This is a genomic window from Halomonas sp. 11-S5 (assembly GCF_029889825.1).
GTDB lineage: Bacteria > Pseudomonadota > Gammaproteobacteria > Pseudomonadales > Halomonadaceae > Halomonas.
This window is the reverse complement of sequence record NZ_JARANW010000001.1, coordinates 1-57,671: the sequence shown is the minus strand read 5'-3', so window position 1 is coordinate 57,671 and position 57,671 is coordinate 1. Positions and strand designations below refer to the sequence as shown.

General features: G+C 62.7%; 50 protein-coding genes (1 of these 50 running past the window's edge). 10 read left to right on the top strand and 40 right to left on the bottom strand.

The window, feature by feature from the left end; all coding sequences use genetic code 11:
- The 3 genes in view from OP497_RS00250 to OP497_RS00240 are tightly spaced (at most 10 nt apart) and all read left to right on the top strand, a layout consistent with a single transcriptional unit that may run on beyond the window.
- Window positions 1-21 carry the 3' end of a nucleotidyltransferase domain-containing protein gene (locus OP497_RS00250; protein ID WP_280545730.1) on the top strand. Its footprint begins 270 nt before the window's first position, so 21 of the gene's 291 nt are visible here — the last part of the coding sequence; its start codon lies off the left edge, out of view; the stop codon is at window positions 19-21.
- Between the two features lie 10 nt (window positions 22-31).
- Window positions 32-376 carry a HepT-like ribonuclease domain-containing protein gene (locus tag OP497_RS00245; protein ID WP_280545729.1) on the top strand — a complete coding sequence of 115 codons (345 nt, stop codon included), beginning with the start codon at window positions 32-34 and terminating at the stop codon, window positions 374-376.
- Entirely contained in the window at window positions 377-1,303 is a 927-nt protein-coding gene (locus tag OP497_RS00240) for an alpha/beta hydrolase (protein ID WP_280545728.1), read from the top strand.
- 74 nt (window positions 1,304-1,377) lie between these two features.
- Here the strand turns inward: OP497_RS00240 and pyrC are convergent, their stop codons facing one another.
- Window positions 1,378-2,415 (bottom strand): dihydroorotase, encoded by a 1,038-nt coding sequence (gene pyrC / locus OP497_RS00235; RefSeq protein WP_280545727.1) that lies wholly within the window; start codon window positions 2,413-2,415, stop codon window positions 1,378-1,380.
- 142 nt (window positions 2,416-2,557) lie between these two features.
- Here pyrC and OP497_RS00230 point away from each other — a divergent pair, with 142 nt between their 5' ends.
- Together OP497_RS00230 and OP497_RS00225 are read left to right on the top strand one after the other, a co-directional pair.
- Window positions 2,558-3,451, top strand: coding sequence for a DMT family transporter (locus OP497_RS00230; RefSeq protein ID WP_280545726.1), 894 nt, complete (start codon window positions 2,558-2,560; stop codon window positions 3,449-3,451).
- A 62-nt stretch (window positions 3,452-3,513) separates the two neighbouring features.
- Window positions 3,514-3,939, top strand: a complete 426-nt coding sequence (locus OP497_RS00225; protein ID WP_280545725.1) for a hypothetical protein — start codon at window positions 3,514-3,516, stop codon at window positions 3,937-3,939.
- A gap of 232 nt (window positions 3,940-4,171) precedes the next feature.
- Here OP497_RS00225 and OP497_RS00220 read toward each other — a convergent pair whose 3' ends face one another.
- The 26 genes from OP497_RS00220 to OP497_RS00095 all read right to left on the bottom strand — a co-directional run bounded on the left by OP497_RS00220 (window position 4,172) and on the right by OP497_RS00095 (window position 38,010).
- Window positions 4,172-5,413, bottom strand: a complete 1,242-nt coding sequence (locus tag OP497_RS00220) for an FAD-binding oxidoreductase (protein ID WP_280545724.1) — start codon at window positions 5,411-5,413, stop codon at window positions 4,172-4,174.
- 81 nt (window positions 5,414-5,494) lie between these two features.
- Complete coding sequence (locus tag OP497_RS00215) at window positions 5,495-5,956, bottom strand: TerB family tellurite resistance protein (protein WP_280545723.1); 462 nt, start codon at window positions 5,954-5,956, stop codon at window positions 5,495-5,497.
- Between the two features lie 87 nt (window positions 5,957-6,043).
- Window positions 6,044-6,997 (bottom strand): ATP-grasp fold amidoligase family protein, encoded by a 954-nt coding sequence (locus OP497_RS00210; RefSeq protein ID WP_280545722.1) that lies wholly within the window; start codon window positions 6,995-6,997, stop codon window positions 6,044-6,046.
- Between the two features lie 28 nt (window positions 6,998-7,025).
- Window positions 7,026-8,063 carry a glycosyltransferase gene (locus OP497_RS00205; protein ID WP_280545721.1) on the bottom strand — a complete coding sequence of 346 codons (1,038 nt, stop codon included), beginning with the start codon at window positions 8,061-8,063 and terminating at the stop codon, window positions 7,026-7,028.
- A gap of 65 nt (window positions 8,064-8,128) precedes the next feature.
- A complete protein-coding gene (locus tag OP497_RS00200; protein ID WP_280545720.1) occupies window positions 8,129-8,959 on the bottom strand; it encodes a hypothetical protein in 831 nt (276 codons plus the stop codon).
- Window positions 8,956-10,755, bottom strand: a complete 1,800-nt coding sequence (locus OP497_RS00195) for a hypothetical protein (RefSeq protein WP_280545719.1) — start codon at window positions 10,753-10,755, stop codon at window positions 8,956-8,958. Before OP497_RS00195 ends, OP497_RS00200 begins: the two co-directional genes overlap by 4 nt.
- A 2-nt stretch (window positions 10,756-10,757) precedes the next feature.
- Window positions 10,758-11,984: a CDP-glycerol glycerophosphotransferase family protein gene (locus tag OP497_RS00190; protein ID WP_280545718.1), complete on the bottom strand. Its 1,227-nt coding sequence runs from the start codon at window positions 11,982-11,984 to the stop codon at window positions 10,758-10,760.
- On the bottom strand, window positions 11,971-12,432 hold the full coding sequence (locus OP497_RS00185; RefSeq protein WP_348533101.1) for an adenylyltransferase/cytidyltransferase family protein: 462 nt from the start codon (window positions 12,430-12,432) through the stop codon (window positions 11,971-11,973). The genes OP497_RS00190 and OP497_RS00185 overlap by 14 nt, the downstream gene beginning before the upstream one ends.
- A gap of 27 nt (window positions 12,433-12,459) precedes the next feature.
- A complete protein-coding gene (locus tag OP497_RS00180) occupies window positions 12,460-13,377 on the bottom strand; it encodes a glycosyltransferase family A protein (protein WP_280545717.1) in 918 nt (305 codons plus the stop codon).
- A 28-nt stretch (window positions 13,378-13,405) separates the two neighbouring features.
- Window positions 13,406-14,293, bottom strand: a complete 888-nt coding sequence (locus OP497_RS00175) for a hypothetical protein (RefSeq protein WP_280545716.1) — start codon at window positions 14,291-14,293, stop codon at window positions 13,406-13,408.
- Window positions 14,294-14,464: 171 nt separating this feature from the next.
- Complete coding sequence (locus tag OP497_RS00170; protein ID WP_280545715.1) at window positions 14,465-16,264, bottom strand: ABC transporter ATP-binding protein; 1,800 nt, start codon at window positions 16,262-16,264, stop codon at window positions 14,465-14,467.
- Window positions 16,265-16,324: 60 nt separating this feature from the next.
- Window positions 16,325-18,304, bottom strand: coding sequence for a nucleoside-diphosphate sugar epimerase/dehydratase (locus OP497_RS00165; protein ID WP_280545714.1), 1,980 nt, complete (start codon window positions 18,302-18,304; stop codon window positions 16,325-16,327).
- A 10-nt stretch (window positions 18,305-18,314) separates the two neighbouring features.
- Complete coding sequence (locus OP497_RS00160) at window positions 18,315-19,280, bottom strand: D-2-hydroxyacid dehydrogenase (protein ID WP_280545713.1); 966 nt, start codon at window positions 19,278-19,280, stop codon at window positions 18,315-18,317.
- A 2-nt stretch (window positions 19,281-19,282) separates the two neighbouring features.
- Window positions 19,283-20,143: an aldolase/citrate lyase family protein gene (locus OP497_RS00155; protein ID WP_280545712.1), complete on the bottom strand. Its 861-nt coding sequence runs from the start codon at window positions 20,141-20,143 to the stop codon at window positions 19,283-19,285.
- Window positions 20,140-20,793, bottom strand: a complete 654-nt coding sequence (locus tag OP497_RS00150; RefSeq protein WP_280545711.1) for a sugar transferase — start codon at window positions 20,791-20,793, stop codon at window positions 20,140-20,142. Before OP497_RS00150 ends, OP497_RS00155 begins: the two co-directional genes overlap by 4 nt.
- Window positions 20,790-21,890, bottom strand: coding sequence for a glycosyltransferase family 4 protein (locus OP497_RS00145; protein WP_280545710.1), 1,101 nt, complete (start codon window positions 21,888-21,890; stop codon window positions 20,790-20,792). Before OP497_RS00145 ends, OP497_RS00150 begins: the two co-directional genes overlap by 4 nt.
- 86 nt (window positions 21,891-21,976) lie before the next feature.
- Window positions 21,977-23,146 carry a hypothetical protein gene (locus tag OP497_RS00140; RefSeq protein WP_280545709.1) on the bottom strand — a complete coding sequence of 390 codons (1,170 nt, stop codon included), beginning with the start codon at window positions 23,144-23,146 and terminating at the stop codon, window positions 21,977-21,979.
- A gap of 15 nt (window positions 23,147-23,161) precedes the next feature.
- Window positions 23,162-25,417, bottom strand: a complete 2,256-nt coding sequence (locus OP497_RS00135) for a polysaccharide biosynthesis tyrosine autokinase (RefSeq protein WP_280545708.1) — start codon at window positions 25,415-25,417, stop codon at window positions 23,162-23,164.
- A 19-nt stretch (window positions 25,418-25,436) separates the two neighbouring features.
- Window positions 25,437-26,564 (bottom strand): polysaccharide export protein, encoded by a 1,128-nt coding sequence (locus OP497_RS00130; protein ID WP_280546021.1) that lies wholly within the window; start codon window positions 26,562-26,564, stop codon window positions 25,437-25,439.
- Between the two features lie 493 nt (window positions 26,565-27,057).
- Complete coding sequence (locus OP497_RS00125) at window positions 27,058-28,326, bottom strand: O-antigen ligase family protein (protein ID WP_280545707.1); 1,269 nt, start codon at window positions 28,324-28,326, stop codon at window positions 27,058-27,060.
- Window positions 28,327-28,356: 30 nt separating this feature from the next.
- Window positions 28,357-29,691, bottom strand: coding sequence for a UDP-glucose/GDP-mannose dehydrogenase family protein (locus tag OP497_RS00120; protein ID WP_280545706.1), 1,335 nt, complete (start codon window positions 29,689-29,691; stop codon window positions 28,357-28,359).
- Window positions 29,692-30,011: 320 nt separating this feature from the next.
- Window positions 30,012-31,019 carry an NAD-dependent epimerase gene (locus OP497_RS00115; RefSeq protein WP_280545705.1) on the bottom strand — a complete coding sequence of 336 codons (1,008 nt, stop codon included), beginning with the start codon at window positions 31,017-31,019 and terminating at the stop codon, window positions 30,012-30,014.
- A 332-nt stretch (window positions 31,020-31,351) separates the two neighbouring features.
- Window positions 31,352-32,494: a glycosyltransferase gene (locus OP497_RS00110; protein WP_280545704.1), complete on the bottom strand. Its 1,143-nt coding sequence runs from the start codon at window positions 32,492-32,494 to the stop codon at window positions 31,352-31,354.
- Window positions 32,494-33,951: an O-antigen ligase family protein gene (locus tag OP497_RS00105; RefSeq protein WP_280545703.1), complete on the bottom strand. Its 1,458-nt coding sequence runs from the start codon at window positions 33,949-33,951 to the stop codon at window positions 32,494-32,496. Before OP497_RS00105 ends, OP497_RS00110 begins: the two co-directional genes overlap by 1 nt.
- Window positions 33,952-33,990: 39 nt before the next feature.
- Window positions 33,991-35,955, bottom strand: coding sequence for a nucleoside-diphosphate sugar epimerase/dehydratase (locus OP497_RS00100; RefSeq protein ID WP_280545702.1), 1,965 nt, complete (start codon window positions 35,953-35,955; stop codon window positions 33,991-33,993).
- Between the two features lie 327 nt (window positions 35,956-36,282).
- A complete protein-coding gene (locus tag OP497_RS00095) occupies window positions 36,283-38,010 on the bottom strand; it encodes an SLC13 family permease (protein ID WP_280545701.1) in 1,728 nt (575 codons plus the stop codon).
- A 143-nt stretch (window positions 38,011-38,153) separates the two neighbouring features.
- Between OP497_RS00095 and OP497_RS00090 the strand changes: the two genes are divergently transcribed.
- The 5 genes from OP497_RS00090 to cysQ all read left to right on the top strand — a co-directional run bounded on the left by OP497_RS00090 (window position 38,154) and on the right by cysQ (window position 43,518).
- Window positions 38,154-38,939 carry a helix-turn-helix domain-containing protein gene (locus OP497_RS00090; RefSeq protein ID WP_280545700.1) on the top strand — a complete coding sequence of 262 codons (786 nt, stop codon included), beginning with the start codon at window positions 38,154-38,156 and terminating at the stop codon, window positions 38,937-38,939.
- Window positions 38,940-39,138: 199 nt separating this feature from the next.
- The gene (gene cysD / locus OP497_RS00085; RefSeq protein ID WP_280545699.1) at window positions 39,139-40,041 is read left to right on the top strand and encodes a sulfate adenylyltransferase subunit CysD; all 903 of its coding nucleotides are present in this window, start codon (window positions 39,139-39,141) and stop codon (window positions 40,039-40,041) included.
- A gap of 173 nt (window positions 40,042-40,214) precedes the next feature.
- The gene (locus OP497_RS00080) at window positions 40,215-40,559 is read left to right on the top strand and encodes a four helix bundle protein (RefSeq protein WP_280545698.1); all 345 of its coding nucleotides are present in this window, start codon (window positions 40,215-40,217) and stop codon (window positions 40,557-40,559) included.
- A 71-nt stretch (window positions 40,560-40,630) separates the two neighbouring features.
- Entirely contained in the window at window positions 40,631-42,535 is a 1,905-nt protein-coding gene (gene cysN, locus OP497_RS00075; RefSeq protein ID WP_280545697.1) for a sulfate adenylyltransferase subunit CysN, read from the top strand.
- Between the two features lie 200 nt (window positions 42,536-42,735).
- A complete protein-coding gene (cysQ, locus tag OP497_RS00070; protein ID WP_280545696.1) occupies window positions 42,736-43,518 on the top strand; it encodes a 3'(2'),5'-bisphosphate nucleotidase CysQ in 783 nt (260 codons plus the stop codon).
- 70 nt (window positions 43,519-43,588) lie between these two features.
- Here cysQ and OP497_RS00065 read toward each other — a convergent pair whose 3' ends face one another.
- The 13 genes from OP497_RS00065 to OP497_RS00005 all read right to left on the bottom strand — a co-directional run.
- Entirely contained in the window at window positions 43,589-45,571 is a 1,983-nt protein-coding gene (locus OP497_RS00065; RefSeq protein WP_280545695.1) for a nucleoside-diphosphate sugar epimerase/dehydratase, read from the bottom strand.
- Window positions 45,572-45,624: 53 nt separating this feature from the next.
- Window positions 45,625-46,787, bottom strand: a protein-coding gene (locus OP497_RS00060; RefSeq protein ID WP_280545694.1) for an IS3 family transposase whose coding sequence is annotated in 2 segments (ribosomal slippage) — window positions 45,625-46,529 and window positions 46,529-46,787 — 1,164 coding nt in all. Because the reading frame shifts where the segments join, the coding sequence is not laid out codon by codon here.
- Window positions 46,788-46,849: 62 nt separating this feature from the next.
- Window positions 46,850-48,202, bottom strand: coding sequence for an oligosaccharide flippase family protein (locus tag OP497_RS00055; RefSeq protein WP_280545693.1), 1,353 nt, complete (start codon window positions 48,200-48,202; stop codon window positions 46,850-46,852).
- Between the two features lie 5 nt (window positions 48,203-48,207).
- Entirely contained in the window at window positions 48,208-49,398 is a 1,191-nt protein-coding gene (locus OP497_RS00050; protein WP_280545692.1) for a DegT/DnrJ/EryC1/StrS aminotransferase family protein, read from the bottom strand.
- Window positions 49,398-50,033 (bottom strand): sugar transferase, encoded by a 636-nt coding sequence (locus OP497_RS00045; protein ID WP_280545691.1) that lies wholly within the window; start codon window positions 50,031-50,033, stop codon window positions 49,398-49,400. Before OP497_RS00045 ends, OP497_RS00050 begins: the two co-directional genes overlap by 1 nt.
- Window positions 50,014-50,532, bottom strand: a complete 519-nt coding sequence (locus OP497_RS00040) for a hypothetical protein (protein WP_280545690.1) — start codon at window positions 50,530-50,532, stop codon at window positions 50,014-50,016. The genes OP497_RS00045 and OP497_RS00040 overlap by 20 nt, the downstream gene beginning before the upstream one ends.
- Window positions 50,533-50,544: 12 nt before the next feature.
- The gene (locus tag OP497_RS00035) at window positions 50,545-50,832 is read right to left on the bottom strand and encodes a hypothetical protein (RefSeq protein WP_280545689.1); all 288 of its coding nucleotides are present in this window, start codon (window positions 50,830-50,832) and stop codon (window positions 50,545-50,547) included.
- 130 nt (window positions 50,833-50,962) lie between these two features.
- The gene (locus tag OP497_RS00030; protein WP_280545688.1) at window positions 50,963-51,823 is read right to left on the bottom strand and encodes a sulfotransferase; all 861 of its coding nucleotides are present in this window, start codon (window positions 51,821-51,823) and stop codon (window positions 50,963-50,965) included.
- Window positions 51,820-53,010, bottom strand: coding sequence for a glycosyltransferase family 4 protein (locus OP497_RS00025; RefSeq protein WP_280545687.1), 1,191 nt, complete (start codon window positions 53,008-53,010; stop codon window positions 51,820-51,822). The genes OP497_RS00030 and OP497_RS00025 overlap by 4 nt, the downstream gene beginning before the upstream one ends.
- Before the next feature lie 61 nt (window positions 53,011-53,071).
- The gene (gene wecB / locus OP497_RS00020) at window positions 53,072-54,220 is read right to left on the bottom strand and encodes a UDP-N-acetylglucosamine 2-epimerase (non-hydrolyzing) (protein WP_280545686.1); all 1,149 of its coding nucleotides are present in this window, start codon (window positions 54,218-54,220) and stop codon (window positions 53,072-53,074) included.
- 12 nt (window positions 54,221-54,232) lie between these two features.
- Window positions 54,233-55,357, bottom strand: a complete 1,125-nt coding sequence (locus OP497_RS00015; RefSeq protein ID WP_280545685.1) for an NAD-dependent epimerase/dehydratase family protein — start codon at window positions 55,355-55,357, stop codon at window positions 54,233-54,235.
- Between the two features lie 29 nt (window positions 55,358-55,386).
- Complete coding sequence (locus tag OP497_RS00010; RefSeq protein ID WP_280545684.1) at window positions 55,387-56,388, bottom strand: SDR family NAD(P)-dependent oxidoreductase; 1,002 nt, start codon at window positions 56,386-56,388, stop codon at window positions 55,387-55,389.
- A 15-nt stretch (window positions 56,389-56,403) separates the two neighbouring features.
- Window positions 56,404-57,671: glycosyltransferase (locus tag OP497_RS00005; RefSeq protein ID WP_280545683.1), on the bottom strand; the 1,268-nt coding region annotated here is incomplete at its 5' end.

Below are 57,671 nucleotides of genomic sequence, written 5' to 3'. Positions count from 1 at the left end.
GCGGAAGCCCGAGAGTTATGAGCAAGGAGTCATGAGCAAGGAGTGGCAGCTCTACGCCCAGCATATTCTTGACGTCATCGAGAAGATTGCACGCATCAGACAGCGTGGCGACATCACCGAAGATGACATCCTCTATGATGCTGCCCTGAGGAACCTCCAGACCCTGTCTGAGGCAACTCAGCGCCTACCCGACTCGAAGAAATCCCGCTATCCGGATATCCCCTGGCAGCAGATCAGTGGTTTCCGAAATATTCTGGTTCATGAATACCTTGGCCATATTGACCCCATCACCGTTACCCGCGTCATCGACCAGCATCTGGAACCACTGGGTCGAGCTGTCCGGGAGATGCTGGCCGGTGAAAATGGGTGCCGGTAGATGAATGACAACAACCTCGCGGCACAGGCTCACTGGTCGCGAAGACTGGTAATCGCCCTGCCCCTGCTGCTGACCGGCTGCGCCACTCATCTGGGCCCCAATGGTCCGGTCACGCCCTCGGACGAGGTGGCGCCGGCCCGCTACGCCGTCGAACGCCTGGCGCCACTCACCTATACACCACCCGACTGGCCCGAGGCGCTGGAGGCGCGCGTCCTGCTACCGGACACCCCCGACGACCGGCTGCGCCCGGCGGCCCTGCTGGTGCATGGCGGTGGCTGGCAGCGGCGCAGTCCCGACGACATGGACGAGATCGCCGAGAGGCTCGCCGAACGCGGCTACGTGACGGTCAATATCGCCTACCGCTTCGCCCCGACCTACCGCTTTCCCGCCCAGCTCCACGACCTGCAGCAGGCCATGGCCTGGATCCACGAGCGGGCCGAGGCGTGGCGCATCGACACCGGCCGCATCGTCGGCGTCGGCTACTCCAGCGGCGCCCACCTGGTCAGCCTGCTCGGGGTGGCCGGCAATGTCGGGGCCCTGAGCGAGCCTTACGGCGGCGATCACGCCCGGCTCGCGGGGGTGCTGGGCGGCGGCCTGCCGAGCGACCTCTTCAAGTTCGCTGACGGGCGGCTGGTGGTGGAGTTCATCGGCGGCACCCGGGCGGAGAAGCCCGAAGCCTACCGACTGGCCTCGCCGATCTACCACGTCGATGCCAACACGCCGCCCCACTTCCTCTTCCACGGCCGCTGGGACAGCCTGGTCCCGGTGGACCATGCCACCGACTTCCACGCCGCACTCCTCGCCCAGGGGGTGGAGAGCGAGCTCTACCTGCAACACTACCGTGGGCACTTCACCAGCTTCCTGACCCGCGACAGCGCCATCGAGGCCGGCATCGCCTTTCTCGACCGGCAACTACTCGACGATTAAGCCAGCGCCTGGAACGACAGCGGCCGCCCCTCGGGGCGACCGATTGCTACTGTCGCGCTCACTGGTGACTGGCATCAGTCTTTCAGCTTCCACCCCAGCGTCTCGCCGGCGGCCAGGGGCACGATGGTCTGACCCTCGGCATAGGGCAGCACCTCGGGCAGCTGCCAGTGCTCGCGCACCAGGGTGACGGTGTCGGCATTGCGCGCAATGCCGTAGAAGTCGGGGCCGAAATGGCTGGCGAACCCCTCCAGGCGCTCCAGGGCCCCGGCCTGCTCGAAGGCCGTGGCATAGAGCTCCAGGGCCGCCGGCGCGGTGTAGGCCCCCGCGCAGCCGCAGGCACTCTCCTTGTCGCCACGGGCATGGGGCGCGCTGTCGGTGCCCAGGAAGAACTTAGGGCTACCCGAGGTCGCGGCGGCCAGCAGCGCCTGGCGGTGGCGTTCGCGCTTGAGAATCGGCAGGCAGTAGTAGTGGGGGCGAATGCCGCCCACCAGCATGTGGTTACGGTTGAACAGCAGGTGATGGACGGTAATGGTGGCGGCGACATTGGCCGGCGCCGCGGCCACGAAGTCAGCGGCCTGCGCCGTGGTGATGTGCTCGAAGACCACCTTCAGGTCCGGATGGCGCTCGAGCAGCGGCTTCATGACCCGCTCGATGAACACCGCCTCGCGATCGAAGATATCGATATCGGCGTCGGTGACCTCGCCATGCACCAGCAGCGGGATGCCCAGCCGCGCCATGGCGGCTACGGCCGCGTCGCAATGGGCCAGGTCGGTCACGCCGGACGCCGAATTGGTGGTCGCCCCGGCGGGATAGAGCTTCACCGCCTGCACCAGGCCACTGGCATGGGCCCGCTCGATCTCATCAACCGGCGTATCGTCGGTCAGGTAGAGAGTCATCAGCGGCTCGAAAGCGGCCCCGGCGGGCAGCGCCGCGAGGATCCGCTCGCGATAGGCCAGCGCCTGTTCGGTGGTGGTCACCGGCGGCCTGAGATTGGGCATGATGATGGCACGGCCCATCTGGCGGGCACTGGCGGCCACCACGGCCGCCATGGCCTCGCCGTCGCGCAGGTGGAGGTGCCAGTCGTCCGGGCGGGTCAGGGTAATCGAGTTCACGGCGGGTCCTGTGTCGAAAGCGTGGGTGTCGGCATGACCAAGGGTGGCACCAGTATATCGCAACCCCGCCGCCACCCCGAGCCCACGCCAGGCCGTTTGTCTGCTAACATATTCGACCGCTTTTCCCATCCCCCGGAGCCCGATGCCGCCCATTGACCCGACACGCTCGCCCCTGCGCGCCGACCTCCTGCTGCTGCTGGTCACCCTGCTGGCCGCCGCCGGCTGGATCTTCTCCAAGGAGGCGCTGGCCGGCATGCCGCCGCTGCTGTTCATCGGCACGCGCTTCTTGATCGCCGGGGGCATCCTGTCTCTCTTCGCCCTCCCCGCCCTGCGCCGGCTCGCCCTTGCCGACTGGCGGCGAGCCGCAGGCGTGGGCCTGATCTTTAGTGCCGCCATCTCGCTATGGGTGCTCGGCCTTCACCACTCCCGCCACCTCGGCGAAAGCGCCTTCATCAACAGCCTGGGCATCCTGCTGGTCCCGGTGGTGGCACGCCTGCTGTTCGGCGACCGGCCGCCGCGCACCACCTGGATCGCCCTGCCGGTGGCGCTGGTCGGCTTCATGCTGCTGTCGTTGAATGCGGGCTTCCGGATCGAGCCCGGCCAGTGGCTGATCGCCGGCTCGGCGCTGGTCTTCTCGGTGTTGATCAATGCCAACTCGCGGGTGGTGCGCCGTGTGCCCGCCCTGCCGCTGACCGCCATCCAGCTGGTGGTGGTGGGCCTGGTGCTCACCCTCGCCTCCCTGCCCGTCGAACCCTGGCCGTCACGCCTCTCGGCGGCCACGCTCGGCTGGGTCGCCGCCAGCATCCTCTTCGCCAGCACCCTGCGCTTCTTCCTCCAGGTCCACGCCCAGGGCCTGACCACCCCCAGCCATGCCGCGGTCATCCTGATGCTCGAGGCGGTCTGGACCGCACTGATGGCCGCCTGGTGGTTCGGCGAGACCATGACGCTGCTCCAGCTGCTGGGCTGCTCGCTGATATTCGCGGCCCTGCTGATCAACCGCTGGTACTGGGTACGGCGACTCTTCAAGCGGCGCTGAATGCCGTATCATGGCGCCAGCGTGCGCATCGCCACCGACGCTCGGCCACCCATGAGGACTCGATGCCCAAGGTAAGACACTACGCCGATATCGTTGCCATCCTCGCCGGCCTGATGTGGCTGGTGCTCTACTGGTCGGTCAGCATCTCCGCGCACCTGGGCAGCATCGAACCCAGCCTCGCCGCCCTGTTGATGTTCGGCAGCCTGATCCTGATCAGCTTCGTGCACCGCCCCATCCGCGTGCTGCTCGGCCGCTACCATGTCCGCAAGCGACGCACCGAGATGTGGATGCACATCCTCGCCCTGCCCCTGACCCTGGCCTTCCTGCTGGCCATCGTCATCGACCACCTCATCACCCCGATGAACGGCGAGCAGAAGATGCTGCTGTTCAACGTGCTGGCCACCGCCGGCTGGCTGGTGTTCGTCTTCACCCTGGTGATCAAGCTGCTGTGTCACCTCGTTCAGCAGAAGCGCAAGGCCAAGCGATAAGCCGTCCACAAGGGTGCGGGATCCCCATCGCGTGCAAGGGGAGAAGCCCTTGTGGGAGCTGTGCTTGCACGGCGATTAGTGCTCTCCGCACTTCGCGGTGCAAGCACCGCTCCTACAAACTCGCTTAAGCAGATCAGGCACCCTGTGGGAGCGGTGCTTGCACCGCGATTCGAACAGCCGAGCGCAAATCGTCGTGCAAGCACGGCTCCCACAACGCCTTATACCCCCCCCTTCAGAACCTCTCGGCCCGAAACGGCGCCATATCGATTTCCGGACGCTCACCGTCCATCATCTGGCCGAGCAGGCGGCCTGTGGCCGGGCCCAGGGTGAAGCCCTGGTGGCCATGGCCAAGCGCCAGCCAGAGCCCCTCCTGCCCCGGCGCCGGGCCGATCACCGGCTTCATGTCCGGGGTGCAAGGCCTCGCGCCTTTCCAGGGCTCGGCATCCAGCCGCTCGCCCAAGGGAAACAGCTTTTTCGCTACACGCTCGGCGGCGGCCAGCTGTTGCAGGTGCGGTGGCGCCTCGAGGCGCTCGAGTTCCGCGCCGGTGGTCAGGCGAATGCCCGCCTGCATGGGAGCCAGCAGATAGCCGACCTCGGCGTCCATCACCCAATGGCCGAGCCTCGCCGAGCCCGTCGCGCCGTAATGCATGTGATAGCCGCGCTTGACGAACAGCGGTATCTCCAGCCCCAGGCGTGAGAACCAGTCACGCGACCAGGGGCCCATGGCCATCACCACCTGCTCGGCGTCCAGTTCACCCTCGGAGGTGGCGACCCGCCAACCGGCGCCATGGCGAGCGACGTCGGTCACGTCCGCCTGCAACACACGCCCCCCTTCCGCCTCGAAACTGCGGGCATAGGCCTGCACCAGGCCGCCGGGGTCGGCCACCGTCCAGGGCTGCTCCCAGTGGATCGCCCCGGCCAGCTCATCGCTCAGGTCGGGCTCCAGGGTCGCGAGTTCACTCGCATCAAGCGCCCGGTAGCGGACACCGAACCGCTCGGCGTTGGCCTCGGCATCCCGCAGGCGCGCCGACATGGCCTCCCGGGTGCGATAGACCTCCAGCCACCCCTCCTTGCGCACCAGGGCGTCGGCCCCGGCCGCCTCGACCATCGGCGCATGGGCCTCCAGCGACAGGCAGATCAGCGAGGCGTATTCGGGCACGATGCGCGCATAACGCTTGGGGGCGGAGTTCTGCCAGTACTGCAGCAGGGCCCCGGCGGCCCGCACCATGCCACCGGGCCGGTAGCGGATATCCACCTGGCGGTTGGGCAGCACCCGCAGCATGGTGGCGAGATCCCGCGGGAAGGGATAGGGACGCACGGCCTCGCGCTGGATGATGCCGGCATTGCCGAAGGAGGTCTCGCGCCCCGGCTCCCGGCGGTCGACCAGGGTCACCGAGTGCCCACGTCGGGCCAGGTACCAGGCGACCGATACGCCGACCATCCCGGCACCCATCACCACGATCTCGCGCGCCATCTCTGACTCCTTGTCTGCTGTTCGGGGGGCTGGAACCGAGCATGCACCTCAGCGGCGCAGAGGGAAAGCCGCGGCTCGCCCTCAGTGGCTGGAATCATCCTCCCGCACCCGCAGCTTGGCCCGGATGAAGTCCGAATGGCTGACATGCAGCAGCTCCGCCAGGCGCCGGATACGGTGCTCCTCGAGATGGTGCTGCTCGCCATCGGCCAGGGCCAGCATCCACATCATCCTCACCAGCTCGACGCGCCTGCCGTAGTCATAGTGCTGCTTGATCAGGCTGACGAACTGGTAGTGGTCCACGGCCGACTCGGCCTCCTCCCGGGCCATTCGCATCAGCGCGTCGAGGTCCGCGTCCGCCAGATCTAAGCGCCGCTGCAGCAGCTGGCGCAGCAGGGCGACCTCGCTGTCGTCGAGGTGGTAGTCGGCACGTGCCACCTCGAAGAGCAGCGCGGCCGCGGCGAGCTCCAGGGTGGGGGCATCGTCGCGCTGCGCCTCGGGTTCGGCCAGGGCCTGCTGGAAGAATCGCTGGATACTTGCGAGCACATCGAACTCCTTTGGTCATCTCGCAGGATAGGACAGGCACCGGGAAGCGGGGTTCGATCGATGGCGGCAGAGAAGTCGGAAAGTCATTCAGAGAGCCTCGTGGCTGGCTTTAGGCTCGTAGCGCCATTTACCCCCCAGTGAAAAATCAATCGCCTTCGGCAGCGTATTCCCGAAACCATTGGCTGGACACTGAGTGATCTCGCCAAACAGGATATCTCCCTCATGAAGGTAGAAATCAACCCTGACAAAATCAAAGTGCCTACCGATACACTCCGCCAACTCCACCATATCGGCCACACGGACATCAAGCTTTCTTCCATTCACCTCATTACCAGGGAATTCGCCATGAGCCTTCAAGTCCCTATCAAAGAAAGACTCCACCTTCTTATTCTCTCTATCGGCAATAGTTTCAATCAATTGAACACGACCATGGAAGACGAAGAACTTGTAGTCATCCAGCATCCGCTTTCCCGGTTCCGAATAACGCCTCTCCACCAGGAACACCCTGCGCACCTGAGTATCGGTCCATGCCAGGTTCAAAGGCTTGAAGGGTTGGTGCTGCCAATCGATAAGTCGCTGCCGAATGCTCGCCCAATCCTCCCGCTCGGCATCATCGACAAACAGATTGTATCCTGAGCCCCAGGCGGCTTTTATTACCAAGGGCCCCTCAAGCTTGGAAAAATCATAACTCTTCGCATCCTCGATAACATCCATAAGCGGCAAGAATCCGAGCCCATTATCCAGTCCATTCTGACTGAGCCATTGACGGACCAGCAACTTGTCGGTAACGACTGGCCACAAGGCGTTCCTCGAGAATAGTCGCCTATGAATTGATTTCTCGTTGAAGCTTCGGGGGTTACGTATACTGGGATAATAGTCAAGTTTCACCTTGCACTTCAGGCGGGTATACAGGAACCCCGTCGCTTTCTCGAACCTGAAGAACTGCTCATAGCTGCGATCCACGCCGAGTCGGTTGACCAGCCTGGTCCAGTAGTTGAGGAGGCGGTAATCCCACTGGCTGCCTCTCCGTTGCATTCCCATCGCCATGCTCCCGGTTAGTGTGGCCAACTCAACTCGCCAGTGTGACCCTGGCCACCTGGCTGGCATAGTTTTCCGCCGCTCGCCGTGACGTGTAGGCGTGCACCAGTTGATGTGAACGAGAACGCATCTCGGCACGATCACCCTGCCTATATGCCTCCAGGCAGGCAGCGATATCAGCGGGGTCGTGGCTCTCGGCCAGGAAGCCGTCAACGCCATGGGTCACGATGCCATCCACTCCCCAACCGCGGTGTCCCACCACCACGCAGCCCTGGGCCATGGCCTCCAGGTAGGCGAGCCCCAGGGTCTCCGGCGCGCTGGGCATGAGGAAGAGCTCCGAGCGGAACATGCCCGCCAATACCTCGTGCCGAGGGCGAAAGCCATGTCTCTTGACGATGCCCCCGAGCCCCAGACGTGCGATGGCGGCATCCACTTCCTGCCGGAGCTGGCCATCGCCAAACAGCTCCACGCTGACCGGTGCATGACGAGCCACCCGGGCCACCGCCTCGAGGGCCGCCACGATGTGCTTGCTCGGGTGGAACTTGCAGGCCATCACCAGCCGCAGTGCCCCTGGCGCCACCACTTTCCTGGACAAATCACAGATCTCCTCCTCGGGAATTCCCGAGAAGACCACACCATCGGCAGTAAACCCCGTGACCTGGCGCAGCTGTTCGAGCAGGGGCCCGGAACGGGCCAGCACCAGATCCGATTGTTCCACGGCCATCCTCAGCCTCGGTTGGACAAGGTCGTTGCTATGCACGATATAGACGAAACGGGTATCGGGGCCGCCGAAGACCCGATAGGCGGGATAGAAACTCCTGGCCATGTGGACGATGATATGCCTGTGATCGAGCCTGGCCCCCATGCGAACCAGCAAACGTCGTGTCAAAGCGGCGGAAAAGACGTCACCCACTCCGATACGCGGCACGTCATAGAGCGTCACCGGCCCGACCTGGTGTCGCCGAGGCAATGACACCCCCTCGCGACACACCAGTGGAGAAAACCGCACCACCTCGCGCACATTCAGCCCGAATGCCGACGCCTGCTCCACCAGTTCCCTGACTGCCACGGTGCCCCCCTCGACCGTGCGAGACGCTCCCGATGGATAGATACGGGTACACAACAAGGCATCCATCACGGCCTCCTCCTGATCCTGCGCGCCAGGCGCCTCGCCCAACGCTGCAGCACGATGGTCATCACCACCCACTGGGCCACGCCCCACCCCTGCAGCAGGGCGAACCTGTCGCCCCGCTCCAGTGCATCCATCATTCGCAGGTCATTGCGGTCCTTGAGCCGGTTACGTCCATGCTTGAGGCGACGCAGTTGATCGAATGAGACGAACCTGAGTCCGTCTACCTGCAAATGGAAGGCGGGATCCTCGATCAACGTCTGCTTGGAAACACCGTGGTGAACGAGCTGGGCATCGTTGGCGCTGAAGCCCCGCTCACGCTGCCTTATCGAGTCCAGGGCAAGGAAGTCGACATCGCGTGCAGGGCGAAGGCCATACAGCTCCAGTACCAGGCTCGAGTCGAACACCACGCGCGATGGCTCGAGCCCCTGTCGTTCCAGGAAGGCGCGAAGCGACCGGACGCGGGCCGGCCAGCGTCGCGCCAGGCGCCCCCCCCGTGCATGCTGAAGAAAATGGCGACCATTGGCGTTCATCAACAGCGCCTCCATCCATGGAAGCTCCTTTGGCGAGGTGACATGCCGCCATCCCTCACCATCAGGCAACTTGCCACCGCTATCCGCGACGACTTCAAGCAGGCGTTCGCCGTGCTCCGCGCCTTCCACCTCGGCACCCAGCTCATTCAGACGGGCCATCAAGTGCTGCCAACCACAGCACGACAACCTGAGGTGCTCACCGAGCGATACCTGGCCAACGTCCACCAGCACGCGCCAAGCCAGCCCGCGTGTCGAATCGCCTCTCGAGGAGGCCGATTGCGTTTCAGTATTCTGGCCGATCATGGCTGGTGCCTCGGGGAGTGCGACCCACGGCCTTGCAGCACCGCACGGCAGACATTGAGCACAGAGAAATAGCCCAGGGTGGCGACACGCACCACCACCAGCACCGGCCTCGGGAAGGCATGCAGGCAGAAGAACAGCGGCAACGCCGTATGCCGGAACCAGCGCCGGTAATAGAGATCACGGGGCTGGCGTAACACCGGTAGGTCGCCACGGAAATCCTCCTGTGGTGCGAACCAGGCCAGGTTGCCCCTCAACTGGTCGGTACACCGCCCTCCCTCCTGAAGAAACTCGAAGTCGATCACCTTCAAGCCCTTGTCGGGATCGAACAACAGGTTGCCCGGTTTGAGATCGACACACTCGTACCCCAGGCGGCGATAGTGACGGATCACCTCCTGCAGCCGCTGGACCACCCACAGGGGCAATACCGGATAACGATGCAGCATGGGCCGCCAGGCCGAGATCTCCGCCATGGCATTCTCGTAGCGCTCGAAGACCAGGTGGTTTGGCCCCACCTCAAGCAACCGTGACACCTCCTCCAGATCGCTGGCCAGATGTCGGGCTTCGACTTCCCGGGCCAGGAAGCGCTCGCGTCCCCGGCGGAAGGTCTTGCAGATGGCCGGCTGACCATGAAAGTCGATCAGCTCCACCTTGGCTCGGCGGGCGTTGCCACTCAGGTCGGCCAAGACGGGATAGGGGCAGTGAAACTCCTTCTGAAGGGCCTCGGCACATTCGACCACCTCCTCGATGCACTCCGGCGCCAACACCTCGAGATAGGCCAGCGCCTGGCGGGCATTGTCGGAGGAGTGAAGGATGTTGCATTGTTCCGCACGAGGTCGATCCCTGTTGTACCGGTCACGAACGGCAAGCTTGGTCTTCAGCAGACGGGCATTGTCGAGGCCGGGATGCTTCACCTGGAGTCCCTCATCCACCGCCTGGGGCATGACATCGTGTACCACCAGGTAGTAGGCCGGCGGACCACCGCTCACCGGCCAGGGACCTCGACTCCAGTTCCCGCCACGAATATCGCGTATTGCCTGGGGGTGAACTCGTGCATCCACGACGCCTTCCGTCAGCAACTCGAAACCGTCATCGAACAGGCGGCGGCGCACCATCTCCAGCGCCCCCAGCCCGCACTCGCGAACCAGGAACACGGCCAGCCCACGACGTGCGTCATCCAGGGGCAACGCTTCTCTCGCCAGCCACTCGGCTACCCAGGGTGACATCGGGGCCAGTTTCTCGAGGGTATCGTAGGGGGGCCGCCAGCCAAGGTCCGCCAGCCAGGCATCCAGCCTCTCAAGGGTCAAGGGGGATTGCGGGCCCTCACAGCATGCTTCGCTCAATCGCTCCAGCAGGACCCGGCGCTCGCCCGTGGGTTCGATCCCGAGGTGATAAGCCTGATGGAAGGCCTCGACACGAAGAAGGGCCTCTGGCGGCAACCGTCCCCGGGAATCCGACCGGGCCTGTTCCAGCAGCCAGCAGCCGCAGGGCACCGGGAGGTATGCCAGGTCATGATACTGGCTACCCGAGATACCACTCAGGCTGTAGAGGTCACAGGGCAGCTTGCCCCGCGTGGTGGTGGCTGCCCTCACGGCAGGCATATTCTCGTCCGCCACCAGGAGAACCAGCCTGTCGGCGGAAGCATCCGCAATCCCCTCGATATCACACATCACGGCCAGCTGGACGCCATCGGCACGCAATGCCGCCAGCCATCGCCCAACGGGCATCTCTGGGGGCACGAAGGCGGGAAGGGCCCGCGGCGCCACCGAACGCCGCCACCATCGACGCAGTTTTCGCATGATCAGTCTCCTCGCTTCCACAGGTAATCGATGATCCGATGACACTCCTGACCGTCATGCAGGGCCGCATGGCGAGCCACAAAGTCGGCGAGTTGGCGGGTATGCTGCCCTGTCTTCACCGCTCGCCAGGCATCAGGCAATTCCGACCAACTGGTAATGACAGGGCCGGGGGCATCGCCCCGGTAATCGCCGTATAACCCCACGTCGTGGGTCTGGTAGGCCTCGAGATCCGGGGCCATCAACACGATCGGGCGCGACAGGCAGGCGAAGTCGTACATCACGCTGGAATAGTCTGTGATCAGGCCATCCATGGCAGGCAGCAGCGCATTGACGTCCGGAAAGCGCGATACCGGCAGGTCGTGCAGGTAGGGAGAGCGTCCTAGCAATGCCGTCAGTCCCTGCATTTTCAGTGACACATGACCGCGCACCAGCAGCAGCAACCGCTCGCGCTCCAGCCAGGGCAGCAATGCCTCAAGCTGCTCTCCCTGAGCCAGGTCCAGCTCCCCTTGCCCTTGCAGACGTAGCGTCGGCGCATAGAGCAGAAGGCCGGCATATTCATCGGGTTCGATGCCACCCCGGCACAAGCTCCCCACGGCATCCTCCTCGAATGCCTGCCAACGGGGGTAACCGAGCGCTGCGACACGGCACTCCGGCAAGGCATAGGCCGACATCATCCTGGTCTTCGCCACTTCCGAAGCCACCAGCATGCGGTCCGGACTGCGCTTGCCGGGCAGCCAGCGCTTCACCTGGCGGTCGAAAAGTCGAGTGAATGGACCCAACCGAGCCGAACGGGCATCGTGGCCCATGTGCTTGAGGGGTGTGCCATGGGTCAGGCTCACCAGTTCCGCACCGACGATGGCATGGGCGTTGACGTCCTCGGCCGAATGAGTCACCAGGGCGCGGCCCGCCCGCAGCGCCAGTCGAGTACCGGCGAGGGAATAGGCCAGTTCGGCCTCACCGCCCTCCCCTTGAACCCGACTCACCACGTCGGGGTCATGGGCGAGCCACACCGCCCGCAGCCCCGGCTCGTGGTCGCGCACATGACGATAGAGGTAACGCGCATTGTCGGCGTATTGCGCACCGTGCCAGGCCCCGAATACCCAGAGCGTCGGGTCACGCCTGCTCCACCACGCCAGCGGGCAGAGCGGCAGCCAGGCCAGTTGGGCCAGCAGGCGTCTCAGATACGGCTTCGATGCGCCTCGCCCACGCTCACGCTCACGCGAAGTCACGGCGCAGCTGCTCCAGTACGTCGAAGGCCCTCAACACGTCCTCCCTGGAGACGCTGCAGAAGCGGTTCAGCGACCGCTTCAGCTCGGTGGTGGAGACACCATCCGTGCGTGGCAGGTAGACCACCTTGCAATGGGGCGCCAGAAAGTCGAAACGTCCCTTCCAGTCGTCCCCGATGGCAAAGGTATTCACCGAATGGCGCTTCACATCATCGAGCTTCTGGTCCCAACTCGCCTCGGGGATGACCTCATCGACAAACCGGATCGAGCGCACGATCTCGGCGCGCTGTTCGAAGGGAATCATGGTCCGCTTGCCCTTGGCGGCATTGAACTCGTCGGTCGATACCGCGACGATCAACCGGTCTCCCAGGGCTTCCAGTCGGCGCAGCAGGTTCAGGTGGCCGATATGGAACATGTCGAAGGTGCCGTAGGTAATCACCGTCTCGCTCATGGTCATGCCTCCTCGGGCCCGGGGCCCTCACGCACTCTGAGAATGCATCTGTTCGAACAGCGCACGCGGTGCCCACAGCGACAAGACGTGATACCAGAGTCGTGGCCGCATGGCCGTCAGCGTCAAGGCCTTCAGGTCCGCATCCACCGACAGGCCGAGACGACGCTTCTCCACTGCCCAGGACAGCACCTTGCGATTGACCGCCGTCGCCAACTGGCGGCGCTCCTGGCGGCTGAGGTGTGGTATCTCGCCCAATAGGCCCTGGCAGGGATGAATGCCTATCAGGTTCGCTGTGTCGCGCGTCACGCCGCTATGCTCCAGTTGCCAGAGACTGGTGACGGTGTCGTCATAGTGGATTCGCTCCAGGGCACACAGGGTCCTTAGCCAGAAGTGGACATCTCCGCCGCGCCGATACTGGCCCGCTGGAAAACCGCCCAGCATCCGAAAGCGTTCGCGATGCAGGCAGGCACCATTCATGTGAATGAAGTCACAGCGGGCAAAGGCGGCCAACGCCTGCTGGCGTGTCAACACCCCCACCGGCAGGTCGTCAAGGCGCGGGAGTCTCCGACCACGCTCGAGCTTCTGGTAGGCGTTGACGAACAGTTCCACGTCGGCATGCTGCGTGATCGCTGCGGAAAAGCGTGACAGGTGGTCGAACAGCAACAGATCGTCGGCGTCGAAGAACACCAGCCACTCCGCTCGGGCCTGCCCCGCCCCGTGATTGCGAGCGGCGTATCCCCCGGGCCCGGGCGTACCACGCTGGAAGAGGCGCAGACGGCCCGCACCCTCCTCGCGCAGCAACAACTGAAGGGAGCCATCAGTGGAACCGTCATCCACGGCGATGATCTCGAAGTCCCGATGCGTCTGATGGTATAGGCACGCCAATGCAGCCGACAGCGTCGACACCTTGTTAAATACAGGAATCACCACGGAAAACTTGGGCACGGAAGTCGTCTCGCTTGTCGCGCTTCGCTCAGGCCACCTCGTCGCGAACCTCGGACAAGACCGGCGCAAAGCACGCATCAAATACCTTGAGGGCGGCGCTCAGCGAGAAGAGCCCGGCGACAACCCAGGGCCAATGGGTCACTTCCTGCCGGCGGATAATCTGCCCGACCCGGATCGTAACGTTGTTCGCCGAAAGGCCGGAGATCACTGCATAGCGGTGCTGGCCTGCCAGCACCTGCCAACGCCAGACTCCCTCATCATCCACCAACATCAGGGCTTGAATATCACCATCACTGCTGTCGTGGCGTTTGAAGCCTGCCCGGCCGATGGTATCGAGCAGCCTGGCCAGCCGCTCCACTTCCACCTCCAGCTTGCGAGGCGAGACCGGTCCGCAGAACTTCCAACCATCGACCTCGACATCGAGCCGGTGCCCCAACACATAGGCGCTCTCCCGCCCTTCCGTGCGTCTGCGCTGAGCCTGCTTGGCTTCGAGATCGAGGGGCTCCCAGGGCCACGCTGCTGACCAGCTAGGCAGACAGGCCAGCTGGGGAGCCTCCGTTTGCGACAGCCCGAAGAAGGCTGCAGCACTATCTGGTTGCCAGTCGGCATAGTACTGTTCGAGTGCCTCGCGGATCAGCGAGCGCTCGCGTCCCGGATGACGTCGCGCCTCCCGCAATGCCGCTGGTAGAGGGCTTGCTCCCGCCATCGGTAAGCTGAACAGCCCGATCCCCCAGTCGGAAGGGGCGTCCAGCAGCAGCGTCCTTCCGGGATAGCGGTAGGACAGCGCCAGGGGAGAAGTATCGAGGTGGCGGGCATCAACAGGCCGATGATGGGCCATGGGTTCGGCGTGAATACCCAGTCGTTCCACCTGCTGATGAATCCAGCGTTTGACATGCAAGCTATCGATGCGCATCACGGCATGAACCTCCACTCCCCACGACGCCCCAGGCTTTGTCTGAAAAGTCGGCGAGCGAAGGGCAGACAAGGCAAAAATCGGCGAAAAGACGGAGTTTACGGGGTGTAAATGAGTACTTTGAGTCTATTTTTAACGCCGTATGGCCGAGCGCAGCCAGTTTTCGGACAGAGCCTAAAGGTTGGCCATCATCTGGAAGGTAACATTGCGGCCGGCCAGCTCGTCATAGGTGCCGGCATCGACTACCCGTCCCTCCTCCAGCATGTAGATGATGTCACACGCCTTGACCGTGGCCAGGCGGTGGGCAATCAGCACGATCGTCATCCGCCCCACGAAGTGCTGAATATCTTCCATGACACGCCGCTCGGTGATCCCATCCAGGGCACTGGTGGCCTCATCGAGGACCAGCACCCGGGCCTGGCGATAGAGCGCCCGGGCGATCCCGATACGCTGTCGCTGCCCCCCCGACAGCTGCACGCCTCGCTCCCCGACTCGCGTATCCAGCCCCTCGGGCAGGTGCGCGAGAAGCTCCTCGAGCTGAGCCATGCGCAGCGCCTCGATGACTCGGTGTTCATCGACGTCCTCGCGCTCGATGCCAAAAGCGACGTTCTCGAGGATGCTCGCATCTGCCAGGAAAATGTGCTGTGGCACGAACCCTACGCCCTCCTGCCAAAGCCTGAGATTGTCCGGCGTGATGGGCAATCCATCGATCAGCACTTCTCCCTCATCGGGCTCTATCAGGCCGAGGAGCAGGTCCACCGCCGTGCTCTTGCCACTGCCCGAGGGGCCGACAAGGCCGACCAGGTGATTGGCGGGAATCGTCAGTGTCAGTCCATTCAATGCAGGCTCCGACTTGCCGGGATAATGGAAGGCCAGGTTCTGCATTCTGATCTCGCTGAGGGGTATCCACGGCTCGCTGCTCGCACGGGAGGCATCGGGCTCGTCAGCGATTTCCCGACTGGCCAGCAGGTCCTCGCGGATACTGTCGTAGGAGGCGAGGTGGCCACGGATGGTCGAGACCGCGGAATAGATCCGTTGATAGGCCGGCAACATCTTGAAGCCCGCCAGGGCATAGATCGAAAGGGCCGGGAGGATCGCCCCCAGGTCTCCCTGGTAGAGGTTGAGTTGGTAGAGCACAAGCAGTATCACCGATCCGAAGGCCACCAGCTCGATGGCATAGCGCGGGGCATCGCTGAGCCCCTGGGTGACCCCCTGCCCCCTTGCCACCCGCCTGCCCGCCCGTTCATAGCGACGGGTGAAATTCGACTGACGGTGTAGCAACAGCAAGTCCTTGATGCCTCCGAATCCTTCGGACAGCAGCTTGAAACGTCGCGCCTGGGCTTGGGAGACACGCAATCCGTTGGCAATCAGGAAACGCCGTACCGTGCGATACAGCAGCAGGTAAGCGGTAACGAAGATCGCGACCCCCGAGAGGGCCACGACCGGGTTATAGAACAGGATCGCCAGGGTCATGAGCACCAGCATGACCAGCCTGGCGTTGAGCTGCAGGCAGGGATTGATGATACGTTGGGTGACCCGCTGCACCTCCTGAGAGGCCTTGTGGGTCAATCGGCTGCTGCTCTGTCCGGCATGGAAGAGCCAGGGTTGATGAAGGTAATAGCGGTAGAGGCGACTCGAAAGTTCTGCCCCGACATTGGCACTGTAAAGGGATAAGCGCCAGGTGGTGTACATCGAGAACAGCGATGAGAGCAGCAGAATGACCAGCACCCCGCCGCCCAGCCCCGAGAGGAAGCTCTCGGGGCTGTCAAGCCCGCTGCGTTGATAGAGCCAGGCAAGCCGTCCGTCTCCCTGGAGCCGACTCATGTCCCCGACAACGGCCATGAAGGGGCCGATGGCGACCACACTGGCGATCTCGGCCAGTGCCATGACCACGATAAGCAGCTGCAACCTCAGCAGACGACGCCGCTGTTGCAGGGTCAGCAGGGAATAGAGCTCTCGCAGTTGCGCTAGCATGACGTCTCCGGTGGCGTGTCCCGACGCGGGACGTTGAAGGGAAAGAGCACGATGCAAGCTTCACAGCGAACCGGAGGGACCGAGTTGTCCCCCTGACAACACGGGTGCCGGCGCGCCCAATGATGTTGTCAAGGGTACCTGCGTCCTGCTTGCCCTGGCTTGCCACACCAGGTCCACCAACTGATCATCGGAGGAATATGCCAGGGGGGCTTCCATCAGCAGCTGTTTGAGGCGCTGTGAGTGCGAGGCATGCAGGGCCTTGTGCAGCTCTTCGAGAAACGCCTCAACCTGCTCCCAGGGCCAGGACACCTCGCGGGATGTCATGATCCTGGGGTGACGGGTGGCCGTGACCTCTCCGCCGATAAGCAGCTCCTCGTAGAGCTTCTCGCCGGGCCTCAGGCCGGTATAGACGATCTCGATGTCCCCATCTGGATGGTCATCATCCTTCACCTCCAGCCCGGAGAGGCGAATCATGCTGGCCGCGAGATCGGCGATGCGAACCGGCTCACCCATGTCGAGCACGAAGACCTCCCCCCCACTGCCCATGGCTCCGGCCTGGATGACCAGTTGGGCCGCCTCGGGAATGGTCATGAAGTAGCGCGTGATCTCAGGGTGGGTGACCTCCACCGGCCCGCCCTGCTCGATCTGTCGACGAAACAGCGGCACCACGGACCCGCTCGACCCCAGCACATTGCCGAAACGCACCATGCAGAAGCGCGTGGAGCAGGTCCCGAGATCAGACAGCGCCTGGCAGATCAGCTCAGTCAGCCGCTTGGTGGCCCCCATCACGTTGGTTGGCCGCACCGCCTTGTCGGTTGAGACCAGCACGAAGGTCTCCACCTTCTCCTCCAGCGCGGCCATGGCAAGCCCCAGGGTCCCGAAGACATTGTTGCGGATACCCTCCACCAGATTGGCCTCCACCAGGGGCACATGCTTGTAGGCAGCGGCATGGTAGAGCGTCTGCACCCCGAAGCTGGCAATGACCTCACGCATCCGCTCCCCGCGCTGAACCGATACCAGCAGCGCCTTCACGCCTGAGTGGCTCGCACGACGACTCGCCAGGCGCTGCAGCTCCTGCTCGATGGCATAGAGGGCGTATTCGCTATTGTCGACCAGCAACAGGACGGCAGGCCCCTGGCCGAGGATCTGGCGACACAGCTCCGCGCCGATGGACCCCCCCGCCCCCGTGACCATGACCACCTTTTCGCGAATATCGGCATCCATAAGCTCGGGAAAGGCCGGCACGGGGTCACGTCCAAGCAGATCCTCGACGGCCACATTGCACGTCTCGTTGATTCTGGCACGCCCCGAGACCAGGTCCTCCGAACCGGGGATGGTCTGCACCGGAATCGATAACTGGGCTAGCTGCTCGAGGATCTGTCGCCGCCTGCATCGCGGCGCACTGGGAATCGCCAACAGCACGAGCTCAAGGTCGAGGCGATGAACGAGAGATTCCAGTTCGTCGGGGTGATGGACCGGCAGTCCCTCCACCAAGGCTCCATGCAGCCCGCGCCAGTCATCGACGAAGGCCCGAGGTCGATACCGTCCGCCATGCTGGAGGGCGCGGGCCAGTTCGCACCCTGCCGCTCCGGCGCCGTAAATGACCACCGATTGCCGCTGGGGGCAACGACTGAGCTGATAAAGCTCCCGAAGCATCATTCGAAGCCCACCCACCATGATCAGCACCAGCAGGGCGAAGATCGGCAGGACATGGAGCGATAGAGGCTGACCGAGCAACAGGTCGAGGACGAGAAGGTTAACCACCGAAAGCAGCAGCCCCGTGACGAGAGTCAGTGCCATGTGCTGGTTCATGTAGCGCAGCACGATACGGTACACCCCCATGAACTCGAAGATCAGCGGGGTAGCCAACGCCACCACCACCAGCAAGAAAGCAAACACGGGTCCTTGCAGTGCCTGAATGTCGTCTACCAACAACACAGCGAGCAACAAGCAGGCCGCAACCAACACGACATCCGCCAGACGCAGAAATCCGCGTTTGACACGACGCGGCAACATCACCAACGCAACTAGCCAATGCATGAGTCGTTCCTCAATAACCAGCCTCGACATCGACCGGCGTGAGCGGTGCCTGGCCTGCGACCAGTGCTCTGTGATTGTCGAGAAACAGCGCCACGGCACGCTCCAGATAGAAGGGCGTGGTCCCGGAGACATGCGGCGTCAGCAGCACATCCTCGCGTCCCCACAGGCGTGAGTCCGCGGGCAAGGGTTCCCGCTCGAACACATCCAGGGCGGCACCGGAGAGACGCCCGTCCTCCAGGGCCTCGATCACGGCCGACTCGCGCACCACCCCACCCCGTGAGATATCGACCAGTACAGCGCCCGGCCGCAACCAGCCGAGCAGGTCGTTGTCGACCAGGCCACGGGTCTCGGCGGTCAGCGGCAGGCAGACTACCAGGTAGTCGGTTTCAGCCAGCACCTCGGGGAGCCTCGACCCGTTCAGAGGCATCACCCCCTGCGGGGTCTCGCCGCGGCGACGCAGGCCATGGACCTGCATCCCGAAGAGCCGGGCACGCTCGGCCAGCATGCCTCCCACCCGTCCCATGCCGAGGATGGTCAGCCGCGCGCCAGTCAGCTCGCCCAGCCACTCACGTTGCCAGTGGGGGGACGCGGCTTGCCGGGTCCAGGTGCCGAAACGCTTGGCAAAATAGAGCATGGCACCCAGGGCGAATTCGCTCATGGCCGGCGCATGCACCCCGGCACTCCGGGTCATCAATATCCGATGCTTGTCGAAGGGCATCGTCCAGATCGCCTCGACCCCCGAGGACAGGAAATGGATCCAGTCATAGTGCGCCAGGCGCGCCAGGGCCTCGGGCAGCCACGGCAGGGTCGGGGTGATCACCGCGTCGACCCTCAACCCGTCGGGAACCTGCGCGGGGCTCGAGGCCAGCATCACCCGCGCCTCCGGCAGCCCCTCGGCGAGCTGAGCCAGCAAGGCCTCACGCTGCCGGGCAAGCACCGCCTCATGCTGGAGGACCAGCAACGTTTCCAAGGGCATCCTCACAGCTCCAGTGGCACCTGTTCCATGGGTAGCTGCAGCGGTTCGGCCATCTCGAAGACTCTCTCCGCCAGGCGCCGATGATTGGCCTGCAGACGTACCTCGTCGGCCCGGCGCCAGCGTGACTCGGCCATGCGCAGGGCACGGACCTCCACCGGCAAGTCCACCTTGTGCTGCAGTTCCTCCAGGGACTCGGCCCCGCCGTGGAAGGCTCGGCTCAGGATCACCCAGTGGGAACCCAGGCGAACATGTTCGCCAAGGATCCAGTCCGCGGGCAGCACATTCCCCGACATGCAACCGACCCCGCCGAACCCCCAACTGATGCCTGCCTCGTCCAGCATCCTGGCCTCGGCATCGATCATGCCCCCCGCCAGGGGTTCGAACAGGAAGCCCACGCCGAGCCCCAGCGACAGGTCGTTGAGCCCGATGTGCACCTCGTCATGTCCTGGCCTGAGCAGCGGCAGCCAGTGAGAGAGACGTACCAGTGCCGCCGGTGTCTCGGCCAGGTAGGTCACCGGCACGCGGCCGCGGACCAGCGACTGGAAGCGCTGGACCTCTCGAGAAGTGGTGAACATGGGCAGCATGAGCCGCTGGGCACCATGGTCAATGGCCGCCGATACCTCGTCGGAGGTGCCTGCATTGAGGGGATTGATCCTCACCATCAGCTCGGCATGCTGCAATCGTTGTGCCACCGCCGCGATCTGCAACAGGCTGTGGCACGCCTTGTGGGTATCCAGGTGGCCTTGACGCACCGCCTTGCCCAACTCTTCCTGGTCCATGAAGATGCGTGCCACGCCGTTCTGCTCGGCCAGCACCGCCACTTCGGGACAGGCGGTGATCATCATCAGCTTCAACGTCCTCATGTCTCCCGGGCCTCCTCTTCTTGACGCGTCTGCTCTACCGGGAGGTAGGCCCGCCAGTTGCTGCCCGCCCCGCCATAGACCCCCTGCGCCGCGAACACCACCCGCACCGTGGCCAGCAGGATGAGCAGATCCCGCCAAAGGCTCTGGGCATCGACATAGTCACAGTCCGCGGCCAGCTGCTCGGGCCAGTCCAGTCCTCGCCGGCCACGCACCTGGGCGAGTCCGGTCAGCCCCGGCAAGACCATGAAGCGACGGCTCAGGCGCACCGGCACCGCCGCCTCCTGCTCCGGCAGCAAGGGTCGCGGCCCCACCAGGCTCATGTCGCCACGCAGCACGTTCCAGAGCTGCGGGAGTTCGTCGAGGCTCGTGACTCTCAGCCAGCGTCCGGCGCGGGTGATGCGGGGATCTCGCCCCTCCTCTACCACCGCCTCGCGGTACTGCTCCACCGACTCTCGCACGACCATGCTGCGAAACTTGTAGAGCTCGAACGGAACCCCCCTGAGGCCCAGACGCGTCTGGCGGAACAACGCCGGCCCCGGACTGTCCAGGCGAACCCACAGTGCCAGCAGGCCCAGCAAGGGAGCCAGCAGCAGCAGCGCGACAAGGCTGACGCTGACATCCAGGGCGCGCTTGCCGACGGGCTGTCTCATAGTTCCATGACCTCCAGCATCGCCCGGTTGACTCGGCGAACATCGAAGCGCTCGGCCGCCAGTCGCCTGGAGGCAGCGCCCATTCGCGCCACTTGTTCCGGCGCCTCTAGCAACCCCTGCAGGGCAGCCGCGAGCGCCGGAACATCGCGGGGTGGCACGAGGATCCCGTTGTCATCGGGAAGCACCGTCTCGCGACAGCCTGGCGCATCGGTGGTCACGATGGCGCGGCCGGTGGCCATGGCCTCGAGCACACAGCGCGGGATGCCTTCTCGGTAGGTAGAAGGAAAGACGAAGACATGGCATCTCGAGAGCCAGGGGCGGACATCCCTGACCCCGCCGATGAACTCCACTATCCCGCGCTCATGCCAGGCCGCCACCTCCCCTGCCGGGCAGGCATGGGGCAGGTCGGGGTCATGGGGCCCCACCACCACGAAGCGGGCCTCGGGGAAGACGGGCTTGAGCCGCTCGGCGGCTGCCACGAACTGATCCACCCCCTTGTCGCGCAGCAACCGACCGACGTAAAGGAACAGCATCGGCCCATCGGGCAGCGGGCAGCGGGGATACTCCTCGAGGTTCACCCCCGAGCCGTTGACGCGAACGGTGCGCAGGCCTGGCGATATGATCCCCCGCGTCAGGAACTCGGCCTGGTCATCGGGATTCTGGAAGAACACCGCCCGGTTGCCGGCAAGCCCCGCCCGGTAGAGTGACGAGACCAGGGAACGCAGCAGTCGTGCGCGCCGCGTCCGGGCCTCCCCATAGGCCAGGCCCAGCCCCGTGATCAGCGAGAAGGAGCACGGCACCCCGGCGAGGCGCGCCGCCAGGCTGCCGTACACCACCGGCTTGACCGTATAGCCGAGCACCACCCGGGGGCGCAGCCGTCGCATCACTTGCCACAGGGCGGCCAGGGTGCGCAGGTCCTGCCAGGGCGCCAACGACGCCCGGGACATCTCCAGCGGGATGATGGGAATACCCAGCTGCTCCACCTCGGGCAGGTAGTCCGCCCGGGGCACGGCAGCGGCCACGGCATGTCCCCGTGCCTGCATCTCGCGGATCAGGTCGCCGCGATTGGCGATCAGCGATCGTGCATTCCCTGCCACGATCAAGATCGACTGACCTGGAGGAGCCGGCACGTAACGACTCGCAATCAAGTTCGTGCTCGTCATCAAGTTCGTGCTATCCATGGTCAGGGACCTGTCAGCCAGGGCAAGCCTGAGGACACGATGGGACGGGAAACGCTCGTCCTGGCAGGTGCCTCATGCCAACGCTGCCGGCAATGCCAGAGCACCACCAGCATGATCCAGAACAGAGTGGTGCGTAGCCCGTTGTGGGTGACTGAATAGAGAAGCGGCCCAGATGCGGCGATCCAGAAGTAGAGAGGGGCCCGCCAAAGTGCTGCCAGCAACAGGGCGATAAACAGGGCCAGGCCGGGCAAGCCGTAGGAAAACAACATGGTGCCGAAGGAAGAGTGGATCTCATTACCACCGAAGGGGCGGAAACGTTCACGATTTCCCTCTCCGGCCCCCAGCAAGTTGTATTCCCAGAAAACTACAATCCGCTCATACTTTCGGTCAGCGTAGATACCATCGACCTTCTCCGGTGCACGATCGAAACGACGATCGAGATTGTCTTGCACTTGTCCCCCGGTCCAGGTATCGAGGACGAACAACGAAACCAGCAGCACCGGGACCAGCAGCAGTAACCGCAACACCTGCCGTGCCTTGCCCATATTGGCCATCACCCAGGCAAGGCCTACCAGACACAACCCACCCATTGCCCCCAGTGAAGAGGCCGCCAGGATATTACCGATGACGGCCACCGTGGCAAGGACCGGTAGAGGGCTCACCTTGGGTCGAAAACCATAGCTGGCCAGCACCACAACCAAGGCACACAGCGAGAAATATGCCAGCTGATTGGGGTTGTTGAAGGTGCCAGTGGCACGAGCACGCCCAGTGAGCAAGTCAAGCAGTACTGCCGAAAAGGCAACCAGAAGAGCAATCACCAATGCCAGACGAATAACCATCAAGGCCGAGGGGGCCGCAAACAGGAAGCGCGCCAAGCTCACGCCCAGGAGAAGGTTATAGAGAAAGAACATCTGGAACAGAAGGAAGCCCGTTGACTGGTAAAGTGCCGTCCATGCCAGGCTGACCAAGGTGACCCAGCTCACCATGGCCAACCAGATCAGGATGAATCGGTGCTGGAGAAGACCACGGTCATCGCGTAATCCCATCAACAGCATCAGCGCAATGAACGGAATCATCACGAAATCCGAGGGCTGAGGAAGGCCGCTGGGAAAGGCGTAGAAGGATGATAACGACAGACCGAGGAAGAGGACCCACCCCCCAAGAAAATTCATGCTCCCTCCTCCCCATCAACGGTAGGCATAGAGATAACTTTCGCCATAGCCATACCGACCGGTTGCGGTCTTCTCGATACCGTTGAGGATGGTGCCCTTCAGGATGACCCCGGAATGCTCAAGCCGTCGTTTGGCGGCACGAACCTCCTTCAGCGAACTGCTCCCATAGCGAACCACCATCAGGCTGGTACCCACCAGCTTTCCGACCACGGCAGCATCAGTGACCGCCAGCACAGGCGGCGTGTCCAGCACCACCAGCTCGTATCGCTGACTCATGGCGTCCAGGAATTCGTGAAACCCCTGCTGCATGAGCAGTTCTGACGGATTGGGGGGCACGCTTCCCCTAGACACGTAATCCAGTCCCTCGAGCGACGTGAAGCGGATCGCCTCCTCGAGGCCGATCCGTTTCGCCAACAGATCCGACAATCCATCATCACCCTTGCCAAGGAACGCATGATGCAAGTGCCCACGGCGCATGTCCGCATCCACCAGCAACACCCGCTGCCCTGCCTGGGCACATACCGCTGCCAGATTCGCCGCAACGAAGCTCTTGCCCACCCCGGGGCTCGCTCCTGCAATCATCAGCCGGTTATTACCGGCCTCCAGCATGCCGAAATACAGACTGGTACGAAGCGCACGTAGCGATTCGATGGCCACTTCATCAGGTTCCTGGGCTGCCAACAGGCCGCGAAAGATGTTATACCCGCCATGTCGGGAACGGATGCGCCTTGCAAGCTTCCCTTGATCAGCGGAACGGGGCACCACCGCATAAACCGGCAGCCCCACCGCCTCGAGCTGATCGGGCGTTTCAACGGCTCTGCTCAACACAAGCTTGAGGACCACGAACACCATCGCCAGCAATGCACCGAACACTGCGCTTGCCACAGAGACGAGAGGAATCTTGGGTGCAATCGTGCCACGTTGCAGCACTGCAGAATCGAGGATGCGGACATTGCCTACCGTTCCCGCCTTGAGCAACCGCATCTCCTGGCGCTGGTTGAGCAGTTGCACGTAGATCTGCTGGTTGACTTGGGTGTCACGGGTCAACCGTAGGACTTCCTGCTGGGTCTCCGGCAACTGGTTGACCTGGGCCTCGATCCGCTCCTTCTGAGCGACCAGCTGTTCACGCTGGCGCAGCACCGCCTGATAGTTGGGATGACCGGGGCGGAAGCGCTCGGCAAGGTCGGCCTCGGTAAGCCTGAGAGCCGACAGCTGGTTCTCGACTGCCACCAGGCCATTCAGCAGGTTCCGGGTCTCGAAATTGAGGTCAACGGAATCACGTTCGGCCCGGTAACTGTTCAAGCGATTCTCGGCAGTCGTCAGCTGTTCATTCACTTGCGGGATCTGGGCATCCAGAAAGGCAATCTGCTTCTCCGCCTCCTCGGACTGACGCTGCACATTCTGGGACAGGAACACGCCCGTAATGGCATCCAGAATGTTGTCGATTCGATCCCGATCCGGACCGCTCAGTGTCAGGAGGAAAACCCCCGAGGCATTACCCTTAGGTACGATCGTGAAACGTCGCTGCAACTTGGCAATGGCTGCGAGCCTGGACACACGACGCACCTGGAACTCGGCGCCGACATGTACTTCCATCCGGCCAATGAATAGACGATACCCACTGTCATCCTGGAGTGTCTCCCCTACCCTTCCGCCGAGGATCAACAGATCGTCTCGCCATAGCTCGATGGTATCCGGGCCCGTCACCCGGAGAAGGTGGGCCTTGCCCTCTGCCGACGCCGGTACATCGAACCGGCTTAGCTCCAGCGTTTCCCCATCCCATACATGGCGATCAACAGTGCCCGAACCCACGCCGGGAATTCGTTCGAGAAGACCACGGGGCACCAGGCGTTGAAACCAGTCGTATGTCACGCCATGATTGATCAGGAAGTTTCCTGCCCAGGGCAAGCGCTGCGGGTCGACTTCGATAGCCAGATCGAGACGATCGACGGTATGCCCCATGACCATCCGGGACTGCAGGATCTCCATCTCTGCCGAGGCAGGATTCCCCATCTGATTTCCCACACCCAGAACTTCCAGCACTCCTAGTCCTGCCCCACGGTTCTCGATTTGTATCAGAGCATCGGCCTGATAGACCTTCGGCTGGGAGCTGGCATGGAAGTACCCCCCCAGCAGGAACAACAAGGCCGTGGTGGCAATCAGCCACTTGTGACCGATCAGCACGGAGACCAGCTTGCCGAGACTGATATCGAGGTTTTCCGGGGGCGGCTGTTGTGCTGCTCCAGGCGGGTTTGCAAACACGCTCATCATGGTGCCCTCGATATCACAATTAGAGCTGGCCGGCGTCGTCGAACGACTGAGCCACATCTCCCGGGAAGGTCAGGCTCGGCAGCAGCAGGCTGATCACGTTGTTCCAGCGAGCCAGCGGTGCGGAGGTCACGTAGACCACGTCCTGTGGCTGCAGCGGGAAGCGCGTGCCCAGCATCAACCGGGTCGCATCACTGATATCAAGCTGGTAGACGGTGGCCAGCTTGTCGCTGTCGGGCGCATGGCCGCGCACCACGAAGATGCCGGAAGGCTCGGCACGCAGCTCGTTCACGCCCCCGGCCCGGGCCAGTGCATCCGTCAGGGTGATGCGTTCGTTGCCCAGGGCAATGGCCCCGGGACGCCGCACCTGCCCCAGCACCACCACGTTCTGGTTCTCCGAGGTCGGCACATGCAGCATGTCGCCATCGCGCAGCAGCTGGTTCTGGCTCAGGTCGCCCTGGCGCAGCAGGCCATAGAGCGACAGGCGCTGCTCGCGTCCCTCACGCACCAGCAGGATGTTATGCCAGTCGGCATTGGGGTTGGCCCCACCCACCTGGCTGATGGCATCCAGGATGGTCATCGGCACGATGGTGATCGGCAGCGTCCCCGGGGTATTGACGGCCCCGCTGACATACACCTTCTGGGAACGGAAGGCGGCCACCCCCACTTCCACCTGAGGGTCGGTGATCACTTCTGACAGCCGTAGCGTGATCAACCGGCGCACCTCTTCCAGCGTCATCCCGGCGACGTTCACGCGTCCCACATAGGGATAGAACATGGTGCCATCGGGCCGGATGCGGTTACCCGTCTCCGCCGCCGCGCGCTCGGCGCCCGCGGGGATGGTCAGCTCGGGGTGGTCGTAGACGATGATGCTCAGCACGTCGCCCGGCCCCAGTCGATACTCGTATTCCTCGAGCTGGCCTTTCAGCTCACTGGAGACCGGCCGCGAGAACGATTCCTGGACTGGCGCCATTGCCGCCACCAGCTGCGGCGTGATCGGCTCGAGGTCAACTCGCCCGTCCAGCGACTCGCCGACCGTGTCCTCGTCGATATGACCGCCGGGCGCCATGGCACACCCGCCAAGCAGTAGCATGGCCGTGAGCAATACGACCAGGCGGGCCCTGGCCCACCGGGGATGCCCATCCTCCAACCTGGTGGTAGCCCTGTCTTCTAGCTCTACCGAATGCACGATCATCACGACATCCCCCCGTTTTCTTCAGGCCACGCTACCGCCCCGAGGGTGTCGCCTGACATCGCCCCGAAGCCCCTTGCTGCAGCCACATGACACACTGCAATCTGCCTGCCCGGACTGCTCCATCACCAGTTCAGCGAAGAGATACAAATCAACACCAAGTGTGGCCGGACAGATAACGTAAGCTTACAAAGTTACAGAACAGCCACATTGCGGTTTTCCTGAACCGCCGGGGCTGATAAGGGGCGTGCGGAGAAGGCGGGAAACGATGGAGAGGGATCAGCAGAGCGGGAGTGACCGAGACATCAGGCATGACTCAGTCACGAGGCTGAGCACGCATCAGGGCGAACTCATACCAGAAGGCAGGATGGCAGCGAAGCGGCGTGATGGGGTCGGATGAACGACATGCAGTAAGAAGCATCGGCAGCAAGCACGACGGGCGTATGGCCTCTCAGCCAGGCAGGAGGGTCCGCCGAGGCGAGGATGAGTCTACCAGCACCCAGGGCACCATCAGCCATCCCAGGAACACCAGGAGGCCCGCCGGATAGGCAAGAACGCCATAGGTCAGCCCGAATCCCAGATAGGCCACCGGCACCAGTGCGCCGGCCAGGGCAAGCGCGGTATTCCCGCCGGCATCGGCGCGGCGCCCGCCGCGGAAATGCCACCAGGGCAGCAGATAGAGCGCCAGCAGAACGCCGAGCCCGAGCAGGCCGCGCCGCACCCAGGCATCCAGCAGGTCCTGGTGGGGATGCCAGAATTCCAGCAGATGCGCGCCGAAGGGGGAACCCGGCCGCGCCACCAGCCTGGCCATGCCCTCGTCAAAGCCAGCCTGCCCGTGCCCAAGGACCGGCGCCTCGCGAACCAGCTGCCAGGCCCCCCGCCACAGGGCGATGCGGCTGCTTACCGAACTCGGCCTCTCTGGATGGGCCACATAGGCCTGGAACTCGGCCACCGCTTCGTCGACCCGCTCCTTCACCCGGGTATCCGGCGTCAGGTAGAGCGCCAAGGGTACGGCCAGCAAGAGAATCAGCAGCGACCGCCAGGCCCATGGGCGCAGGAGGTGGCCCTGCCCGTGGCGCCAGCCTCTCAGGAAAACCCATGCCACCGGTGGCAAGGCGATCCACCCACCACGGGCGCCGGCAAACCCCGAGGCCACCACCCCACCGATGGCTCCCAGCATCAGTAGCCAGAACCACTTCCGGTCGTGCACGTGCAGCGCCCAGCCCAGGCCGGCCAGGCAGAGCAGTCCGGTCAGCAGGCTGAGGTTGCCGTAGATGATCGGATTGAGGCCGATGCCATCCGGGCGCTGGTCACCCTGCACGAGTGCCTGCCACAGTGCCGAAGCCCCGGTCAGCATCCCACCGGTCGCCAACCCGCCCCACCACGAAGCCAGTGAAGGAGGAGTAGTGCGCAGCTGCAGGAGTGCCGGCACGGCCAACCAGGCCGCCAGCACCAGGGGCACGCCGCGGGTGCCCTGGGGAGAGACGATGCAGGCGATCAATTGCGCTACGCCCAGAAGGCAGAATGCCACCGCCAGTTGGCGGTCCGGCACGCTCAGCTGCGCAAGGCGATAGCGCCGGCGGCTCCAGCCCAGCAGCCCTGCCACGGCAAGCCAAATCGGCCCAAGCCAGTAACCCCAGAGGAGCGCCAGGGGCAGGGCCGTCAGCAGCACGACCCCGACGCTGCTGACGCGACCGGCCGGGAGCCTGGAAAGCCGCATACGAGATCCTCCCGGGACCGACAGGGCGCGCTAGCTCAGCGAATCACCCCGCCCCACGGCGAAGTAGAGCAGCCCGGCCGCCTTGACCGCGTCCGGCTCGAAGAGATTACGCCCGTCGACGACCACCGGCATGGCCAGCTGCTGCTTCAGCCAGGCGAAGTCCAGGGTGCGGAACTCCTTCCACTCGGTGCAGATCACCAGGGCATCGGCGCCCTTCACCGCCTGGATGCGATCGCCCACCAGCACCAGGTCATCGCGCTCGCCGTAGAGCCGGCGGCACTCCTTCATCGCCTCGGGATCATAGGCCTGGACCTTCGCGCCGGCGTCCCACAGCGCCTCCATCAGGGTGCGGCTCGGCGCGTCGCGCATGTCGTCGGTGTTGGGCTTGAAGGCCAGGCCCCACAGCGCGATGGTCTTGCCGGTGAGGTCATGATCGAAGGCCTGCGCCAGCTTGGCGAAGAGGGTCTGCTTCTGGCGCCGGTTCACCGCCTCCACGGCGGTGAGCAGTTCCGCCTGGTAGTCCACGTCGGCCGCGGTGCGCGCCAGGGCCTGCACGTCCTTGGGGAAACACGAGCCGCCATAGCCGCAGCCCGGGTAGATGAACTGGTAGCCGATGCGGGGGTCGCTGCCGATGCCGCGACGCACCTGCTCCACGTCGGCCCCCAACCGCTCGGCCAGGTTGGCGATCTCGTTCATGAAGCTGATCTTGGTGGCCAGCATGGCGTTGGCCGCGTACTTGGTCAGCTCGGCGGCGCGCACGTCCATGAACATCAGCTTTTCCTGCTGACGGATGTAGGGGGCATAGCACTCGCGCATCAGCGCCATCACCCGTTCGGCCTCGGTGCCGACGATGATCCGCGCGCCGTGGGTGAAGTCCTCGATGGCCGCCCCTTCCTTGAGGAATTCCGGATTGGAGCAGACATCGACCTCGAGGGCCTCGCCCCGAGCCTGGAGCGCGTTCACCACCGTCTCGCGCACTCGGTCCGCCGTACCCACCGGCACCGTGGACTTGTCGACGATCACCTTGTAGTCCGCCATGTGCCTGCCGATGGTCTCGGCCACCGCCAGCACGTACGTCAGGTCGGCGCTGCCGTCCTCGTCCGGCGGTGTGCCCACGGCGATGAACTGCAGGGTTCCGAAGGCCACCGCCGCTTCCGGGTCGGTGGTGAAGCGTAGCCGCCCCGCCGCCATGTTGGCCTTCACCATGGACTCGAGCCCCGGCTCGAAGATGGGGATCTCCCCGCCCTCCAGCCGCGCGATCTTCTCCGCGTCGACGTCCACGCACAGCACGTCATGGCCCACGTCGGCCAGGCAGGTGCCGGTCACCAGCCCCACGTACCCCGTCCCGAAAATGGTGATCTTCATTCCCTGTCTCCCGTTCTGTCCTGTTTATCTGTTCTGTTCACGAAGCACGCCCTGCAAGCCCAAAGAACCCAAGGTGTGAGAGCCGTCAGTATTGTGGGAGCCGTCGGTATTGTGGGAACCATCGGTATTGTGGGAGCCGTGCTTGCACGGCGATAGAGGGCCCACGGCTCTTGCCACTCCCCATACCCGACACCCCCTTCGCGCTGCAAGCAGCGCTCCTACAATAGGTATGGCGCCCTCTCCCACCGTGATTCAACTTGTGGGAGCCGTGCTTGCACGGCGATAGCCCGACGGCGATGGCCCGACGCCTCCGCATGCCCCTAGACCCCATAGAACCCGCGGTACCACTCAACAAACTTCCTCACGCCCTCTTCCACTCCCACCCGGGGCCGATACCCCGTCGCCTGGAACAGCGCCTCGGTGTCCGCCCAGGTGCGCGGCACGTCCCCCGGCTGCATCGGCTGGAAATCGCAGATCGCCTCACGCCCGGTAGCGGCTTCCACCGCGCGGATGAAGTCCATCAACGGCACCGGGCTACCATGGCCGATGTTATAGAGCGCATAGGGCGCACTGGAGCTGTCGGGGCCCGCCTCGCTGGCCTGCCACTGGGGATCCGGCCGGGGGATGCGCGCCAGCACTCGCACGACCCCCTCGACGATGTCATCGATATAGGTGAAATCCCGCTCCATCTCGCCATGGTTGTAGACCGGGATCGGCTCACCGGCCAGCACCGCCCGGGTGAACTTGAACATCGCCATGTCCGGGCGGCTCCAGGGGCCATAGACCGTGAAGAAGCGCAGCCCGGTGGTCGGCAGCCCGTAGAGGTGGGCATAGGTGTGGGCCATCAGCTCGTTGGCCTTCTTGGTGGCCGCGTAGAGGCTGATGGGGTGGTCCACGGCATCCGAGGTGGCAAAGGGCACCCGGTCGTTCATGCCATACACCGAGCTCGACGAGGCATAGACCAGGTGCTCGACCCCCTGATGCCGGCAGCCCTCCAGCACGTTCAGGTGCCCCACCAGGTTGCTGTCGGCATAGACATGCGGGTTCTCCAGCGAGTAGCGCACCCCGGCCTGGGCCGCCAGGTGGATGACCCGGTCGAAGCGATGCTCGGCGAACAACGCCGCCATCCCTGCGCGGTCGGCCAGGTCCAGCCGGATGAACCGCACGTCCTCGCAGTCGGCGAGGTCGTCGAGCCGCGCCTGCTTGAGCGACACATCATAGTAATCGTTGAGATTGTCGATCCCCACGATCTCGTGGCCCTGGCCGGCGAGCCGCCGGGCCACGGCGTGGCCGATGAACCCGGCCATGCCGGTAATCAGAAGCTTCATGGTGTCTCCCCGCGTGGCGTCGGCGTGGATTGTAACGCACTCGTAAGGCGGCCGCGTCCCCGCCACTTGTTCTCCTCACTGTGATAGCCTTGCGCAGATTTGCCAGCCAGGAATCCGCCATGGCCCACAAACCCCTCGGGAACAGCGCCAGTCAGGCGCTGCGCGCCATGCCTGGCGCACCAACGAAAAGCGCCGACCAATGGCCGGCGCTGCCCGGGCTTTGACGCCTCGGTCTGGATCACTGTCTTGAAGTGTCGACAATTCATGTCGATCGCCATCTAGAAGCAACAGCCCTCGATTCTACGTTTTGGACAGGAATGGAAACAGGCAGGTCATCCGGTTGAAACGAAACACGCCGCCACCGTCTCGGGCCGGAAATCATCCAGCCAGTTCTCCTTGATGAGCGGCTTGTCGCCCTGCACGGCCATGCGGATGCCCTCGGCCAGGCGCTCCTCGTCGTGGGGCACCACACAGCTCGCCAGCTCGCCCTTGAGGATCTCGCGGATGCCCCCGGGGCAGTCCACGCTGAGCACCGGCGTGCCGCAGGCCAGCGCCTCGAAGAGCACGATGCCCATGCCCTCGAAGCGAGAGCTGAGCACGAACAACCGGGCATGGTGCATCCAGGGGTAGGGATTGGTACGCTGGCCGGCGAAGACCACGCGTTCCGAAATGCCAAGCTCACTCGCCAGGGCTTCGAGCCGTGGACGCTCCTGACCATCCCCCACCAGCACCAGTTGCAACGTGGTGCCCGATCGGGCATAGGCGCGCAACAGCATGGCATGGTCCTTGGCCGGCACCAGGCGCGCCACATTGACGATGTAAGGGCCTTCGGGAAGGTCAGGCTCGGGCTCCCGCATCTGCCGACGAATGCTCTCGACCGGGCAGGGGTTGGGGACGACCTCGAGTGACTCCGGCGCGAAGCGCCAGGCCTGCATGGCCGCTCTGACGCTCTCGGCCACCCCCTGGGACACCGCCACCAGATGACGGCGGTGGTAGAGGCAGCGCGCAAACAGCCTGCGTTGCCAGTTGGTATCCCCCGCATGCAGGATGTTCTCCAGCACGTAGCGCGCCCGGTCGTCCCGGAAGGTCCACACCAGCTCGAAGGTGCCGACCCCGCGGAAGACGATACGGTCCACCCGCCCCTGGCGGCGCTCGAAGGCCCTGAGCCAGAGCCGGAACACCAGCCCCCCCATGATGCCCGAACCAAGAAACAGCGAGCGCTTAACCACCGGGTTCACGAAGATCCGCACCAGCAGTTCCAGCACCAGCCCAACCCCGGTAAGCCGGGCCCACCAACGCAGCGCCAGACGGTGCTGCTGCACATTAGGGTGTTCCGGTGCCAACGGCGCCTCCACGCGCCGGAAGCTCAGCAGGTGACTCTCGTGTCCAGCCTGGGCGAAGGCATCCGCAAGGTTCACCGCTACACGCTCCATGCCCCCCATCTTGAGCGAGCGAACCACCACCAGCGTGCGCATCAGGCCTCCTTGCGGAAGAAAGGGAAGACACGTTGGCCGCTCTCCACCTGCCATCGCCAGATATGAGTCACCAGGCCCCCCATGACCATGTTGAACACGTACACTCCACTCCCAAACCCCATGAAGGACTCGAACTGGTTCACCACCATCCAGAAGACGAAGAAGGCGGTGCCAAACAGCGCCATGTCTCCCGGCATCACTCCTGCGCGCCAGGCCTTCCAGGTACCGATTCCCATCCAGGCCGCCAACGCCACGAATAGCCCCACGCCAAGCAGCCCGTAAGCAACCCATATCTCGAGGAAGCTGTTATGCAGGTGGCCATAGCGCTCCTTGTAGATAGGGGGGAGCCACTCGGTATGATCCATCACAAGTCCACGAGCCTGACCTCCCCAACCGACCAGTGGACGCTCGGCAATCCACTCCCCGGCGGCACGCCAGGAATGGATACGCACCCCGATGCTGCTATCCGGGACCTGCTCCAGATTACCAGCAATAATCTGCTCCATGACTTGCCGTTCCTGTCCCAGCCTCCTCTCGATCGACTCATGGAAATAGCTCCCCCCTAGAACAATCAACAGGGCCAGCGAACCCAGCAGAGCGAACATTCGCCTGGCCGCACGTGGGTGGCCGGTGACACGTTCGTATACCGCCCAACAAAGGCCAGCCAGGCTGAGCGCCAGCAGTAGCCCCAGCCAGGTAGCTCGGGTCTGGGTGACCATCACCCCAGCAAGGCAGACTGCAATACCCAATAGCCAGCTAATTAACCTGACAAGGCGCCATGGCCCGGCACCCAGCAAGCGACCCGACGTGGCCACCAGGCCAAGCAGTACCGTGCCCAGCAACATGGAATCGTGCTGGGCATTCTGGATCGACAAGTTGACCCGCGAGCCCAAAAGCCCCCTCTGCCACACTGACCAGGCGGTAAACGGCGGAAGCATCACCAGGATCACCCCAAGCGCCCCTAGCCCCCAGGCCAGCCAGGTGAACCGGGTATTGCCGCCCAGCCACCAGGCCACGCCGATGAACAGGAATAACTTGGCGAGGCGGTCGAGTTGCGGGTTATCGGAGATCCACTCGGGATGATGGAAGTAGCCGCCTGTCCAGGAGACCAGTTGCACGACCACCGCCGCCAGCAACAGCCAGAGGGGGCCCGAGCCGCGTACTCCCTTGCCCCAGGTGAGCGCAGCCACGAGGCCCAGGAGGCCCATCAGCGTACCGCCGCCCTCGCCCACTTCGGGCCAGAGAAACCGCAGCGCGGCATAGGCCAGCAGGCCGATCAGGGCAAACCACCTCAGCCCTGCCGGGGTTTGCCATGCGGTTTCCGGCAACCCGCCAATGTTCTTCAGATGTGCCATACCAACCCGTGACCAGCCTTTTTGAAGAGGCATATCATACCAGAACGCACAGGCCCGAAGCTGCTCCCGCACCAGCACCAGAAGCAAGAGACCCGGCACCATGGCCGGGTCTCGTTTCTCAAGGGCAGTGACGGTAACGCGTCAGCCGATACCAAGCTTTCGTGGCCTCGTGGTGACCGGCACCACCTTGCCGCCCGGCGTGGCGGGCAGCAGCAGGTCGCAGGGTTCGCTGCTGTGGGCGAAACCGCTCACGCCCCGTTTCAGGCTCTCGCAGGCATGATGGCAGTCGAGCCGCTGCTCGGCCTCGTGCAGGGCCTCCAGCAGCTCCCGCAGGGTCGGCGTCGGCAACACCTCCTCCCGCGCACGCATGATCTTGGGGTGCGAGGTACCGACCACGTTGTCGCCGATCAGCAGCTCTTCAAAGAGCTTTTCCCCGGGGCGCAGGCCCGCAAAGGTGATCTCGATATCGCCATCGGGGTTGGCTTCGTCCTTCACCTCCAGCCCCGTCAACTGGATCATGCGCCGCGCCAGGTCGAAGATCCGCACCGGCTCGCCCATGTCGAGCACGAAGACATCCCCGCCCTGGGCCATGGAGCCCGCCTGGATCACCAGCAGCGCCGCCTCGGGAATGGTCATGAAGTAGCGGGTGATCTCGGGATGGGTGACCGTGACCGGCCCGCCCTTGGCGATCTGGCGGCGAAACAGGGGCACGACCGAGCCACTGGAGCCCAGCACATTGCCGAAGCGCACCATGGAGAAGATGGTGCGATGCCCTTCCTTCTGGCCATGGCGCGTGGCCAGGTCCTGGAGCACCAGCTCGGCCATGCGCTTGGTGGCCCCCATCACGTTGGTGGGCCGCACCGCCTTGTCGGTGGAGATCAACACGCAGCGCTCCACGCCGAACTTCGCGGCGCTCTCGGCCACCACCCGGGTGCCGTGGATATTGTTGCGCACGCCCTCCAGCACGTTGTTCTCCACGATGGGCACGTGCTTGTAGGCCGCCGCATGATAGATGGTGTTCACCCCATAGCGCCCCAGGGTGGCCTCCACACGCGTCCGGTCGCACACACTGCCCAGCAAGGGGAGGATGGGGAAGCTGGCGCCCATCTCGCGCTTCAGGGTCTCGAGCTCCTGATCGATGCTGTAGAGCCCGTATTCGCTGATCTCGTAGAGCACCAGTGCCCGAGGCCCGCCGCGCATCACCTGGCGACACATCTCGCTGCCGATGGAACCCCCGGCGCCGGTGACCATCACCACCCGGTCGCGGATGCTGGCATCGATCAGCTCGTCCCTGGGCGGCACCGGATCGCGCCCCAGCAGGTCCTCCAGCTCCACCTCGCGCAACTGGTCCAGGCTTGCCTCGCCGGAGACGATCTCCGGCATGGAGGGCACGGTCTGCACATGAACGGGCAGCTCCGTCAGCTTGTCGAGCGCCTGCTTGCGCTGGGCCTTGGTGGCGTTGGGCATGGCCAGCAGCACACGCTGAATCTCGTGCGCCGCCACCATGGCCTCGGCCTCCTTCGGCGAGAAGACCTTGACCCCCTTGATGAGGCTCCCCCACAGGGACGGCTCATCGTCCAGAAACGCCGCCACATAGAACTCGCGCCCATTGCCCAGCGCCATGGCCAGCTGCACCCCGGCGCCACCGGCACCGTAGATCGCCACCGCCTGCTTTGCGGTGTAGTGGCGAATCAACCACTGGTAGTAGCTGCGCACCAGCAGCCGCGTGCCCCCCACGTACACCAGGGTGACCAGGGCGAAGTTCACCGGTACCGAGCGCGGAAAGCCCTGCCACTGGTAGAAGTAGGCCGCCGCCCACATCATCAAGGCCAGCAACACCGAGCCCTTGATCACCGCCCACATCGCCTGGGGGCCCATGAAGCGCACCACCGCGCGGTAGAGCCCGAGCTTGGCGAAGATGAACACCCCCACCACCGGCACCACCAGAAACAGCCACCAGAAAGGCTCGATGTAACGCGCCGGCCACCACTCGGCCAGGCGCAATGCATAGGCCGACCAGAGCGCCAGCGGCAGCGCCACGAGGTCCGCCGCCACCATGATCAGCCGCTTGCGCGAACGGCTCAAGGTGGTAATCCGTTTATGCATGCCGTCAGACCTTTTCATACTCAAATCCCTGAGTTTTAAAGCAATTATGGCAAGAACCGCAGCACTTCTGCCCGACCAGCCAAGGGTGACATGATAGAGCGAAATTCTACTCTGCGTACCCAGCCTTAACTAGTGGCAAGTGAACCGCGCTCCCACTCCTTGCATCGTCTGGTTCTGATATGTTCGTCGGGTGATGCAAGTGGGGGGAGCCCTTGAGCCTGGTCACTAAAGGCTCTGATCCAGAGGAAAAGTTACTGCGACTGTTACAAGATCACCGACAACCGCATTCTCGGGGCGTATCTGATGAGTTGGCCCATGAGAACGCTGTCAGAAAGGAAATACCAGTGGCGTGAGCAGCAGCACCGCGGCCGAGTAGGTCAGGCTGACCGGCAGGCCGACCCGCAGGAAATCGCCCATGCTGTAGTGGCCGGGGGAGTAGACCATCAGGTGGGTCTGGTAGCCGTAGGGAATAAGGAAGCAGGCGCTGGCCCCGTAGGCCACGGCCATGATGAAGGGCATGGGGTCGACGCCGAAGGCCTGGGCGGTGGTCCAGGCCACGGGGAAGGCCAGCGCCGCGGCGGCGTTGTTGGTCACCGTCTCGGTGAGCAGCAGCGTCAGGACATAGCAGCCGATGAAGGCGGCATAGACGCCATGGCCGCTGAACAGGCCTTGCATGCCAGCGGCGAGCAGGTCGGCGGCCCCGGAGGCCTCCAGCCCTTGGGCGATGGCCAGGGCCGAGCCGATGATGACCCACAGCTCGAAGGGAAAGCGGCGGCGCAGCTCCGCAGGGCTTAGCACCTTGCCGGCCAGCAGGCCGGCCATCAGCAGCAGCAAACCATGGAAGAGCGGCAGCAGCTCGGCGGCGGCCAGGCCGATCACGCTGATGAAGCCGGCCAGGGTCAGCCAGCTCTCCATGCGGCTAAGCTGGGGGCGAGTCAGGCTACCGCTGAGCAGGTGGAAGTTGCGGTCGAGGTTACGGTGCTGGCGGAAGTCGCTACCCACGGCCATCAGCAGGCAGTCGCCCGTGCGCAGGGGGATCTGCCCCAGCTGGCCTTCCAGCCGCTTGCCACCGCGGCGAATGCCCACCACTCCGGCATTGAACATGCTGCGGAAGTCCACCTCCTGCAGGGTCTGCCCGGCCAGCTCCGATTCATGGGAGATCACCACCTCCACCAGGTTGGTGGCCAGCAGGTCATCGGCCTGATGGCCGAACAGCCTGAGCCCCGGGAAGCGCTGCAGCGCCTGCACCTTGCTCACCTCGCCGGTGAACACCAGGGTATCGCCTTCCTGCAGGATCTCCTCCGGCCCCACCGGGCTGATCAGCCGCCCCTCCCGCTCGATCTCCAACAGATAGAGCCCATCGAGGCTGCGCAGGCCGTTGGCCTCGATGCTGCGGCCAATCAGTTCGGAACCGGGCTCCACGTCGGCGGCCAGGAAATAGGAGAGCTTTTCGGCGGTTTCCTCGGGCATGTGGTGGGGCAGCGAGCGGGCCCGCCACAGCAGCATGCCGAAGGTGAGCAGCGCCACCGGAATACCCACCAGGCTGAACTGGAACATACCCAACTCGATACCACCGCTGCTCAGGGCGAAGGAGTTCACCACCAGATTGGTGGAAGTGCCCACCAGGGTGGTCATGCCGCCGAGTATCGAGGCATAGGAGAGCGGGATCAGCAGCCGCGAGGGCGCAATGCGCTTCTGCCGCGAGATGGTGCCCAGAAAGGCGGCGACCACGGCAGTGTTGTTGAGGAAGGCCGACAGCACGGCGCTGGTGCCCATCAGCCGGGCCGTGGCGGTGGACTCGCGACCATTCAGCAGCCGCTCAGAGAGCCAGTCGAGCATCGGGGAACGCTCCAGGGCCAGTGATACCAGCAGCAGCAGCATGAGGGTGGCGAGTGCCGGATTGCTGTACTGACGCAGCAGCGTGGCGGTATCCACCAGGCCGAACAGCAGATAGGCACCGGCCAGGCTGACGAAGGCGATGGCCGGACGCACCCAGCCGCTGATCAGCAAAGTCAGCAGGCCAGCGATGGAGATCAGTACCGCCCAGGTCATCATGGTGACTCGTCCTTGAGGGGTCCGGGTTGGAATTCGCGGCTTGTGGGATTCTACTGGGGCTTTTATGATGATGTCGAATCAAGGGTTATCCACTTTTCACATGTCATTATTTTATTCTTTATACTCAACACCTTGGCGGAATATTGAGCACCAAACATTTATCGCCTGACGCGCTGAACGAACGCCGACTGGAGTCCGTCCGGCTGCGCCTGGATGGTCATACCGTGGTTGAGGTGGCCAAGCGGACCGGACTTTCCGCACCCACGGTATCGGCGGCCTGGAAGGCCTTCCGGGAAGGCGGGTGGGAGGCCGTGCCGGTGCGCCAGCGAGGACGGCGACCGGGCCAGGCAACAGCGCTGGGCGAGCGTGAGCAAGCCTTGCTGTGGCGACTCCTGGCCGAGCAGCCCGAGTTCCCTCGGCCTGGCTGGAACAGCCATGACCTGGCGGTTGCCCTGGTGGCCGAGACCCAGCGCGAGGTCTCCCCGCGGGCCATCGAGCACTGGCTGGCGGCACAGGGCCTCAAACCCGAGCCTCTTTCGCTGGAGGGCCTGGCGCGCAAGCGCTCCACCGCGGGCCGCTGGGTTCGCCAACAGGTGCAACCGATGCTCGATCAGGTCCAGAAAGCCGGCGGCCCGATCTGGGAGGGCGGCGTGCGCGTGGCAAGGCCGCCAAAAGCAGCAGCAAATGCCCCCCGCCTCTATCAGCTATACCTGCACGGCAAGCGCGGTGCTTTATTCACTCGCTGCCTACCGGCACCGCCCAGAGCCGACGACTACCTGGCGCTGTTCGAACGGCTTCTCGCCAGTGCAAAGGGCCCCATCGCCCTGCTCTTCCGCGGCGCCTTCTTCCAGGCCAGCCCGGAGATCCAGCGATGGCTAAACGAACATCCGGAGATGCGGCTGATGGCGGTGCCCCCCGATGCACTTTAGCTGGAAGCTGGAAGACCCGGGCTTCGCCCGGAGCTGGAAGCTGGAAGCTTGAAGCTGGAAGAAACCCCAACCCCAGCACGCTTCAGGGTGCTATGCCGCGAAGCGGCACTCTTCCAGCTTCCAGGCGCGGAGCGCCGCTCTTCAAGCTTCTAGCTTCTCTGGCTCTTCGCGTTACCAGCTTTTAAAACGAGGACATTCAATGACGACACTCACCCATCTTCAACGGCTCGAGGCCGAGAGCATCCAGATCATGCGCGAGGTGGTCGCGGAGACCGAGAACCCGGTGATGCTCTATTCCGTCGGCAAGGACAGCGCGGTGATGCTGCACCTGGCGCGCAAGGCCTTCGCGCCCTCCCCGCCGCCCTTCCCGTTGATGCACGTGGATACGCGCTGGAAGTTCCGCGCCATGTACGAGTTCCGCGACCGCATGGCCGAAGAGATCGGCATGGATCTGATCGTGCACATCAACCCCGAGGGCGTCGAGAAGGACATCAACCCCTTCACCCACGGCTCGGCCATTCACACCGACGTGATGAAGACCGAGGGCCTCAAGCAGGCACTGGACAAATACGGCTTCGATGCGGCCTTCGGTGGCGCGCGTCGCGACGAGGAGAAGTCCCGCGCCAAGGAGCGCATCTTCTCCTTCCGCACCGCCCAGCACCGCTGGGACCCGAAGAACCAGCGTCCGGAGCTGTGGAAGCTCTACAACACGCGCAAGCACAAGGGTGAATCGATCCGCGTCTTCCCGCTCTCCAACTGGACCGAGCTGGATATCTGGCAGTACATCTACCTGCAGAACATCCCCATCGTGCCCCTCTACTACTCAGCCGAGCGCCCGGTGGTGGAACGCGACGGCGCCTTGATCATGGTCGACGACGAGCGCATGCCGCTGGAGCCCGGCGAGGTACCGATGATGCGCAAGGTGCGCTTCCGCACCCTGGGCTGCTACCCGCTGACCGGCGCCATCGAATCCGAGGCCGACACCCTGCCGGCGATCATCCAGGAGATGCTGCTGACCAACACCTCCGAGCGTCAGGGTCGGGTGATCGACCACGACAGCGCGGCCTCCATGGAAAAGAAAAAGCAAGAGGGGTACTTCTAACGCGCCTCCGGCGCGTTAGAAAGCTGGAAGCTGGAAGAGCGGCGCTGCGCGCCTGGAAGCTGGAAGTCCCCGGCTTCGCCGGGAGCTAGAAGCCTGAAGCTGAAAGCTGGAAGAAAACCCCAGTGGCTCTTGGCCTACTCTTGAAAAGTGGTCAGAGAATGGAGGAACTGGGGATGGATTTCGAGAAGCTACAGGTGTGGAAGCGTTCGGCCAGGCTGTCGGCAGAGCTCTACAAGGCGATGCGGGATCTTCGAGACTTCGGTTTCAAGGATCAGATTACGCGCTCCGGGCTTTCGGTACCCAGCAATATCGCGGAAGGCATGACCCGTGGAACGCCTAAGGACAAGCGGCACTTTCTGCTGATTGCCAAGGGGTCATGCGCCGAGCTGAGAACACAGATCTACATCGGCATCGACATTGGCTACATCGACAAGGCCTGCGGATGCCGTTGGATACAGGAAACACGGGAGATTGCCGCCATGCTTTCCGGGCTGATCGGCAAGCTCACTAACGAATAAATCTGCTGTGCGGTTTGGGGTTGGGGTTTCTTCCAGCTTCAAGCTTCCAGCTTCAAGCTAAAGGGTTTGTCATGGCACACGCCTCACCGCTGATCTCGGAAAACATCGAGACTTATCTGAAAGAGCACGAGAGAAAAGGCCTGCTGCGCTTCATCACCTGCGGCAGCGTCGACGACGGCAAGAGCACCCTGATCGGGCGCCTGCTGTTCGAGTCCAAGCTGCTGTTCGAGGACCAGCTGGCCGCCATCGAGGCCGATTCGAAGAAGTACGGCACCCAGGGCAGCGAGATGGACTTCGCGCTGCTGGTCGATGGCCTGGCCGCCGAGCGCGAGCAGGGCATAACCATCGACGTGGCCTACCGCTTCTTCTCCACCGACAAGCGCAAGTTCATCGTCGCCGACACGCCGGGCCACGAGCAGTACACCCGCAACATGGTGACCGGCGCGTCCAACGCCGACGCCGCCATCCTGATGGTCGACGCCCGTCACGGCATCCTCACCCAGACGCGTCGCCACAGCTTCCTGATGTCGCTGATCGGCATGCGCCAGGTGGTGGTGGCGATCAACAAGATGGACCTGGTGGACTACTCGAAGGAACGCTTCGAGGAGATCGTCGAGGAATACCGGGCCTTCGCCAAGCAACTGGGGCTCGAGTCGATCACCTTCATCCCGATGTCGGCGCTCAAGGGCGACAACGTCATCGAGCATGGCCACCACATGCCCTGGTACCACGGCCCCACCCTGATGGCCTACCTGGAGACGGTGGAAGTCGACGACCAGCGCCTGCAGCGTGACCCCTTCCGCCTGCCGGTGCAGTGGGTCAACCGCCCCAACCTGGATTTCCGCGGTTTCACCGGCATGGTGACCAGCGGCACGGTCAAGCCCGGCGACGCCATCCGCGTGCAGCCCTCCGGCAAGACCAGCACGGTGTCGCGGATCTACACCTTCGACGGCGACCTGGACGAGGCGGTGGCCGGCCAGTCCATCACCCTGTTGCTGGACGACGAGATCGACATCTCCCGCGGCGATATCATCTCCGGGGTCGAACGCCCGAGTCAGACCGCGGACCAGTTCGAGACCACCCTGGTGTGGATGCACGAGCAGCCGCTGCTGCCCGGCCGCCCCTACCTGATGAAGCTGGGCACCCAGACCGTCTCGGCCACCGTCACCGACATCAAGTACCAGGTGAACGTCAACACCCTGGAACACGCCGCGGCCAAGCAACTGGACTTGAACGGCATCGGCATCTGTACGCTGAGCCTCAACAAGCCCGTCGCCTTCGACCCGTACCAGGAGAGCCAGGACACCGGCGGCTTCATCCTGATCGACCGCATGACCAACAACACGGTCGGCGCCGGCATGCTGCACTTCGCCCTGCGGCGCAGCCAGAACATCCATATGCAGCACGTGGATATCGACAAGCAGGCGCGCGCCCTCTCCAAGGCCCAGCAGCCCGCGGTGGTGTGGTTCACCGGCCTTTCCGGCGCCGGCAAGTCGACCATCGCCAATCGGGTGGAAAAGAAGCTGCACGCCGCCGGCCAGCACACCTACCTGCTGGATGGCGACAACGTGCGCCACGGCCTCAACCGCGACCTGGGCTTCACCGACGCCGACCGCGTCGAGAACATCCGCCGCGTGGGCGAGATGGCCAAGCTGATGGTCGATGCCGGCCTGATCGTGCTGACCGCCTTCATCTCGCCGTTCCGCAGCGAGCGTGATCTGGCTCGCGACCTGGTGGCAGATAATGAATTCATCGAGATCTTCGTCGACACCCCGCTCGAGGTGGCCGAGGAACGCGATCCCAAGGGGCTCTACCGCAAGGCACGCCGCGGCGAGCTGAAGAACTTCACCGGCATCGACTCCGCCTACGAGCCGCCGGAGCGCCCGGACCTGCACATCAAGACCCAGGCGATAAGCACCGACGAAGCTGCCGACGCCATCATCGCGCTGCTGCGGGAACGCCAACTAATAAGCTAGAAGCTGGAAGAGCGGCGCTGCGCGCCTGGAAGCTGGAAGACCCGGGCTCCGCCCGGAGCTGTAAGCTTGAAGCTGTAAGCCTGAAGTTCGCCGCTTCGCGGCGTTATCCCTGAAAATTCGGTGAAGGGAGTTTCTTACAGCTTAAAGCTTACGGCTTACGGCTCTGGGCGTGCCACCAATCTCTACAAAGGCAGAAATGAATGGATCTTGCAGAACTGCTAGACCAGACGCAGAACATCGCCCATGACGCCGGCCAGGCCATCATGGCCATCTACGCCCGGGACTTCTCCATCGAGGAGAAGGAAGACAAGAGCCCGCTGACCGAGGCCGACAAGGCCGCCCATGACGTCATCGTCAAGGGGCTTCACGCCTTGCCGGGCGGCATTCCGGTGCTCTCCGAGGAGAACACCGAGGGCTTCGCCGGCGCGGATGCGAACGGTCGCTACTGGCTGGTGGATCCGCTGGACGGCACCAAGGAGTTCATCAAGCGCAACGGCGAGTTCACCGTCAACATCGCGCTGATCGAGCACGGCAAGCCGGTGCTCGGCGTCGTCGTCGCCCCGGCACTGGAGGTGTCCTATCTCGCCGCCGAGGGCACTGGCGCCTTCAAGGTCACGTGGGGTGAAGGTCAGAGCGGCGAGCGTCAGCCGATCCGTGTGGCCGGCAAGCCCGCCGAGGGCGCTACCTGGCGCGTGGTGGGCAGCCGCTCCCACCCCAGCCCGGACCTCGCCGAGTGGCTGGAGCAGCTCGGGCCCCACGACATGGTACCCATGGGCAGCTCGCTCAAGCTCTGCCTGATCGCCGAGGGCGCGGCGGATGTCTATCCTCGCCTCGGCCCCACCTGCCTGTGGGATACCGGCGCCGCTCATGCCGTGGTCGAGCAGGCCGGCGGCCGGGTGGAGACCCTGGCGGGCCAGCCGCTGCGCTACGCCACGCCCCAGGAGCACCTGAACCCCTACTTCATCGTCTGGGGCAGTCAGTAACCCACCCATAGACAGCAAGAGACCCGGCGCTTAGGCCGGGTCTCATTTAGTAAAGGGCGCGATTTGCGCGTCACACGCTGCCGAGCTTGAGCGGCCCTGCGCTGACCGGCACCACCTTGCCCTTCGGCTTGCCGGGAAGGAGCAAATCGCAAGGCTCTCCGCTATGGGCGAACCCGCTCACCCCCCGCTTGAGGTTCTCACAGGCATGGTGGCTGTCCATACGCTGCTCGGCCTGTTGAAAAGCCTCCAACAGCTCCTGCAGGGTTGCTTCCGGCAACAGCTCTTCACGAGCGCGCATGATCTTGGGATGTGAGGTACCGACCACGTTATCCCCGATCAACAGCTCCTCATACAACTTCTCGCCGGGACGCAGGCCCGAGAAGGTGATCTCTATCGCACCATCGGGATTGGCCTCGTCCTTCACCTCCAGGCCGGTCAGCTGAATCATGCGTCGCGCCAGGTCGAAGATCCGCACCGGCTCGCCCATATCGAGCACGAAGACGTCCCCACCCTGCGCCATGGAACCGGCCTGGATGACCAGCAGCGCCGCCTCGGGGATGGTCATGAAGTAGCGGGTGATCTCGGGGTGCGTGACCGTGACCGGACCGCCCCGGGCAATCTGGCGCCGGAACAGAGGCACCACCGAGCCGCTGGAGCCCAATACGTTGCCGAAACGCACCATGGAAAAGGTAGTGCGGTGCCCCTTCTCGGTGCCATAGCGGGTGGCCAGATCCTGGAGTACCAACTCGGCCATGCGCTTGGTCGCCCCCATCACATTGGTGGGGCGCACTGCCTTATCGGTAGAGATCAGCACACAGCGCTGGACCCCAAGCCGAGCCGCACTCTCGGCCACTACCCGCGTGCCGTGAATATTGTTACGCACGCCCTCCAGCACATTGTTCTCCACGATGGGCACGTGCTTGTAAGCCGCGGCGTGGTAGACGGTATTCACACCGAAACGGCGCAACGAGGCCTCCACGCGCGTCCGGTCGCATACGCTGCCCAGCAAGGGGTAGATGGGAAACGTTGCGCCCATCTCCTGCTTCAGCGCCTCGAGTTCCTGATCGATGGCGTAGAGGCCGTATTCGCTGACCTCGTAGAGCACCAGGGCCCGGGGAGCGCCTTTCATCACCTGGCGACACATCTCACTGCCGATGGAACCTCCGGCCCCTGTCACCATCACCACCTGATCACGGATGCTGGCATCCAGGAGCTCTGCGCGTGGCGGCACGGGATCACGACCCAGCAGGTCTTCAAGTTCCACCTCACGAAGCTGCTCCAGGCTAGCCTCACCGGAGACGATCTCAGGCATGGAAGGCACCGTCTGCACGTGAACCGGTAGATCGGCCAGCTTGTCGAGCGCCTGCTTGCGCTGTGCCTTGCTGGCGTTGGGCATCGCGAGCAGCACGCGCCGGATATCGAGCCGCTCCACCATCTGCCCTGCCTGCCCCGGGCAGTCGACCTTGACACCCTTGATGATGCTGCCCCACAGCGCCGGATCATCATCCAGAAAGGCCGCGACATAGAACTCTCGACCATTGCCCAGCGCCATGGCCAGCTGCGCGCCGGCGCCCCCGGCGCCGTAGATGGCCACCGCCTGCTTCTCGGTAAAATGGCGGATCAGCCACTGGTAGTAGCTACGCACCAGCAAGCGCGTACCGCCCACGTAGACCAGGGTGACCAGCGCGAAGTTGACCGGAACCGAACGGGGGAAGTCCTGCCACTGATAGAAGAAGGCCGCCGCCCACATCATCAGCGCCAGCAACACCGATCCTTTGACCACGGCCCACAAGGCCTGGGGCCCCATGAAGCGCACCACCGCCCGATAGAGCCCCAGCCGCGCGAAGGTGAATACCCCTACCGCCGGCACCACCAGGAACAGCCACCAGTAGGGCTCGATGAAGCGAGCGGGCCACCACTCGGCCAACCGCAGCGCATAGGCCGACCAGAGGGCCAGCGGTAGCGCTACCATATCCGTGACCACCATGATCAAGCGTTTGCGTGCTCGGCTCATGGTGGTCACGCACTTGTGCATCCTGTCGGATCGGGTCATCGAAACATCCTTACCATACACTTTGATCTTACCCAGCAATTGTGGACACCGATCTAAGCTATCATTCGGGCCTCGAAGGCCTCTGGGCTGATCATCCCAATCGCACTGTGCCGGCGCTGCCTGTTGTAGTCCAGCTCGATGAACTCGAACACCTGTCGCCGCATGGCTTCCCTGGTTTCGAATCGCTCACCATGAATCGCCTCGACCTTGAGGCTATGGAAGAAGCTCTCGGCACAGGCGTTGTCGTAGCAGTTGCCCTTGGCGCTCATGCTGCAACGCAGCTCGTGCCGGGTCAGCAGGGACTGGTACAGCGTCGAACAATACTGGCTGCCACGGTCACTATGCACGATCACGTTCTTGGGCATCTTGCGACTCCACAGGGCCATCTGCAGGGCATCACCGATCAGGTCAGCGGTCATACGCTCGCTCATCGCCCAGCCGATGACCTTGCGTGAGTACAGGTCGATCAGCACGGCCAGGTAGAGCCAGCCTTCACCGGTCGCAAGATACGTGATGTCGCCGACCCATTTCTGGTTCGGTGACACTGCGGTGAAGTCCTGCTTCAGCAGGTTGGGTGCCACCGGCAGCGAGTGCCGGGAGTTCGTAGTGGCCTTGAACTTCCGTGCCGCCTTGGCCCGCAGGCCTTGCCGGTGAAGGCTGGCGGCAACCGTTTTGGGGTTCAATGGCAAACCCTCGTCACGCAGATCCAGAGTCAGCCTGGGGGCGCCAGAGCGCCCCTTGCCCTGCTGAAAGGCCTGACCCACACGCTTGTCGATGATGGCCTGCTGACGGCGCCGCGGGGATGGTTCGCCACCACGCTGTCGCCAGGCGTAGTAGCCGCTGCGGGCAACACCAAGGACTGAGCACATGCGCTGGGTACTGAACACCTCGCGGTGCTGGCGGATGAAGGTGTACTTCACTTCAGGTTCTTCGCAAAGTACACCGCGGCCTTTTTTGTGATCGCTAATTCCTCCGATATTTCAGCTAGTTGGCGTTTGAGTCGAGCATTCTCTTCGGCCAAGGCTTGCTCACGTTCAGAGGCGTTCTTCTTTTGCTGGACCTTGGCCCGCCACTGGTAGAGCTGGCTGGGCTGAAGACCAAGATCACGGGCGGCGGCTGTGACACCGACGCGATCAGCAAGGGCCAAAGCCTCCTCACGGTAGGCATCGGAGTGTCGGGCGCGGGTCTTCTTCATCGGGGTAGCTTGCTTCGCCATGGGTCACCTCGTTGCAGTGTACTGCGTTAACGGGGTGTCCACTGCTACTGGGTAGGATCACTTCATCGAGAAAGCGGCTGGATACCAGCAAGTCGCAACACGTTGGGCGTTGGCAGCATCCAGATGCCAAGACGTCGCCAAACGAAGAACAGCGCAACGAGGTTCTGTACCACCAGTACAAACGCAAGCGCCAGTGCTGCCCCCATGGGCCCCAAAGCCGGTATCAACACGAGGAACAGGCCAAGCCCTACCGCATTACAAATCAATGCAACATTGCGCATCAAAGTTTCATGCCCCGTCATGTTGAGCAAGAAGCCCACAGAGCCTGTGCCCACATTGATGAGCTGAGCCAAGGCGATCACGCGCAACAAAGTCACCGCTTCGGAGAACTCTGCCCCAAAAAGCGATAACACCCACTCCGGCACAACCAGACAAATAAACAGTAACGGAGACGCTACTACCACACCCAAGAGAGCGCCCTGTCGCGCCAAGCGGCCCATTTCAATATCTTTACCCTCACGATAGAGGCTCGCGAAGCGTGGAGGAATTACCGCATTGAGCACTATGAGAATAAAGCTGATCAACATGGCGGCCTGCTGAGCCGTCTTGAAGTGGCCCAGCTCTGCGCTACTTAATAACCAGCCCGCCACCATTATTCCGAGCACCGTCTGCATGAAGCTCGCCAGGCTCATCACGAAAAAAGCCTGTGAGGTTGCGGTAAACTGGTATCGATCAACCATCACTGCGTCAGACCATTCCCCGCTTCTGCGTCGTTGCCGGTGCCAGCGCCACAGCTGCCAACAACCTTGCAGCAGCACTCCCCAAGCCGCTGCCGCATAGGCCCAGCCGATAGCAGCCATCTGGGGCTCGCTTACCAGTTCCCTCCACCCCCAGAGCAATACTGCAGCCATTAGTGCGACCGAGCCATTCTCCAGCAGGCATGCAGTTGCCGGCATGCGAACCCCCTTGAAAAACCCCGACAACAGGAATCCCAAGGTAAATGCTGGAGCGGCCACGGCCATTCCCACCAGCACATCACCCAGCCCCCCAGCCTCGAATACTTCTACTAGCACACTTCTCATCAAGAACATGAGAACTGAGGCCATTAGGCTTAAAAGCACCGCCCTGCGGCAAGCCCAAAACAGGTAAGTCATGGCATGTGGAGAGCGGATATCCTGACCCACGTACCGCATCAAGGCGTTATCCATACCGTATCGGGACAACAGGCCGATACCCAGGATGATGCTATGTGCCAGAGCATAAATACCGACCCCGGTGGGGCCGAAGGTGCGGCCAAGTACCATCACCAAAAATAATGCCCCCAGTGCCGCGATGCCACGGGCTACGAAGGTCCTGGCCAGAGTTAATACCATCTCTCCCTTGAGGCGGGTCAGCAACTTCCTTTTCAGAGGCATGCTATTCAACTCGATGCAGCGAGATGCATGACCCCACGCAATACGTGGCAGGTCTTGTCAACCTCAACCGCAGTCAGCGTAGGGTGGCACAGGAACATCAAGCTGGTATCGTTCAGCTCGCGTACCACGGGCAGAGGCCGCTGGGGCCGCCAGCCGGTGCCGGCGAAGGCCTTCTCACGATAGACCTCGGAACAGGAACCGGAGAAACACGGCACACCACGCTTGACCATCTCGCCGATGATACGGTCACGATCCCATCCATCGTTCAACTTCTCGGGCTCCGTGAACAAATAGCATTTGTAAGCCGCATGTTCGATATGATCGGGAACCTCTGGCACCCGCAAACCAGGGCATTCACTGGCGGCCTGCCAGATTTTGCCGGCATTGGCCTGACGCGCAGCCTTCCATTCAGGCATGCGACTCAACTGGATCCGCCCGATCGCCGCCTGCATCTCGGTCAGACGCCAGTTGGTGCCGAAGCTCTCGTGCAGCCAGCGAAACCCCGGCGGGTGCTCGCGCTCGTAGACCGCTTCCCAGCTCTTGCCATGGTCCTTGAAAGCCCACATCCTGCGCCACAGCGACTCATCGCTGGTGGTTACCATGCCGCCTTCCCCGCCGGTGGTCATGATCTTGTCCTGGCAGAAGGACCAGGCCCCCACATGGCCGATGCTGCCGACGCTACGCCCCTTGTAGGTGGCACCATGTGCCTGGGCGCAATCCTCGATCACATAGATGCCGTGGCGCTCGGACACCTCCATCAGCTCGTCCATCTCGCAGGGCCAACCGGCCAGATGCACGGCGATGATCGCCCGGGTGCGTGGGGTGATCCTGCGCTCCACATCACCGCGCCAGATGTTTTGGGAGTTTCGGTCTACATCGGCGAAAACGGGAACCGCTCCCGCTGTCACTACGGAGGAGGCAGACGCCAGAAAGGTACGCGAGGTAACGATTACCTCGTCCTGAACGCCATCATGGGTGCCGACTCCCAAGCCCTTCAGAGCCAGGTCTAGCGCCACGGTGCCGTTGGCCACGGCGATAGCATGCTCGGTACCGGCAAAGCGGGCGAACTCACGCTCGAACTCGCGGCCTTCCTGACCAGTCCAGTAATTCACCTTGTTGGAGAGCAGCACACGCTGCACCGCATCGGCTTCCTCTTGGGTGAAAGAGGGCCAGGGGGAGAAGGGACCGTTCAGCATTAATGAAACACCGTATCCAGGATATATCGAATATCACGTCCAAGCGACCAGTAGCGAATATACTCGAGATTCATCTGGACCTTATCCGGCCAGATCACTTCCCGATTATAAGCCTCAGGGTCAGTCTGGACCGCCAGCAACTCTTCTTCATTGCGATACTTAAGCGTGGCGGGTCCAGTAATGCCCGGCCGGATAGATAGCATGACCCGCTCTGCACCTTGTAGGGCATCGGCAAAACCCGGCACATCCGGTCGGGGCCCGACGAAGCTCATGTCGCCGGACAGCACGTTCCACAGCTGCGGCAGTTCGTCGATCTTGGTGCGGCGGAAGAAGCGCCCCAGCGGCGTGATGCGTGGATCACCCGAGCGGGTCACCGTCGTGGTCAGCTCGCGGCTGGGGCGCATGGTCTTGATCTTGACCACGGTGAAGAGGCGACCATCCTTGCCGACCCGGCGTTGGGTGAAGAAGCCATTGCTGCGCGCATCCAGGCTGGCTGCCAGCCAAGCAGGAACAATGAGCCAGAACGTCAAGGCGAGGCCAACAGCTGCCCCCATAACGTCGAAGCCGCGCTTGAGCACGGCCTGGCTGGGAGAGAGACCTTTTGAAAGGTTGGCTTCAACGTTTCCAGCGACCATAGAACACCAGAGAAAGTAGAAAGATCCGTTTTTGCTCGCAACGCTTGGGCATGTCGTCAAAGACCTGGAATGCTTCTTGGGCTAGTCCAACGAGTGCCAGTACATCAGAACGAGAGAAGCGGCGAGAAAGGTCATAGTCCGCCTCATGCCGTGCCTGCTGGAGATCGACGAACGCATTCGAGACTATCACAACACGCTCCTCTGGGCCCTCGGGAAGAAGCCTCCCCAGTGGTTGAACTGGAGAGCCAGGATTCCATCGCACCCAAGCCTGACAGGCCTTCTTCATGTCCGTATGGCCAAGCGCCCGGCCCACCTGCTGGCGCAGCGTGTCCAGCCCTTGCCCTGAAACTACCTCGCGACTTGCCGCATCCACCAGCAAATGAAACAGCGCGTAGTACGCTGAAGAAACTGCTCGCCTCAGACTGGCTTGCCGGGGGCGTCTCGGTTCGTGAGTCGCAAGCTGCCTCGCTTGATTAAGCAAATCCTTGTGCAAGGACACGACCGCTCTCCTTCAGACGTCACCTGCTTCCGATTCACGTACTCTGACGTAGGCCCAGAGGCCCGGCACCTCTTTCGAGAGCAGTTTCCGTATGCGATGTCGTAACTCTGTAAGAGCGGGCTGCAACTCTTCCTGCGGGGGAAATTCCGGTTCGAGAACAATCCATGCCCAAAGCGCCATGTCACCATCTGCATCGAGCTCTTCAGTCAGCTCGATACCCTGCACCCAATCCGGCCGCTCCAATCGTTCTAGTTGGTCTTGCAATGCCTCTAGCGAGGGGATATTGATCACCTGTGCCATCTTGCCTCCTCATCGCAGCCTGCTTGTGCCACGACTCACATAACCGGTTCCTTAACTTGCCCGGCCCTTTCGCGCTGCGATAGTGAAAATTATAGTGCAGCTGGGTTGGCCCACGTCCCAGCCATGAAGATTAACCGCGATAGCCATAACGCTCCAGTGCCTCACCGATCAGGGATTCCAGGCGTTTCACCTCGCCCTCTTCCAGGGAGGCACGCCCCTTGCCGATGCTCTTGCTGGAGACACCGGCAACGGCGCGGCGCAGCTCCTCCTCGGGCACCTCAAGCTCGAGAAACGCCAGCAGCCGCTTCAGCTGCGCCTCGGGGTCGCGCACGAAATCCTCGTAGCGCACGCGGATCACCCGATCGGGCGGCATGTCAGTGAAAGCGGCCTCGGCATTCTCGACGCAGCGTAGCCACTGTAGCGCACAGACCTCATTCAGGCTGTGGCGCTCCAGAATCTCTGGCATGCCGTCGAGGGCCGGCCCCCAGAACGCCAGGCGCTTCTCCCGGGAAAACAGCCGATAGACGCGGCTCCAGAGGTAGCGCGTGCCGTAATACGGCAGGTCCGTCAAGGGAACGAATCGCACCTTTTCCAGCAGGTACGGAATGTCCAGCGTCGCCTGCCAGCGCAGCTTGGCCGAGCCGGTGGTGTCGAGACCATCGCGGTAGATGTAGACATAGCGGGCATCCGGCACAGCGCGATCGACAAAGGGCACGCGAAGGCTGTTGGCACAGGTCTTCTCGACCACCGTATGCGCGTTGTATCGCTGCGCCACCCACTCGAACTGCTTGCGCATATAGCTCTGCACGGCAGGCGTGGCGCGCTCGGCAGGGATCTCGTCGGAGGGATGACGCACGTTGCCGTGGCGCCACAGGTAATTGATCTCGTCACACGGCCAAGTGGCCACGCCCTCGAATTCGCAGAGCACGTCGCGCAGCATGTTGGTGCCGCTCCGTGGGGCACCGATGATGATCACGTTATTGGGTGTCACTCCGTTTCCACCTCGCTTGCTTGCAGCAATTCGACCCACTGCTTGAGTACCACATCCTCGGAAAAGGTATTTTTTGCCTTTTCGCTGGCCCGGCCACGCATGCCAGTCACTTCAGAACGGTCATCGGCCAGGCGCAGCATCAGCTCCGCCAGCGCTTTACTGTCATCGACAGGCACAATGTGGCCATATCCACCCGCGACCACATCAGACGCCAGTTCACTCTCGGGCTCCACGGCCACGATCAATGGGCACCCCTGCTCCAGATAGGTCATGGTCTTGCTGGGGTAGGCGTAGCGATAGACTCCTGGCGTCAGGCTGACAAACCCCGCATCGGCCCGTTGCATGGCTGCCTTGGCAATTTCCACGGGCTGATGGCCAAGGAAGCGTACACGAGCCCCGAGCTCGGAGGCTTTACGTTGCAGCGCCCCCTTGGCGCCCCCCTCACCCATCAGCACGAACTCGATGTCATCCCGGTCCTTGAGCAGCCCCATGGCTTCCACCACGCTATCGAGCCCCTGGAAGCGCCCGATGTTTCCGGCGAACAATACCCGGAAGGTCTCGCCGGACCACTCGAACGGAAGTTCGTCGGGCAGCGCTTTTTCCGCGGGCAGGCTGAAGTTGTTGAGCACCTCGATGGACAATCGCTCGCCACCTCGCCGCTGTCTCAACGTCTTCTCCATGTCGCGGGACAGGACGACAACCGGATCGGCTCGACGGCAGCTCCAGTTATCGAGCCTGCCCAGCACACCGTAGACCACAGGATGTGCGAACTCGCCCGATACCTTGCCCACCTCGGGGTGAATGTCCATGCAGTGATAGATGAAGCGCGCCCCGGTCAGCTTCGCGGCGAGAGCAGCTGCAGCGCCACCCAGTACCGGCGGTGCCGTGGAGATCATGATCACATCGGGACGGCGCGTCATGGCGCGCCAGATCACGGCCCCCCCCAGGCGGATGGCGTTCACCACCCTCGTCAGGGGGCGGCCCGCCTCGCCAGGCAGGGACAGGCGGGTGACGCTGACGCCATCGACGTCATCGCGGCGGGGTCGCTTGGCGATGTCCAACTCCCCCTTGTAGGAGGGCTGGGAAGAGAGCACTTCCACATGGTGGCCTGCATCACGCCAGCTCGCCACGATACGTCGCAACATGGCGGCATAGGGCGGCGTGTCCGGCCAGTAGTAGCGGTGCACGGCCAGCACCCTGAGTGGCCTGCCCAATGCCGTGGAATCAGTCAGTGACTGTGGGTTCGATTCAGCTCCAGTCATAACGACTGAACTCATCCATGTTCCGCCAGCGGTTGGCCAGCTTGGCCGTGCCGGTGATCAGGCGCACCACCCGCTCCGAGGTATTGCGCACCTTGTACTCTTCCGGGATTTCGCGCTGCGTCCCCGAGAACACGTCTCGCGAGGCAGTGGCGATGCGTACACCGTCAAGAAGCCCTTCCTTGCCAAGGCCAGTCAGGGCGATGGCGCCGGTATCCAGCGCTTCGGGGCGCTCGATGGAGCGACGCATGGTCACCGCCGGGAAACCCAGGATCGAGGCCTCCTCGCTGATGGTGCCGCTATCGGAGATGGCGCAGTGGGCGTGCATCTGCAGGTGGTTGTAATCCAGGAAGCCGAATGGCTTGAGGAAGCGGATAGCGTCGCTGTCCTCCGCGAGCCCGAGCTTCTCCAGGCGGTTGCGCGTGCGCGGATGGGTCGAGACCACCACCGGAAAGCCATAAACATCGTGCAGCGCCTGCAGCGCGGCGACCACCTCGCGCAGGTTGTCGCGGCTGTCGACGTTCTCCTCGCGATGCACGCTCACGATGAAATACTTGCCGCGCTCCAGGCCCAGCGTTTCAAGAACCGTGGACTGCTCGATTCGGGGCAGCATGTGCTCCAGCACCTCGCGCATGGGCGAGCCGGTCAGGTAGATGAAGCGATGGGAGAGGCCTTCACTGATCAGGTGCCGCCGGGCGTGCTCGGTGTAGACCAGGTTGAAGTCGGCCAGGTGGTCGACCATCTTGCGGTTGATCTCTTCCGGCACGTTGGCATCGAAGCAACGGTTGCCGGCCTCCATGTGATAGGTGGGAATCTTCATCCGCTTGGCCATCAGCGTGGCGATGGCGCTGTTGGTGTCACCCAGCACCAGTACCGCATCAGGGCGCTCTTCCAGCAGCACCGCCTCGGTCTTGATCAGGATCTCGCCCAGGCTGCGTCCTAGCGACGAAGTGTCGACCTCGAGGAAGTGATCCGGGCGGCGCACCCCCAGTTCCTCGAAGAAGACATCGTTGAGCTCATAGTCGTAATTCTGCCCGGTGTGCACGATCTTGTGGTCCACCACCTGATCGAGAGCGGCCATAACGCGTGAGAGGCGAATGATCTCCGGGCGAGTGCCCAGAATGGTCATGACTTTCATCAAGAGGCTCGCTCAGTCGGAGGCATCAGGGTTCAGCACCGGCTCGAAGTAGGTGTCCGGATTTTCTGGGTCGAAGATCTCGTGGCTCCAGAACATTGTCAGCAGCTCTTCGTCACCGGTGTTGGTGATGCTGTGGGTGTGCAGGGTCGGCATGTCGACGTAGGAAGGCGCATCGCCGCTGACGTGGAACTCCTGGACATGGTCATCCAGCAGGCGCCGGATACGGATTACTGCCTGGCCCTTGACCACCAGGAAGCGTTCGACCTTGTTGAAGTGGTAGTGGTTGCCGCGGGTGATGCCCGGCCTGGTGGTGGAGAGAAACGCCTGGCCACCGTTGCGGTTCTTGACACCCTCGAACAAGGCCCCGCGGTCGTCGCTGTGAAGCTTCAGCGCCTTGGGGTAGTAGCCGGGGTACAGGAAGGAGCGCAGCGTATTGAACAGCTGCAGGTCGAAAGCATCACGCAGATCCGGGATCACGTCACCGGTATAGCTGCGATGCATGTCGACCAGCTTGCCCGCCGCCGCGGCAACGCTCATCGAGCGCCCCTGCAAGCGCAGCTCACCGCTCTGGCCACGCTCGAAGGCGGCCACGATCGCTGTAGCGATATCCTGGGCGTGCAGCACCTCCAACTGGCCGGAACCGTTGATGGCCAGATCCTCGCCTTGGGCAAGCTGATGGCAGAAGGTATGAATCGCCGAGTTGTAGTGGGGGCGCCCCCCCTCGCCGAACACATGGGGCAGCACCAGCTCGGTATAACGGCCACCCGCACGTTCAGACCAATCGGCAAACACTTGGTGGGCTGCCAGCTTGCCACGCCCATAGGGCACATCACGGTTGCGCTGGACGCTGTTGGCATAGAACAGATGCGGCGAGGCGGCAACGCCCTGCAAGGCTTGCATCAACCGCTCGGCCAGCTCACGATTCCCGTACTCTACCCTCTCGTCGCTGTCGCGGTTGATGCCGGCACAATGAATCACCCACTCGACATCTCTCAAGGCATCGGCCAGCGTCGCATCATCATTGAAAGCATGCCGATCCAGCAGCACCAACTCGTCCCGATAGGCTTCTCGAGCGCGCAGATGTAGATGAATATGCCGGCCCAGCAGTCCGTTGGCTCCGGTGATGACGATCTTCATTGAGTCTCCAGATAGGTTGGCGGGCAGAATCAAGCCTCGAGCGCGTCTCGAACTTCGGGCAGCGTCAGCAGCAGCTCCTTGAGCTCCGGCTTGTTGAGCTGATAGGTGTTGTGGGAGTGGTAATCCTCGGCAGCGGCCTCTTCCACGTCACCCTCGGTGAAGTACTTGCCGTAGTTGAGGTCACGGTCGTCGAAGCTCACACGATAGTAATCGCCCATGTCCTCGGAGCGGCGTAGCTCTTCACGGCTGGCCAGGGTCTCGTAGAGCTTCTCGCCGTGGCGCATGCCGATGACGCGCAACTCGTTATCGGCGTCGAACATCTCCAGCAGAGTCTCGGCCAGCAGTTTGACCGTACAGGCCGGCGCCTTCTTGATGAAGATGTCACCCTGATGCGCATTCTCGAAGGCAAAGTTGACCAGCTCGATGGCATCCGGCAGCGAGAGCATGAAGCGCGTCATGCTGGCCTCGGTGATGGTCAGCGGCTTGCCTTCCTTGATCTGCTTGATGAACAGCGGAATGACCGAGCCTCGGGAACACATCACGTTGCCATAGCGCACACAGGAAACCGTGGTCTCCCCCTCCCCCAACTGGCGGCTTGCCGCCTGAGCCGTCTTCTCCATCAGCGCCTTGGTCATGCCCATGGCATTGACCGGCATCACCGCCTTGTCAGTGCTCAGGCAGACCACGCTCTTCGCGCCGGCCTCGACCGCGGAATCGATCACATTCTGGCTACCCAGGATATTGGTCTTCACCGCCTCCAGCGGGAAGAACTCACACGACGGCACCTGCTTGAGCGCCGCAGCGTGGAACACCAGATCCACCCCGCGCATGGCCTTGTCGACGGAGTGCCGGTCGCGCACGTCACCGATATAGAACTTCAGCTCGGGGCGCCCATAGGCAATACGCATCTCGTCCTGCTTCGCCTCGTCGCGGCTAAGGATGCGGACCTCTTTGCAGCCGCGGTCAAGCAGGTAGTTGGCCATGGTCTTGCCGAAGGAACCAGTGCCACCGGTTATAAGAACATTAGTCATAATTCTGCCATGTACTCACAGGGTATCCTCTAAAATTTTATTTACGACGCCAGCAACTTCCATATTGTTATCGAAAAAAATCCTACCTCTCCTTCCCATCTCCACAGTATAGTTTCTTTCCTTATTTACCTTCATTTTCAAAAGGGCATCTACGAGAGACACAGGGGAGCCAACATCGCAGCGAATACCGGCTTTTGCCGTATACTGAACAAAATCACCAAAATCAGAACTCTGCTCTACACTAGCCACCACAGGAATAGCGGATATAAAATAATCCAAAACTTTTGAGGGGAATGTAGGAACATTAACATCAGGAACTGTAACAACCAAGCCAATATCATACCACTTCAAATCTGATAGATAATCTTTTCTATCTTTCACACCATGGTACACAACATTCTCATTCACCAAAGATTCGGCTTCCACCAAGTTTGCTAGATCACCTGCCCCATATACATGAATCTTAATTTTTAGCTTATTTTCATTTAATATCTTACCAGCTTTTAATATGTCTTCAACACCACGCCCTGAAGTTAACTGACCACCAAAAACCGCATGCAAATAGTCACTTTCGCACAAATTTTTACTCCCCGTTCTTGCATCGCGATTTTTTGACCACAAATACACAATCGATTTTTTACCAGCATATCCTATATGATATCTCAAAAAATACTTAAGGTTCGCATCGCTCATAAAGCACATACAATCTTGGCAACTTATAACAAATCTTTCGATGTTTTTTAAAAGACCTTTAAAAGCCAGTGCTCTAGCGCTTAAAAATCCAATCTGCTCATGATGAATAGGGAAGAAATCCCACAAAAACCCAACATTATATCCAGACAATGGCTTGATTTTATCGAGGGCATAAAAGATACACTTAAGAGAAAAAACAGAAGAAGTGAACATAACATCAACTTTCTTTCCACCACATGCTTTTAAAGCGGAAAAGTATAACCAAAAAGAAGCAACAGCATGGAAAAAAACTTTTCCTAAATTAGTAGTACTTTTAACTGGAAACGCAACAACTTTCAAATCTTTATTAATCTGGTGAACTCCCTTACCCCATTCCCCAGAAATATCAAACAATAAAACCAGAACACTCAACCCATTGCTTATAAGACCATATGACAAATCATCAAACAACCAGGGCTTCTTGCCAGTTTTAGAAAAAGTCCTACAAACTATAATAGCATTTTTCTTTTTCATATTAACAATCTTTACCAAGTATGAATTAAGCGGGTGGGGGGGGGGGGGGGGACACCCAGCACCATAAAGGGAAATTT

Coding starts and splice junctions, on each gene's coding strand:
- OP497_RS00225 (WP_280545725.1), top strand. CDS start 3,514: ATGCCCAAGGTAAGACACTACGCCGATATCGTTGCCATCCTCGCCGGC.
- cysN (WP_280545697.1), top strand. CDS start 40,631: ATGGCACACGCCTCACCGCTGATCTCGGAAAACATCGAGACTTATCTG.
- OP497_RS00220 (WP_280545724.1), bottom strand. CDS start 5,413: ATGGCGCGCGAGATCGTGGTGATGGGTGCCGGGATGGTCGGCGTATCG.
- OP497_RS00125 (WP_280545707.1), bottom strand. CDS start 28,326: ATGCGGCTTTCCAGGCTCCCGGCCGGTCGCGTCAGCAGCGTCGGGGTC.
- cysD (WP_280545699.1), top strand. CDS start 39,139: ATGACGACACTCACCCATCTTCAACGGCTCGAGGCCGAGAGCATCCAG.
- OP497_RS00045 (WP_280545691.1), bottom strand. CDS start 50,033: ATGGTCGCTGGAAACGTTGAAGCCAACCTTTCAAAAGGTCTCTCTCCC.
- OP497_RS00240 (WP_280545728.1), top strand. CDS start 377: ATGAATGACAACAACCTCGCGGCACAGGCTCACTGGTCGCGAAGACTG.
- OP497_RS00010 (WP_280545684.1), bottom strand. CDS start 56,388: ATGACTAATGTTCTTATAACCGGTGGCACTGGTTCCTTCGGCAAGACC.
- OP497_RS00035 (WP_280545689.1), bottom strand. CDS start 50,832: ATGGCACAGGTGATCAATATCCCCTCGCTAGAGGCATTGCAAGACCAA.
- OP497_RS00170 (WP_280545715.1), bottom strand. CDS start 16,264: ATGCTAGCGCAACTGCGAGAGCTCTATTCCCTGCTGACCCTGCAACAG.
- OP497_RS00165 (WP_280545714.1), bottom strand. CDS start 18,304: ATGCATTGGCTAGTTGCGTTGGTGATGTTGCCGCGTCGTGTCAAACGC.
- OP497_RS00160 (WP_280545713.1), bottom strand. CDS start 19,280: ATGCCCTTGGAAACGTTGCTGGTCCTCCAGCATGAGGCGGTGCTTGCC.
- OP497_RS00065 (WP_280545695.1), bottom strand. CDS start 45,571: ATGACCCGATCCGACAGGATGCACAAGTGCGTGACCACCATGAGCCGA.
- OP497_RS00055 (WP_280545693.1), bottom strand. CDS start 48,202: ATGCCTCTGAAAAGGAAGTTGCTGACCCGCCTCAAGGGAGAGATGGTA.
- OP497_RS00230 (WP_280545726.1), top strand. CDS start 2,558: ATGCCGCCCATTGACCCGACACGCTCGCCCCTGCGCGCCGACCTCCTG.
- OP497_RS00195 (WP_280545719.1), bottom strand. CDS start 10,755: ATGCGAAAACTGCGTCGATGGTGGCGGCGTTCGGTGGCGCCGCGGGCC.
- OP497_RS00110 (WP_280545704.1), bottom strand. CDS start 32,494: ATGCGCACGCTGGTGGTGGTTCGCTCGCTCAAGATGGGGGGCATGGAG.
- OP497_RS00080 (WP_280545698.1), top strand. CDS start 40,215: ATGGATTTCGAGAAGCTACAGGTGTGGAAGCGTTCGGCCAGGCTGTCG.
- OP497_RS00135 (WP_280545708.1), bottom strand. CDS start 25,417: ATGATGAGCGTGTTTGCAAACCCGCCTGGAGCAGCACAACAGCCGCCC.
- OP497_RS00155 (WP_280545712.1), bottom strand. CDS start 20,143: ATGAGGACGTTGAAGCTGATGATGATCACCGCCTGTCCCGAAGTGGCG.
- OP497_RS00140 (WP_280545709.1), bottom strand. CDS start 23,146: ATGAATTTTCTTGGGGGGTGGGTCCTCTTCCTCGGTCTGTCGTTATCA.
- OP497_RS00105 (WP_280545703.1), bottom strand. CDS start 33,951: ATGGTGCCGGGTCTCTTGCTTCTGGTGCTGGTGCGGGAGCAGCTTCGG.
- cysQ (WP_280545696.1), top strand. CDS start 42,736: ATGGATCTTGCAGAACTGCTAGACCAGACGCAGAACATCGCCCATGAC.
- OP497_RS00185 (WP_348533101.1), bottom strand. CDS start 12,432: ATGAGCGAGACGGTGATTACCTACGGCACCTTCGACATGTTCCATATC.
- OP497_RS00095 (WP_280545701.1), bottom strand. CDS start 38,010: ATGATGACCTGGGCGGTACTGATCTCCATCGCTGGCCTGCTGACTTTG.
- OP497_RS00200 (WP_280545720.1), bottom strand. CDS start 8,959: ATGATCGGCCAGAATACTGAAACGCAATCGGCCTCCTCGAGAGGCGAT.
- OP497_RS00120 (WP_280545706.1), bottom strand. CDS start 29,691: ATGAAGATCACCATTTTCGGGACGGGGTACGTGGGGCTGGTGACCGGC.
- OP497_RS00150 (WP_280545711.1), bottom strand. CDS start 20,793: ATGAGACAGCCCGTCGGCAAGCGCGCCCTGGATGTCAGCGTCAGCCTT.
- OP497_RS00015 (WP_280545685.1), bottom strand. CDS start 55,357: ATGAAGATCGTCATCACCGGAGCCAACGGACTGCTGGGCCGGCATATT.
- OP497_RS00245 (WP_280545729.1), top strand. CDS start 32: ATGAGCAAGGAGTGGCAGCTCTACGCCCAGCATATTCTTGACGTCATC.
- OP497_RS00210 (WP_280545722.1), bottom strand. CDS start 6,997: ATGGGAATGCAACGGAGAGGCAGCCAGTGGGATTACCGCCTCCTCAAC.
- OP497_RS00115 (WP_280545705.1), bottom strand. CDS start 31,019: ATGAAGCTTCTGATTACCGGCATGGCCGGGTTCATCGGCCACGCCGTG.
- wecB (WP_280545686.1), bottom strand. CDS start 54,220: ATGAAAGTCATGACCATTCTGGGCACTCGCCCGGAGATCATTCGCCTC.
- OP497_RS00100 (WP_280545702.1), bottom strand. CDS start 35,955: ATGCATAAACGGATTACCACCTTGAGCCGTTCGCGCAAGCGGCTGATC.
- OP497_RS00050 (WP_280545692.1), bottom strand. CDS start 49,398: ATGCTGAACGGTCCCTTCTCCCCCTGGCCCTCTTTCACCCAAGAGGAA.